Genomic DNA, 49761 nt, shown 5'->3' on the forward strand with positions numbered 1-49761 from the left:
CGGCAGTGCGCGTTTTGTTCAGCAGTTTGAACGACGTTGCTTTATGCACGGCGCATCGCGCAGCGATATCCACAAGGAAATGTTTCTGGACTTCAGCCAGACAACGGCTTAAGTACTTGAGCGGGCCCAGCCCTCTGATATGAGCGAGAAAAAACAACCATAAAAAAAGGGCCGGCAATGCCGACCCTTGATCGCTAAAACGCCGTCGCTCAGACGAAGGTCTGTCCCTGCTCAGCACGCTGTGCCAGCAATGCCGGTACCGCAAAGACCTCACCGTAGCGCGCCTCCAGTTCACGGGCACGCTCAACAAAGGCTTTCAGGCCGTAAGCGTTGATCGCCTGGAAAGCTCCGCCGGTCTGTGCCGGGAAGCCAATGCCCATGATCGAGCCAATATTGCCATCACCGACGATTTCAATAACGCCCTCTTCCATGGCGCGAACCGCTTCCAGACACTGGCTGAATACCAGACGATCCTTGATATCCTGATACGGAATTTCGGTATAGCCATTCGGCGCAAAGGCTTCTTTCAGGCCGGGCCAAATGTGCTTCTGACCACCCTGCGGGTACTCGTAGTAACCACCACCGTGGATCTTACCGCGACGCCCGAATTCATTAACCATGCGATCCAGTACCCGAGACGCCGCATTGGCCGCGACCGGTTTGCCTTGCGCTTCCGCATCGGCTTTGGCCTGTTGACCGTTTTTATAAGCCGTTTCCTGACTGATCTCATCGATGGCCGCCAAGGGACCAACCGGAGAACCGTTATCGCGGGCTGCCGACTCGATCAGTACAGGGTTAATGCCTTCTTCCAGCATCGCCGCACCCTGAGTCACCGTTTGAGCAATCACACGGGTAGTGAAGAAGCCGGGCGCATCATTAACCACAATCGGGGTTTTACCCAGCTGCTGGGCCAGATCAAAGGCTTTAGCCAGCGATTCATCGCTGGTTTTTTCACCGCGGATAATTTCCACCAGCGGCATTTTCTCGGCGGGCGAGAAGAAGTGCATGCCAATAAAGTTATCCGCGCGACTGCTGGCCACAGCCAGTTCGGTAATCGGCAGCGCCGATGTATTCGATGCAAACACAGCTGAGTCATCCAGTACCGCTTCCGCTTCCTGAGTCACCGCCGCCTTGATCTTGCGATCCTCGAAAACCGCTTCAATCACCAGTTCACAGCCCGCCAGATCGGCGTAGTCGGCAGTGGCTTTGATACGACCGAGGTATTCCGCCTTCTGCTCCTCACTCATTTTTCCCTTGCTGATGCCCTTATCGTAAAAGGCTTCGGCATAGGCTTTCCCGCGATCGGCGTTTTCCTGGCTGATGTCTTTCAACACCACTTCGATACCCTTCTGAGCAGCCGTGGTGGCAATGCCTGCGCCCATCTGGCCTGCGCCAAGAATACCCAACTTGCGGCACTGGAATCTCTCCGGGCCCTGAGGGCGGCTGGCGCCGCGGTTGAGCGCTTCCATCTGCACGAAGAAGGTGGTCATCATATTGCGCGCGACCTGATCCAGCAGCAGGCTGAGGAAATAGCGACCTTCGATTTTTTGCGCGGTGTCGAAGTCGACACGCGCCGCATCGACCACACAGGCAAAAATCGCGTTCTGCGCAGGCATCAGGTTCTTGGTCTGGACCATGACATTGGCCGGGCCAAAGAAGGTCAAGCCCTGATTGGCGGCATCCTCTGGACCACCGCCGGGCATTTGATAACCCTCGCTGTCCCAGGGCTGCTTCACACCGCCTTCTTTGTTGGCATTTTCCTTAATCCAGGCCTTGGCCTGGGCATGCATATCAGCCTCGTCCTCTGCCAGCGCGTTCAGCAGCCCTTTCTTCAAGGCCTGATCCGCTTTCAGACGGCGCCCTTGGCTGATCAAGCCGATGGCTTCCTGCATTCCCAACAGATAGGTCATGCGCACTACACCGCCCGCGCCGGGCATCAGGCCGATCATGGCCTCCGGCAGGCCCATTTGAATGCCTTTCACCGCCACGCGGTAGTGGCAGGCCAGGGCAATTTCAAAACCGCCGCCCAGCGCCGGGCCGTTCATTCCGACCGCAACCGGCACGCCCAGTGTCTCCAGAATACGCAGCGGCGCTTTGGTCGCCATCACGCCTTCGTACATGCGGGCTTTTTCTTCTGCCGGAGGGTTCAGATCCATTTCCAGCATTTCTTTAATATCGCCACCGGCAAAAAACTGGTTTGGCTTGCCACTGCGCAGGTAGATACCAGTAACGCCGCCCTCGGCCACCATCGCCTGCAGCTCGGCCACCGCCGCGCGCATGGCCTCATCGTATTCCTGACCCATGGTATTTACGGTTTTGCCGGGCTGGTCAAAAATCAGCTCGACGATGCCATCAGCGTCTTTTTCTAAACGAATATATCCCATTGTTCTGTACTCTCTTTGTGGCTGACAGCCGCGCCGCCAGCCCTTGTTCAGTTCAGTGCTTGCTTACACGCGCTCGATGATGGTGGCGATACCGATGCCGCCGCCGGCACACAGGGTGACCAGCCCGCGCTGCAGATCGCGACGCTCCAGCTCATCCAAAACCGTGCCGAGAATCATCGCGCCTGTGGCGCCGATGGGATGCCCCATGGCGATGGCGCCGCCATTGACGTTCAGCTTGTCATCGGGAATTGATAGACGGCGCTGATAGCGCAGCACTACCGAGGCAAAGGCTTCGTTGAGTTCGAACAGATCAATATCGTCCAGCGTCATGCCAGCCTTTTTCAGGGCTTTCTGGGTGGCGGGCACCGGACCATCGAGCATGATCGTCGGCTCGCTGCCGACCAGCGCACAGCTCACAATACGGGCGCGGGGTTTGAGGCCCTGAGCCTTGCCAGCGGACTCATTGCCGATCAGCACCAGCCCGGCACCATCGACGATGCCGGAGGAGTTTCCGGGAGTGTGCACGCAGTTGATATTTTCCAGATCCGGGTATCTCAACTTGGCAACGCCGCCGTGGCCGAAATCGTTAAACATCTGGAAGGCGGGCTTCAGTTTTGCCAGCCCCTCGGCGCTGGTATCCGCACGGATAAATTCATCGTGATCCAGAATGGCCACACCATTCATGTCGCGAACCGGCACCAGTGATTTGAAATAGCCGTTGTCGCGGGCATGTGCGGCGCGTTGCTGAGAGCGCAGCGCATAGGCGTCCACTTCTTCGCGAGTGATACCATCTTGCGTAGCAATAATATCAGCGCCCAAACCCTGAGAAATGAAGTAGGACTTCATCGCAACCCAAGGGTCGCCGGTCGCGCCACCACTGGCGCCAATTCCCAGACGGGACATGGACTCCACACCCCCTGCGGCGACCATGTCTTCAAAACCCGCGGCCACTTTGGCGGCGGCCATATTTACAGCGTCCAGACCACCGGCACAGAAACGATGAAGCTGTGCGCCGGTAGTGATGTCATCCCAGCTTGAGTAGACCAGTGCAGCTTTGGCGATGTTCTGCCCCTGCTCTTTGACCGGCTCGCCGCAAGCCAGAATCAGATCTTCTACCTGGGTAGTGTCCAGGTCCAGGCGCTCTTTCATCGCCTCGAGAAGATTGGTCACCAGATCGATGGGTTTAACTTCATAGAGCGAACCACCCTGTTTACCCTTTCCACGGGGGGTGCGAATCGCATCGTAAATAAACGCGTCTGCCATGCTGTGTCCTGCCAATTAATGGGGTTGCTTCAAATTGGCAAAGCATGGCGCCTGAGCAGTTGTTCCGGCAATAACATATCCGGTCAACCCACTGACATATCTGTTATTTCGTTTTGTGTGTCAACGACTTAGCAAGAGGCGCGATTAATCGGTCTCGCGCTCACGCAGGCGGAATTCGCCGGGCGTCATCCCCGTCCACTTTTTGAAGCAGCGGTGAAACGCGGAAGGGTCGGTAAAGCCCATCAGAGCGGCGACTGCATTAATCGACAGCTCGGAGCTGCTGAGGTACGCCATTGCCGCGTCGCGGCGGCATTCGTCCTTGAGTTGCTGGAAGGTCGTCCCCTCCTTTTTCAGCCGTCGACGCAGCGTGGGCGCCGACATATTCAGCGCCTCGGTAATGCGCTCGAAACTCGGGAAACCCTGACTGAAATCCTGGCCGATCATGGCCCGCACCCGCGCCACAAGACTGCTGTCATCGCGTCCGTTGTTGAGCACCATCAGCGGATAAGGCGCATTCTTGAGGAAATCTTTCAGCGTGCGCTCATTCTGGACAAGCGGAAAATTGAGGTAGCGCGTGTCAAAGACAAACTCGTCACGCAGTTGACCGTAGTAGACGGGGCATTCAAACATCTGCTGGTAACGGGCCACTCGGCGACGTTCTTTCGGAGCCTGACCGGCGAATCGCACCTCTTTCAATTCGATATTGCTGCCCACCAGCCAGCAGAAAAAGCGGTGCCAGATCGACAGGCCGTAGAGATCAGAGGCATCCACATGATCGCCCGCGAAGCCTTTTTTAATGCTGCCATATCCCACAATGGCGCTATCGACACGCGTATCCAGATGAATATGGGTGTCGGCGTCATAGAATGTGCGGAAAAATTCACAGGCGCGACTGATCGCCTTGCCCAGGTTTTCGCAACCCAGCAGGCAGTAACACATCATTCGGAAAGCGCCGGGGGTGACCTCATGCCCCAGCATCAGACCAAATGCCTCATCCTGTATCAGGCTCATCACCTGCTGATACAGACGGGTATACTGCATCGCCGTCACATGAGCCTGATAGCCCTGACTGCGACTGTCGGCGGGGTTAAAGGGGATTTGCGCGGCACGAAGGAGTTTATCCTGATCGTAACCACGTTCGATTGCCAGGTTCATCAGCGAGCGGGCAAAGCGGCTTGGAACAGCTTCGAGGTCCATATATGTCGCCGTGGTCTCCGATCACATCACACATTCGAGCCGGAATCTTAACACTCCTGCGCTCAGTCTGCTAAGTTGCGTAAAGAAGCCTCAGCGAGTAGAAAAGAACTCGGCAGGCGCGGGGATGCATGTGGCAAAAAACATGGCAGATGAACACTACGATTTATTTTTGACCGGGCAGTTGGCGGTGGGCGCCGACCGCGAGCGCGCGGTTCAACAACTGGCCGCCCTGTTTAAACGTCCCCCCGAGCAGATGGCAAAGCTGCTGCAGGGGAGAACCAGTCGCATCCGCAAAAACCTCGATGCTGAGCAGCTGCAGCGCTTACAGCGCGGCTTCGACAAGCTCGGCATTCTCACTGAATCCCGACCGTCCTCCACCACAAGCCCGCAACAACAGGCGATTGAGCAACACGCCGAGGCGGGCGAACAGGCGCTCAGCCTGAGCCCCGTCGGCAGCCCGGTATTGAGGGAGCAGGAACGACGGAGAATTGATCCCGTGAACGTCGATATCAGCGGCCTGCGACTGGATGCACTGGGCGCCCCCCTCCAGTCGCCGTCCAAGCCGGCGGCTCACAGCCCCGACACCAGCCACCTGCAGATCGCCCCGCAAGACGACGGCACGCCATTGAGCCAGTCTCGCGCCGTGCCTAAGCTGGACTTGGACGAGCTCTGCGGTCACCTCAGCCTGGCTGAGCGTCCCGCATCCTGATCAGGCCTTGGCCTGCGCAGCATCCCGGGGCAAACGAATCACCACGCGCAAGCCGGGGTGATTATCTTCGAGAGAAATACTGCCATCGTGAAGGCGAACAACCGCCTGTACCAGACTCAATCCCAAGCCATTGCCGGGGTGGCAACCGCGGCTGCTTTCCACCCTAAAAAAGCGCTGGAATACTTTTTCGCGATCCGCTTCTGGAACCCCCATTCCCGTGTCGGCCACATAGATACGGTAAGCGTCCGGCTCGATGGAGACGCCAACCATGACCTCTCCCCCTTCCGGGGTGTATTTGATCGCGTTATCCACCAGATTCGCCACCGCCTGAAACAGCAGATTCCGATCGCCGATGACCTTACCCACACGAGCCAGCGCCGTTTTGAAGTGCTGCTCCTTGTCGCTGGCAAGCGGCTCATACAATTCGATCACGTCTGAAACCACGGTACAGAGATCGACCTCGGCGAATCCTGAGCGCCGGTTGCCGGACTCCACCTGAGCAATGCGCAACAAAGCACTGAAAGTGCCCAACAGGCCGTCAGCCTCGTCGATCAGCGCTTCCACCTGTTCACGGGTGGCCGAATCATCACAGTTGTCATGAAGATCACTGAGCTTGTTTCGCAATCGCGTCAGCGGGGTACGCAAGTCGTGGGCGATGTTGTCCGAAACCTGCCTCACCCCGGTCATCAACACTTCGATCCTGTCCAGCATCTGGTTAACGTTTTCCGACAGTCGCCGGAAGTCGCCGCTGCTGTGACTGACTTCAATCCGCTCGGAAAAATCACCCGACATGATGCGCCGCAGTGAGGTGTTGATCCCCTCTATTCGACGCATACTCAAGGCGGCAGTAATCGCACCGCCGATAGTGCCCAGAACAATCGTCGCCACCATCGAGCGGGTCAGCGCACCGGCCACCAGCTTGGTGCTATTGAGGACATCGGCATAGTGCCGGGCAACCAGAATATGTTCGCCGCTGGGCAGTTGCATGGAACGGGCGATAAATTCGTTGCCCACCGGATCGACAATACTGCCGGCCAAGGATTCGAAGTCAAAACCCAGCCAGCCGTTGCGATATTCCTTAGTACTCGGCCACTCGTGAAGATTACCCGCGATCTTATTGTAGCTGTCATCGCCGACAAAATAGAAAAAACGTATCAACCGCGACGGTCCGCTGTGTTCTTCCACGAAGGCATCCACAGCGGCAACACCACCGTCTTCATAGGCCTCGCTCAAATCCTGCAGCTCGGCCTTTACCGAACGGTGTACTTCACTGAAAAAATCGTAGGCAATAACGGCGTAAATCAGCGCCAGTACCATAAACACCGCCACGCTGAGCCAGGCGACGTAGCTGACCAGGAAGCGGAACGTGAAGCTGGTGAAAATTCTACTCAGAATCATCCAACATATACCCGGCACCGCGAACGGTATTCAGAAGCTGACGATCAAAGCCCTTGTCGATTTTCTGACGCAGGCGACTGATATGCACATCGATCACATTGGTCTGCGGATCAAAGTGATAGTCCCACACGTTTTCAAGCAGCATGGTGCGCGTCACGACCTGTCCGGCATGGCGCATCAGGTATTCGAGCAGCTTGTACTCGCGGGGCTGCAGGTTAAAAACCTGACCGCCGCGGGTCACCTTGTGCGCTAGCAGGTCCATCTCCAGATCGCCAACTTTCAACCGCGTCACCGCCGAGCTGGACTCGTGACGCCGCAGTATGACTTCTATACGGGCCAGCAACTCGGCAAAGGCAAAGGGCTTCACCAGGTAGTCATCCCCGCCGGCCTTTAGCCCCTTCACGCGGTCATCCACCTCGCCCAACGCACTCAGTATCAATGCCGGGGTGCTATCGTTCGATGCCCGCAGTGTTTTGATAATGGTCAGGCCATCCACATTGGGCAGCATGCGATCGACGATAAGAGCATCGAACTCTTCGGTCGTTGCCTTTACCAGCCCGGATTTGCCATCGGCGACATGTTCAACCTGATAGCCGCTCTCCTTGAGTCCCTTGACGATGTACTCCGCGACGCTCAGATCATCTTCAATCAGTAATATGCGCATTGCAGACTGCTTCCTTCCCCTATTTTATTATCGCGAAAACCCAATGGCCCTCACTTAACGCCAAGCATTGTAGACGAGTGACTGACCAACACCATGCTCTATATGGCATATCCCCGATCGTATATCTACTGATTATCAATCATCCAGCTCATCGCTAGCCTGTTAAGCATCCTCAGCAAAAGAATAATTTCAGGCGAGGCAACGGTATGACAGCTCGGCACAGAGATACAACAAGCAGAACAATATCGCGCTGCGCGCTGTTCGCCTTGTTCAGCGTAGCGATGTCGTCGGCCGTCCATGCCCAGCAGGGCGGCCATTGGCTTACCTTGCCCTCAGACCATGAGCCCGGCTATCGCCCCACTCTGCGCTACTGTGTTGAATTGGATGAAGTCTCCGGCAACTTCGTTGCTTACAATGCCAACGAAGCCCGCTTTAACCGCATCTGGATGGATCAGCACCAGGCAAAAACGGGCTCCGCGGCCCAGAAAGAGTTGCTGAAACTCGGCGCAAAAGCGCTCTACCGAATGATTCACCGCCGCATGTCGCTCAGCTATCTGCCAGACGAAGAGGGCCGTGTGCAACTGGCACAGCAACGGCAGTCAGTAGATATCGACTACCGCGTACACCTCCGCAGCAGCTCACTCGCATTGGGCTTCGAGCTGAACTTCTAAAGGCGGCGACCTCTGCTACAATGGGCGCCGTTTTCCGACGGATCGCCCGAAGCATGAAAAACAGCACGAAAAAACCCTCTCCCGACGCCACCGAAAACTACCCGACAGCAGGCGCCTGGCGCCGTATTGCCGCGGCCATTTACGATGGCTTTTTGCTGTTTGCCGTGCTGTTTGTTGCCTCACTGATCCCCACCCTGATTGTCAGTCGCGATGCGCTGGGCGCGTCGCCCGGCACCAATTCAGTGGTTCACGAACTCAATACGCCCCTGCAAGGCTGGCCGTATACGATCTACCTGCTGGCAATCACGGTGGCATTTTACGGTTGGTTCTGGCGCAAAAGCGGACAAACACTGGGCATGCAGGCCTGGCGATTGAAACTGGAGTCCAATGACGGACAGCGTGTTGGCTGGACACAGGTGCTTCGTCGCCTGCCCGTGGCCGCCGCTGCGTTTTTTATGGGCGGCTTGGGCTACTGGTGGATATGGCTGGACCGCGAGGGGCGTAGCTGGCAGGACATCGCCTCCAACACCCGCGTATTGCAGCTTCCCAAACAGAAAAAGTAGGCCCGGCTCAACCGCGCCGCAACATGAGCAGCAGCCCCGCAACAAAGCAGATCGCGATCGGTCCCACGCTGGCATAGATGGGATCGAAGCCGTAAACGAGGCTGGACGGACCGAGGATATCCTGCAAGGTACGGAAGATAATCCCTACCATCACCCCGACAAAAATACGGTAACCCATCGTCACGTCACGCAACGGACCGAAGATAAACGAGATCGCGACAAACACCATGCCCATAATGGTTAGGGGCTGCAAAATCTTATTCCAGAACGCGAGTTCATAGTCTCCTGCATTCAGCCCCTGCTGTTTCAAATAGCTGGCATAGCGCCACAGTCCGGAGATCGACAGGTCATCGGGGTCCAACACCAGAATATTCAGCAATTCCGGCGACAAGCCCGAGTCCCACTCCTTCTGAGAAGCCGAACTTGATGTCGCCTTGTCGTCGGCAAACTGCACCTGTCGCACATCTTCCAGCGACCAGCGCCCATCACTGTAATTGGCTCGGTTCGCGTAGGTGCTTTGCAGCAGGTTACGATCATCATCAAAGCGGTAAATGCTTACGCCATACAACACGCCGTTCGGTTGTACCGCGTTGAAGTGCATGAAGTCATTGCCCTCTCGATGCCACATGCCGTGGCGAGAGTGACTGCTTTCGGATTTCTGCAGGGCGATTGCCCGCTGACTTTCGGCGATCTGCATCGCGGCGGGCGCCACGTATTCAGCAACCAGCAATCCCATCAGAGTGATGAACAGTGTCGGTTTGACCACCGCCATCACCAGACGGTAAGTCGAGACCCCTGCCGCACGCATGACCACCAGCTCGCTGGAACTGGCCAGCGACCCCAGTCCCGCCAGGCAGCCGACGAGGGCCGCGAAGGGCAGGTATTTGTAGATGGCATCAGGGGCGATCAGCCCCACATATTTGAGAACCCCGACGAAGTCGTAATCTCCGCGAATCTCTTTGAGTTCGTCAATCAGCGCCGACAGCAGATCAATACCCACAATGACAAGCAGCACCATGAACACCGCCGCTGCCACAGTTCGCCCGATATAGCGATTGAGCTTACGCATCGCCATCAGTTACGCCCACGCCGCCACGACAGCCACCAATGCCGGTGAACGCTGTCGGAATAGAGCAAAATCAGCCCCAGTATCAGGAAGATGGCATGGATGACCCACATGCCGGGGAACACTGGCCACTCCCCTTTCGCCATGGCGTCACGCACAGCATTGAGACCAACCAGATAAAACATATACAGCATAAACGCCGGAAACATCTTGCCGTAGCGACCGCGACGATGATCCGTTTTGCTCATCGACACGGCCAGCAAGGCAGCAATGGGCACCAGCACACTGAGCGAGATCCGCCACTGTACAGCGGCAATATCCTCCAGTGAATCGCTGCCCCACAACTCGGCGGTGGACTTACCGTCCAGTTCCTGACGATAGGTTTTCACCTCCGGATCACGCAGTAACTGACTCAGCCGGTCAAAGCTGGTTACTTGATAGTCGGCCATTCCGGGCTCGCCCACGTAGCGCACGCCCTTATCCAGTACCAGGTGACGCTCACCCGTCTCCTCGTCAATGCGGAAGCGTCCACTGTCTGCGGTGACCAGAGAAACCAGCGAGCGCTCCGGCCTGTCCGTCGCTTCTGCCTGCGCGAGAAACACGCTGTACATGGTTTGCTCGTTGCGATCCGTTCTTTCTATATAGGTCACTCGACCACTGCTTTTATCGATGCGAAACCGTCCCTCTACCGCTGCTTTCACCCCGATCTCCGCCCGGCTCTCGGCCAGCTTGTCAGCATAGGCCTGAATACCGGCGGGCGTAATTACCATGCTGAGATACGCCACGATCGCGGCCACAAATAGTGCGGGAATCTGTGTGTAGAGAAGCAGACGACGGCGACTCATGCCACAGGCACTCATCACCGTCATCTCGCTGTCGACATAGAGGCGACCATAAGAAAGCAGGATGCTGATAAACAAGCCGAGGGGTAATACCACTTCCAGAAAACCGGGAAGGCGGTACAGCATGATCAGAAACAGCACGTCGGGAGAGAAGTCACCCGCGGCAACCTGCGCCAGGTATTTGACAAAGCGACCGCTCATGATGATCGCCAGCAACACCAGGGTCACGGCGAACACCGACTTCAGCACTTCACCGGCGAGGTAACGAAATAGAATCACAGCTCCCCGCTCTCCTGTCTGGCAAATAGTTTCACGCGCAGATAATACCCTTTACACTAGCCATTGATAAAATGACAGATACGTCTGTTACAGCACCGCCATGGTCGACTGATCAGTGCGTCGTCCAGTCAGTGTCCACAGCACTGGCGCGCATTATTACTTATCATGGCGTCCTCTGCGAATAGTTGTCAGCGAGATTATCCATGCAAATCAGCCTCAAGCCCTGTAAAGACCCCAGCACCCTGGCCAGCGACTGTCTGGTCGTCGTCTGTAACACCCATTTTGGCGATGTCGCCAAAGCCGTAGACCAGGCCACGGAAGGCACGCTGTCGGCGCTGATTGAAAGGGGGGACTTCAAAGGCAAGGTAGGCAGCGCACTGCTGCTGCCAGTGGTCAGTGGGCTCCGCGCCAAACGCCTGCTGCTCATCGGTCGCGGCAGTAAAGACAGCATCAGCGACGCCGATTTCGACAAGCTGTTGACGACCATGATCAATACCCTCGACAAGCAGCAGGGTAAAGACGCCTGCGTGTTGTTCGATAACCTGCAGGTTGAAGGCCGAAAACCGACGCAGCTTCTGCAGCGCTGCGCGCAACTGCTGGTTGCTGCACAGTATCGCTACACCGAAACACTGAGCAAACCCAAACCGGCCAGTACCCTGCGCCGGGTCACCCTGCAGGGCAGCAATACCGAAGCCAACCGTCAGGCGGTCGATCGCGGCCTTGCCGAAGGCTTGGGGGTGAATGTGGCCAAGCGCTTGGGCGACCTGCCGGGCAATATCTGCACCCCCGACTTCCTCGCCAAGGAGGCCCGCAAGCTGGGCCGCAAATATGAAGCGGTCAAAGTCAGCGTTCTCGATGAAAAGAAAATGCAGCAGCTGGGCATGGGATCACTACTGTCGGTATCGGCGGGCAGCGACCAGCCCGCACGCCTGATTGTGGTGGAGTACCAGGGCGGAAAAAAAGGCGATCAACCCCATGTTTTGGTAGGCAAGGGCATCACTTTCGACACCGGCGGCATCAGCCTCAAGCCCGGTGCCAAAATGGATGAAATGAAATATGACATGTGCGGCGCTGCCAGCGTGATGGGCACCATGAACGCCGTCGCCGAAATGGGACTCAACCTGAATGTGGTCGGCATTATCGCCGCTGCAGAGAACATGCCCAGCGGCCGCGCCACCAAGCCCGGCGACATTGTCACCAGCATGTCTGGCCAGACAATTGAAATCCTGAACACCGACGCGGAAGGGCGACTGGTGCTGTGCGACGCCCTCACCTATGCCGGTCGTTTCAAACCCGCTTCGGTCATCGATATTGCCACCCTGACCGGCGCCTGCATCGTCGCACTGGGTAGCAAGGCCATTGGCCTATACAGCAATCAGGATGATTTCGCTCAGGAACTGCGCGACTGTGGCGAAGCCGCCCGAGACCGCGCCTGGCATATGCCACTGTGGGATGAATATCAGTCCCAGCTCGACAGCAATTTTGCCGACATGGCCAATATCGGTGGTCCGGAAGCTGGCAGCGTCACAGCCGCCTGCTTCCTGTCTCGCTTCTGCAAAGACTACCGCTGGGCGCACCTCGACATTGCCGGTGTCGCCTGGCGGATGAGTGGCTCCAAAGGCGCCACCGGTCGCCCGGTCGGCCTGCTGTGCCATTACCTGGAAAGCAAGGCGGCGAACTGAGCACTGTGACCAGGATCGACTTCTATATTCTCAACAGCCCCTCAGCGGAGGAGGCCCTGCTGTTCTGCTGTCGCCTGGCCGAAAAGGCCTGGCGCAGCGGTCACCGGGTGCTGATCCACAGCGACAACAGCGCCGCCACCGAGCAGCTCGACAAGCTGCTCTGGGACAGTCGCCCCAGCGCCTTTGTACCCCACTCTACCGACACCGGCGACGCAATCACCCTCTGCCATCCCGGTGACGACAATACCCCGGCGGAGATGGGCGAGCACTGCGATGTGCTGATTAATACCTCCGTACATCTGCCCGAGGCATTCAGCCGTTTCCGGCGAATGGCAGAAGTGGTGGTACAACAGGACAAGGCACTGACCGCATCGCGGGAACGCTATCGTTTTTACAAACAGCGCGGCTACCCGCTGCACAATCACCAGATTGCCTTCTGAGGGCCGACCATGCCGGATCCAGACAACCCCAATGTACCGCTGCTCAGCGAACTGGAAGCCCTGCAAACCCTGTTGAAGGAACAATCTGATCACGATGACATTCCGGTTCTGGATGATATTCTCGAGCCCTCTCCCCGGCTCGCCGAGCGCTTCGGAGAGACGCTGGACGATGAGTTTGAAACCGAGGAATCGCCTGCCGACTGGGACGAGAATGACCACAGCCGCGAAGTGTTTCTTCAGGCGTTGATCGATGATTTGCTGCCACAAATCGAAGCCGAGCTCCGGCAACGTCTGCTGAAGCTCGACCAGCAACTTCTCGAGCAGTGGTACCAACAGAGCCGCCGCCCCTAAGGCTTTGCCCCGACAAGCAAAAACTCAGTATACTTAGCCCCTTTTCTCGACGCTGCCGCCCTGGCGGTGTCGCGCTCAGCCAGTGCCAATTCAGCCAGTGCCAATACGGAAACCCATGGATAAGACATTTCAGCCCAGCGATATCGAAACTAAGTGGTACCAAACCTGGGAGCAAAACGGCTATTTTGCTCCCGGCGGCACAGGGCCGTCCTACAGCATCATGATTCCGCCGCCCAATGTCACGGGCAGCTTGCACATGGGCCACGCCTTTCAAGATTCCATCATGGACGCACTGATCCGCTACCAGCGGATGAAAGGCAGCAACACACTCTGGCAAGTAGGCACCGACCACGCCGGCATCGCCACCCAAATGGTTGTGGAGCGAAAACTGGCTGCGAAGGGCCAGACCCGCCACGATCTCGGCCGTGAGGCGTTTCTGGACAAGGTCTGGGAATGGAAAGAAGAATCCGGTGGCACCATCACCCGCCAGCTTCGCCGTCTGGGGGCCTCCGTGGACTGGGACCACGAGCGCTTCACCATGGACGAGGGCTTCTACAAAGCCGTTCAGGAAGTCTTCGTTCGCCTGTATGACGACAAACTGATTTATCGCGGTAAGCGTCTGGTCAACTGGGACCCGAAATTGCACACCGCCATTTCAGATCTGGAAGTGGAAAATAAAGACGAAAACGGCCACCTCTGGCACTTCCGTTACCCGCTGGCCGATGGCGCGCAAACTGCCGAAGGTAAACATTACCTCGTCGTCGCCACTACCCGTCCGGAAACCATGTTGGGGGATACCGCCGTCGCCGTGAATCCGGCCGATGAGCGCTACGCCTCTCTGGTTGGCAAGTTTATCGAGCTGCCGCTGGTCGGTCGCCGCATCCCCATCGTGGCCGACGACTACGTCGATCGCGAATTCGGCACCGGCTGCGTAAAAATTACTCCCGCGCACGATTTCAATGACTACGCGCTGGGCCAGCGTCACAAACTGCCCATGATCAACATCATGGACAAAGACGCCGCCATCCGCGCCGAAGCCGAGGTCTTCAACAGCGACAGCAGCCCCAATACCGAACTCGACGCCAAGCTGCCAGAAGCCTATGCCGGCCTCGATCGCTATGCTGCCCGCAAAGCCATCGTGGCTGATTTCGACAGTGCGGGACTGCTGGAAAAGATCGATGACCACGCACTGAAAGTGCCTCGCGGAGACCGTTCCGGACTGGTCATTGAGCCGCTGCTGACCGACCAGTGGTTTGTTGCCACACAAAAACTCGCCGAGCCCGCCATTGCCGCCGTCGAAGATGGCCGCATCCAGTTTGTGCCCAAACAGTACGAGAACATGTATTTCAGCTGGATGCGCGACATTCAGGACTGGTGTATTTCCCGCCAACTGTGGTGGGGGCACCGCGTGCCGGCCTGGTACGATGCCGACGGCAATATCTATGTAGCACGCACCGAGGAAGAGGCTCGCAGCAAATACAATCTCGCTGCCGACCTGCCGCTGAATCAGGACGAAGATGTCCTCGACACCTGGTTCAGCTCCGCGCTGTGGACCTTCGGCACACTGGGCTGGCCAGAAGCCACCGAGCGCCTGAAAACCTTTCACCCCACCGATGTACTCGTAACCGGCTTCGACATTATCTTCTTCTGGGTGGCGCGCATGATCATGATGACCATGCACTTCATGAAAGACGAAGACGGCCAACCACAAGTGCCCTTCAAAACGGTTTACGTGACCGGTCTGATTCGCGACGAGCAGGGTCAGAAAATGTCCAAGTCCAAGGGTAATGTACTCGACCCGCTGGACATGATCGACGGCATCGAGCTGGACAGCCTGCTGGAAAAACGCACCGGCAATATGATGCAGCCGCAACTGGCGGAGAAAATCGGCAAAGCCACCCGCAAAGCCTTTCCAGAAGGTATTGGTGCCCACGGCACTGACGCCCTGCGTTTTACCCTGTATTCACTGGCCTCCACCGGACGCGATATCAACTGGGATATGAAGCGCCTGGAGGGCTACCGCAACTTCTGCAATAAAATCTGGAACGCGGCGCGCTATGTGCTGATGAATACCGAAGGCGAAGACTGCGGCGTCAACGATGAGGCAGTGGAACTCAGTCTGGCCGACCGCTGGATCATCGCCCGCCTGCAGCAGGCCGAGCAGCGCGTGGCCGATGCCATGACGAACTACCGCCTCGACCACGCCTCGCAGGAAATCTATGAATTCGTCTGGAACGAATACTGCGATTGGTACCTGGAGCTGTCCAAACCCGTTCTCTGGGACGACAATGCCTCGGCCGAGGCCAAACGCGGTACTCGCCGAACATTGATTCGTGTGCTCGAAGCCACGCTGCGGCTGGCTCACCCTTTTATGCCGTTTATCACCGAAGAGATCTGGCAACGCGTGGCACCGATTGCCGGTACCGTCTCGGGCGAAGGTCCTCACAGCATCATGCTGCAGGCGTATCCGCTCGCCAACGTGAACGCGATTGACGAACAGGCACTGTCAGATGCCGAATGGCTGAAAGCGGTGATCACCGCCATTCGTAATATTCGCGGTGAAATGAATGTTCCGCCATCCAAGGCATTGAATATCATTCTGAAAAATCTGGGTGCTGACGATCAGCGGCGTCTGGACGATAACCGGCAATTCCTCACCAAACTGGCCAAGCTCGAGAGCATTCAGGTCTTGGGCAGCGGCGAGGAACCCCCCATGGCGGCCACGCAGTTGATCGGCGACATGGAACTGCTGGTTCCCATGGCCGGATTAATCGACAAGGATGCCGAACTGGGTCGATTGGACAAAGAGCTGGCGAAGCTTGAAAAGGACATCCAGCGCCTGGCTGACAAGTTGGGCAATCCGGGCTTTGTCGACAAGGCACCGGCGGCTGTTGTAGAAAAAGAGCAGGACAAGCTGCAGGCGCAACAGCACCAGCGCGACCGACTGCAGGCCCAGCGCCAGGCCATCGCCGAACTGTAATGCGACCCTGTTCACGCCTTTTCGCCGCCATTTCGCGCGAAAAGGCGTAGACAAGCCTCGCGCAATCGTTATAGTAAACAGCAGTCTGGCACAACAATCCGATTTAGCGTGATGTTTGCATCGCTTTGCACAGCCCACCCAGCGTGGTTCCCGAAGCAGGCGGGCAGTTTAAAACTGTCGGCATCACCCTCCTATCCTTTCCCCCTTTTCACCCAAACTGTCTCAGTGATTGGCGCCAAACCGGCCGCCCCACTGAAGCTACTGCCCCACCCCGCCCATCATCAAGAGGATCTGTAATGAGCGAACGTGTAACCGGGACTGTGAAATGGTTTAACAACGCCAAGGGTTTTGGCTTTATCACGCGCAATGAGGGAGATGATGTATTCGTACATTTCCGCTCAATTCGCGGCGATGGCTACCGGACGCTGGACGAAGGCCAGAGTGTCGAATTCAATCTGGTTGAGGGCCCGAAAGGCCTGCAGGCTGAAGACGTTCTGAAAGTCTGATCAGCCAGCATTCAGCAAGCGCTGCACCTCACCGCAAAGCCGTGAGGGCAACAAGGGATTGATGTACACCACGCCAGGTGGCGCGGTAACCGGTCCACCAGCGGGGCAAAGCTGCAGACTGATCAATTTAACGGACTCCTGCTCCAGCGCTTCTGGCAAGGCATTGACGGCATCGCTGACAATCAGCGTTTTTGCCGCCGGGTTCAGTTTGACGGTGTCGATATGAGTCGCGTACCGGGCCCGCCACCCCTTCCGGCCCAATGCCGCCGACACCGCCAAGCGCAGGGTGTCGTTATTGATGACCACCCATAGGTGGCTGGCATCATGGTCTGGCAAGGCGGTCTCTGAATCCTCGCGCTCCTCGAAGCCGTCAATGGGGAGCAAAACCTTGAAGCAGCTTCCCTGCTGCTCAGCAGCATCAACGCTGATCTCGCCCTCCATCAGCGACACCAGTTTTTCTGCGACCGCCAGCCCCAGGCCGACGCCACCAAAGCGTCGACTGTGCGAGCTCTCCGCCTGAACGAAAGGACGGAACATATCCCTGCCAATTTCCTCGGGAATGCCGACGCCGTTATCGCGAATCTCAAACGCGATAGCAGCCCAGCCATGCTGATGTTTCTCCGACTCATTAACAGGGCGGGCAAGCAGTTCTATCTCCCCCCTGGGTTTGCTCTGAGCGGAAAATTTGATGGCATTTTCGAGCAAGGCAATCAATAGCTGCCGCACACGCAAAGGGTCCAAACAAATACGCTCAGGCATGCAGGGATCGAGATTCAATATCAGTTGCTGACCATTGCCCATTACCTCATCCGCAAGCCCCAGCAAAACCCCTTCCAGATAATCTTGCAGCATAATCTGCTCGACCTGCAGAGTGACACTGCCGGTCTCGAGCATTGAGTAATCGAGCACCCGGTCCAATATGGCCAGCAGCGACTGGGATGAACGACCAATGGTATCGAGCATCAATTTTTGCTCGCTGTTCAGCGGCGATCGCAGTAGCAGATCCGTCATTCCCACAACGGCGTTCATCGGCGTTCTGAATTCGTGCCCGACTACCGACAGGAACGCCGATCGGGCTTTATTCGCCTGTTCCGCTTCAGCTTCTGCTGCTTCCAACTTCATGCTCATCAGCCGCAGCCGATCTTCGACGCTGTGCTTATCTGCCGCCAGCTGCCGTGTGGTCGTTTTGGCAGCGGTAATATCGCCATGCACGCCGACCATCCTGATCGCACGGCCATCGGCGTCACGCTTCACCGCCGCGCGGCAGCTAACGTCAACAATCGCGCCATCGCGGCGCTGTAATTGGTGTTCACAGGTAAAAAGCAGACTTTTGCTGCGCAGAAAATCTTTCATGATTTTCTTCAGCTTCCGCTGTTCTGGCTCGGGGATACAACTGAGCAACACGCGTTTGGTATCGGACTCCGCGACATTACCGCCGATCCCTACCATCGCCAGCCAGCCCGGACTGAGATACAGCTTGTCAGCGCGCATATCCCAGTCCCAGATACCGTCGCGCGATGCCATCACCGCCAGGTCAAAGCGCTGTTGGCTATATAGAAACTGTTCATGAAGCAGGTATTGGTCACCAACATCCCGCAGTGTCACCAGCAGCCTTGGCCCCATGGGCCCGGCATCAAACCAGCTCAGCATCAGCTCCACCGGCACATCGCTGCCGGAATGGCTGACCATCATCAACTCCTGACCTTCCGCTTTCCCTTCAGCATCGCGCACATTGCGCAACAGGCGCTGGTATTGGGGTTGGAAGCGAGGGGAAATCAGACTCTCGATATCCCGCTGAGTAAGTTCTTCACGATCAAAGCCCAACAATTGTGAGGCGCTGTCGCTGACAGCACACAGCTTGCCCATATCATCGGCGATCAATACCGCGCCAGGAATCGCGGCCAGCATGCGCTGACATCGCTGTCGCTCCTCGTGCAGGGCCTTATCCAAGGCCATTACCCGGCGACGCTTGCTGATAAGTAAAGGCACGGCAACCAATCCCGCCAACGCCATGAGAACCAGCACACCCAGGAGCCAGAATTGCCGATTAAGTGCCGCCGACAAGGCGATTTCCGTATTGAGGACCGCGTCGGTATTTTGTTGCTGCAACAGCATCAGGCTATCGTTGACGGCCTTTTGGTCGAGCCTGGGATTCAATGGAAACTCGGCTGACTCGCCGATGCGATAGCCGCCATACAGTGACAACAACGCTCCCAGCGTGGTGGTTGCGGCAGGATCTGCACCGGCGTCGCGCAGCGCGCCGAGAGATTGCTCCGCCTCGCGGAGCTGCTGCTGCAGACGCTGAAAATCGCCGAACTCCGGACGAGCCAGTTCTTCATGGAAATGGCCAATCACGCCCCCCCGCTCAAGCAGGTGATCAAGCTGTTGAAAATGCTCGGCAAATGCCTGTTGTTCGAGGATGCGTGCCTGTATTTCAGACTTTGCTGACTGGTTGTAAAGACCCGCGACAATAGCGAAAACAACCCCCAGTACGCAGACGACAGCAAGCATCGCCACCACCTTTCCGGCAATGCGATCAGCAAACACCCTTTCTAAACCGCCACAGCGGATTGTCATTGATACTCCCCTGTCAGCTTCCCTGCGCAACACATTGCCAAGGGCTTTTTTGATATAAAGCATCATCCCTTGGGGCGTCCAACGATAGAATGCGTAATTCCACTAACGGGTGCCTCGCAAACAGTGCGTATTAACACCGTGTATAGTCAGCATTCTGCTTAAAATAGCTGAGCAATGGCCGGAGGCAAGAAGCCGTCCTCCCTCGCCCAAAAAACCAACATATATGACGAGGATATCGCTATGTCTGCTCCCTACCGCGTGGCCTTGATTACCGGCTGCTCCAGTGGCCTCGGCGAAGCCCTGGCACGCGAATGCCTCGACCAGGGTTACCACGTTATCGCCACTGCAAGGCGCCCTGAGCATATTTCTCTCGACCACCCCCATTTGCACAAGCGAGCCCTGGACCTGAACGACGCTGAGCACCTCGCCGCCATGAGCCAACAGATTGTCGAGGAATTTGGGGAGTTAGCACTGCTGATCAACAATGCCGGTTACGGCTTGATGGGCCCCTTGCTGGAAGTGGACCCCGGCAAGCTTGCCGCACAGCTGCAGACTAACAGCATCGCCCCGCTGGAACTGGTGCAAAACCTGCTGCCGATGTTAAAGCGCGGCAGCACGGTGGTGAATATCGGCAGCGTTTCTGCGCATCTTGTCACCCCGTTCGCGGGCAGCTATTGCGCCAGTAAAGCCGCCCTGCACGCACTGAGCGATGCCCTGCGGCTTGAACTGGCCCCGTTCGGCATTCGCGTCATGGTCGTCAGAGCAGGTGCAATACGCTCACGCTTCGCCGACCGGGCCGAAACTGAACTCCAGACACCAAACGCGCAAAGCCCCTACGCCAGCCTGAGTGATGCCATTGCTGAACGGGCCCGCCTCTCCCAGAAAAGTGCCAGCGATGCCTCAGAGGTCGCACGGGATATTCTGGCCGCGGCACAGCGGGACAACTGCCCCGCCTACATTGGGGTCGCCAAAGGCAACCGTATGTTGTACCGCCTGAGCAAGCTGCCCGCTGAGCTGCGCGACCGCATTCTGAGCCGCCGCTTTGGCCTGAGTCGTCTCAGCGGCGACGAACTGCGCCGCTGATGCTATAATGCGCGTTTTGCGGTATTGCTCAACAGCTTTGCAATACCCTGTTTTTATTAACGATTTGGTTTTTTATCCGCATGCTTTTAACAATTAGACTGATCACCGCTGCCTTGCTTGCCGCTCTGGCGGTATTTTCCTTATCACAACTGAATATCGCCGTTACCAGCGCCCTGCCAGCGGCGGTTATCTTTGCGGCCATTTTAGCCGCCACGCTTGTCTCACCTCGCCTGCCCGCGCTGCTGGATGCGATGGCCAGCACTCGCGAACGCGGCACAGTCAAATGGTTTAATGTCAGCAAAGGCTACGGCTTTATCACCCGCGAGAATGGCGATGATGTCTTCGTTCACTTTCGCGCCATACGTGGAAAAGGCCGAGGACGTCGCAGCCTAATGGAAGGCCAGGTCGTGGAATTTGTGCTGACCGAAGGGGAAAAAGGCCCCCAGGCAGATGAAGTTGCGATTATCGACAAAGGCTGATTGCCACTAGGGCATCAGTAGTGTGGCGGGCGCTCCATTTGAGCGGCCAGCCCCGGCTCGCTGATTCCCCGCTCTTCCATGGCGTCGCGCATCTGGCGACTCATACGGGCGAGCTGTTGCAGTTGCTGGCGCAGCAGCCGTATTTCGGCATCCTGCTCTGTTACCCTGATATCCAGCGCTGTCAGCAAATCTTCCTGAAAAGCGAGCTGGGTTTGAAGATCAATCATTTGTTGCTGCTCGTCAGCCGTCATCACCACTCTCTCTTTCTAAAGCTATGGAACACAGCGCTATCTGGATAATTCGGCGCTAGTATACCGATCCTGAACCTTTTTGCCCGGGAAGCTGAAGTTTATGTCACGTCTTGTCTACTCCACCGACCAGGGACGTCTCTGCCCTGAGTGCTCGCAACCCCAGTCCCAATGTCGCTGCAAGACACTGGAAAAACAAGCCGACGCGGAAGCACGTCGCGGCGACGGCATCGTGCGCATCTTTCGCGAAACCAAGGGTCGCAAAGGGAAAGGGGTCAGCCTGGTGAAAGGACTGGATCTCGACGACGCTGCGCTTAAAAAACTCGGCAAGGAGCTCAAACAGAAGCTGAGCATCGGCGGCGCAGTTAAAGATGGCTGTCTGGAGTTTCAGGGCGACCAGCGCAGCGCACTAAAAACCTTGCTCGAAGCCAAAGGCTACACGGTTAAACTCGCCGGCGGCTGACACCCTCGCGACGGAGACCACATAAATCAGTGGTCCGCAGAGACACCGCCATCCGAGGCAAACCATGCGGCTGAGGGATCGCTGAGACGGTCCGCCCCCGTCGCCGCCCCGACAAACATTGGCCCCGTAAAATCGGTCCGGCTGGGGCGTATTTCATTCCAGTCCGCCACGATTTTACGGTAGCTGAAGCGCCACTCACCCTGTCGCTGCTCGTAGCGATCCAGATAGCGACCACCAACGACCAGCTCTTCCATCCCTTCCTCACCCGGATAACGGTGATAGGCCTGGCAATACACCTCACCCACCGCCGTGTCGCCGCTAATTTCAATCAGGTGATTGCTCACGGAATGCACCGTGGCCTCCATGGCTTCGAGCATCTCGGGTAGCCACGCAATGAAATCGCCAGCCAGCCCCTTAAACATCGCACCGTGGTCATCGATAGCATCGGGGTGGTAGAGCGCAGACAAAGCGGCATAGTCTTTTCGGTCAATCGCCCGACAGTAACGCAGCACCAGGTCACGAATGGCCTCTCTCGCCTGGAGTTCCTGCAATACTTCACTCTCGCCTGCCATTGCTCACCTCTGCGGATCGATCAACTTTTTATACCAGCGCCCGAACATAGCACAGCACTGCCACGCGCCACACTCTTCCGGCGAGCAATCTGCTAGCCTTAGCGATCAACACAATAACGAGAGCAACTATGAGCACACAATTTGGCGAAACGGTGGAAGTCGGCATCGTCACCAACAATTTGGACGCGATGCGGCACTTCTACGGTGAATTACTGGCATTGCCGCTGGAGGGCAGACTGGAGTTTCCCGGCGGCAGCATGGAGCGCTACCGCGTTGGCGGCAACATCATCAAACTGGTGAACTACGGCGACGACACCCCCGCCAAGGGCGTGCCCGGTGGCGGCTATGCCGCCTGCGGCTACCGTTACTTCAGTCTGGCGGCAAACGATCTGACGGCAACCGTGGCCCTGTTGAAAGCAGCCGGCACCGACATCGCATTAGACGTCACCCCGTTTGGCGGCGGCATCGGCTTTGCCTTTGTTTGCGACCCCGATGGCAATTGGATCGAGCTGTTTGGCGCCTGCTAAGCGGCAGCGATACCGTATTTGCGCATCTTCTCGATGAGTGTTGTCCGCCGCAGCCCCAACCGCTCGGCCGCGCGACTGACGACCTGTCCAGAGGCTTCCAGCGCCTGCGCGATCCGGCGCCGCTCCAGTGCAGCGAGTTCTTCTTTCAGCGATAGCCCAGAGTCAGGCGAAAGTAGCTCGCCGCCGCCAGACGGCGCGGTCCACGCTGAGCGATCTCCGCGACAATACCCCGGCAAGTCATGCACGCCAACGAGCTTGTCGGGGTAGCTCACCGCCAGTCGCTCCAACAGATTAGCCAGCTCACGTACGTTCCCCGGCCAATCATAGCCCTGCAAGGCATCCAGCGCGGCAGGCGTGAATCGGGGCAGTGGCAAGCCCTCTTCTGCCAGGCGTACCGACAGGCTGTCGATCAAGGCTGGAATATCCTCGCGGCGCTCAGAAAGTGGCGGTATAGAAAGTGGAAAGACGTTGAGGCGATAATAAAGATCTTCACGAAACTGACCGTCAGCAATCATCGAGGGAAGATCGCGGTGCGTCGCCGCAACAATCCGAACATCTGCCGTACGGCTCTCGCAGGAACCGACCCGCTCAAAACTCCGCTCCTGGATAGCACGCAGAATTTTCACCTGCATATCCAGCGGCATATCCCCTATTTCATCCAGAAACAGCGTACCGCCATGGGCGAGCTCAAAACGCCCCGCCCGACTGGAAATCGCGCCAGTGAATGCGCCTCGTTCATGACCGAACAGCTCTGACTCCAATAACTCTCGGGGAATAGCACCACAATTGATGGGTACAAACGGTCCCTGCGCGCGCTCAGACATACGATGAATTGCCCGAGCAACCAGCTCCTTGCCCGCTCCAGAAGGGCCGGTAATCATTACCGTAACGGGCTTGCCCGCGAGCTGCGCCACGGTATTTCTCAGTTGTCGCATGAGCGGACTGATGGCCACCAGTCCATCGCGGTGATCGCCCGTCTGAGGCCCGTTTTCGTTCAGCAGGCTCTGCAACCGAGACAAGCCCTCCAACAGTGAGGGGTACTCCGGTGCCACTACCGTGCCCACACAACGGGGCAACAGCGACGCCAATTCGGGCTCGGCAAGTCCTGGCAAGCTGGCATCCAGCAAAGACTCGCCGCCCTCTGCCAGCAACACCGCATCGGCGTCGCCCCGTTCAACCAGCATCAAGCCCGGCAGACCGATAGCCTCCAGCAACTGCCGGTAATACGCCTGTCGAGCGGGAGACGCTGCGATAAATAGCTGAACAGCACAATGGGCCATAGGAATGGTCGGTGAGCACAATGAAGCCGTCATTTTATTGACTCACCAAGGGAAATACAGCCCCAACCGGCAACAAACCGTCATTTTAACGACACTTCACACTCAGGGCGTCAGCGTCTCCAGCCAGCATTCAAGTTCCGTCGCGGGCATTGGCCGGGCAAAATAGAAGCCTTGCATCTGGTCACAGCCCAGCGATTGCAGGGCCTGCCAGTCCGCAATGTCTTCAACCCCTTCGGCCACAACGTCCATCTTCAGCGTGTGAGCCAACTGCGTCACGGCGCCGACAACGGCCGCCTTCTCGGTCTCCTGACTGATCTGCCGAACAAAGCTGCGATCGAGTTTGACCGCAGTTATCGGGAAACGCAGCAGGTAACTGAGGGAACAGTAGCCTGTCCCGAAATCGTCCAGGGAAATCCCCAGGCCCAGAGCCCGCAGTGCTCCCAGGGCATCCCCCGCCAGTTGGCTGTCTATCAATACGCCTTCGGTGATCTCAAGCTCAATGCGCGAGGGCTCCACCCCGCTGCGCCGCAGTTGGTCCGCGCAGTGGTCGACAAACCCCGGCGTTCGCAATTGCCTGGCCGATACATTCACTGACAGCTTGCATTGCGCAAGGGGCCCTTGCTGCCAGGCGACCAGTTGCTGACAGGCCTGCTCGAACACCCAGTCGCCAATTTCGACAATCTGGCCGCTTTCCTCTGCCAGAGGAATAAAGGTTGCCGGTGGCACCATCCCCATCTCGGGACTGTTCCAGCGCAGCAGGGCCTCCAACGCCAGAAGACGACGGCCGTCCGCCGAGACGCGAGGCTGGTAGAACAACGAAAACTCGCGCCGCATCAGTGCCTGCTTCATACCATCGAGATACTGCAGACTCTGACTCAAGCGCGGCATCATATCCGGCAGATAATAGCGGCTGCAGCATCGCCCGGCGGCTTTGGCCTCGTGCAATGCCAGATCCGCCTGTTGAATCAGCTCCCGAGCAGTGTCTCCCGACCGGGAAACACTGATACCGATACTGGCCGCGAGATATATGGCTTGTCCATTGTGCAGAAACGGCTCGTTAAACAGTGCCAGCAGTTCATCAGCCATCGCATCGACGGTTTCCCTGCAGGCCGACTCCTCATCTGCCACACGGAAAAACAGACCGAACGAGTCCGCGGCCAGGCGACCCAGGCCTTTTTTCCTGCACCCGGCCCCCTCAAAATAGCCCGCCGCGAGACTATCGAGCATATCGTCGGTAGGCGTACCGCAGGCCTTAAAGTGCTCACACAATCTCGCCGCCAACAAACGCAGCAGTTCATCGCCAGCATCATGGCCAAGGACATTATTTATGCGACTGAAGTGGTCAATATCGAAGTAGAAAAAGGCGACCTTGCTGCTGCCGCCTTCGGTTTCAGCAAGCAGCTCATCAACACAGCGTTCGAGCAGCACCCGATTCCGCAAGCCGGTCAGCGGATCGTAATAGGCCATCCGCGTGATCTCACGCTGGTTCTGGTAGCGTTCGGAAACATCGACGCAAAGCCCGTTGATCTGCAATAGCGGGCCATCACTGCGCGTCAGCTGCATTTCCACCCAGCGCCACTGACCATCGTCATGATGCCAGCGATAATGACAGAGCGATTCCTGACCATCGCTTATCGCCTGACGAAAACTGTTGGTAATGCGTTTCAAATCCGCAGCAGGTACGCGCGCCGATAGTGATCGGGTCAGACTGATGGGGTCGAGCTGACTGTGTTCCAGCCCCTCCAGGCCAAACACTTCCCCGTTAAACATGCGAAAGCGCTTGTTCTCCAGGTCGTAATGCCAGTGAGCGATCTTGAGCATCCGGCGCGCCTGGTCCTGCACAACCTGCGCATCGCGCATCACTGCCAAATGCCGACGGTCCTCGACCAGGCGCCGCAAACCGTGCAGCAGCGAGGCGAGATGAAAACAGGGTAGCAGCAGATCAGCCCCGGCCTGACTCAGCGCATCGAGCTCACTCCCGGCATCCTCGCCCTCCGCCAGAATAACCAGCAGCGGCAGGTCGCGCTCTTGAGCGCTGCGGCACAGTGACTGCTTCTCAGCAAGGGAAAATTCCGCAGCAATGACCACCGCATCGCAAGCCGGTGTGTCCTCGCTGCTATCGAGCGCCGTCGCCACGTGCACCGACATATCTGGCGGAAGATCTGTTGCGCACAGCGGTATGTCACTACCGGCTGGTGCAATCCACCACAGCACGATCGCGGATCGTTTATCAGGGTTCCAAAAATCAGGAGGCATTACCACTTGCTCCATGCACCCACTCACCCAGGCTACATCTTGTATGTGAGTTTTTTGTTATCACGCAAGTCACGTTACACAGGCGCGCCGCAAAATCATAGCGCGACGGCAAAAAGAAAAGAAGCCAAACTGCCGCTTCGCGATAAGGCATCAAGGGCTTGCCCACCCGAGAGCCATGCTGCAAAATCGCAGCGTTTCAGCTATTTCCCAACAGGATCAACCATGTCAGACAGCCAACCGGTGTACTACCTCACCTGGGATGAATTGCACCGGGACACCCGCAACCTCGCCCGAAATCTAACAGACAAATCATGGCGCGGCATTATCAGCATTGCCCGCGGCGGTCTGGTGCCCGGCGCCATCCTGGCAAGAGAACTTAATCTGCGTGTGGTGGATACTCTCTGCATCGCCAGTTACGACCACGACCAGCAGGGTGATATCCAGATTCTCAAATCCGTGGACGGCGACGGCGACGGCTACCTGCTTGTCGATGATCTGGTCGATACTGGCGGCACCGCCAAAATCGCCCGACAGTTATTGCCCAAAGCCACGTTTGTCACCATCTACGCCAAACCGCAAGCCCGTGATCTGGCGGAACATTACAGTCGGGAATTCGCCCAGGAAACCTGGATTCACTTTCCCTGGGATATCGAGCATTGCTACAGCGAGCCTCTGGTGCGCTGAGCCTTTGCCCTGTCAGGCCGTACAAAGTAAACTCTCGGCCTCGCAATTTCTGCCCCGGTGGCACAGCTGGATAGCGCGGCCCCCTCCTAAGGGGCAGGTCACAGGTTCGAATCCTGTCCGGGGCACCACTCACCTACCAACACGACACCACCCAACCCCGCCAAAACCTCCCCAAAGCCTTGCATTACGGGGCATTAAGCCCATAATTACCCATATCAACACCGCAACTACCAACACACACCAAGGATTTTTTGGGGGTACTTCTGGGGGTACCTCGGCACACCAAAAACACAGGTACCCCCAAATCTAACGACCTATGGCGCTCACAGACACGAAAATAAGGGGTTTAAAGCCCACTGACCGAGATTTTAAGGTCTCGGATGAAAAGGGCCTGTTCCTGCTGGTGAAGAAAACCGGCGGGAAATACTGGCGAATGAAGTACCGCTACCTGGGCAAAGAGAAAACGCTGGCTATCGGGGTTTACCCCACGACCACACTTGCCCAGGCCAGAGCGGCCCGTGATGAGGCTCGCTCCCTGATTGCCAATGACGTTGACCCTATGGCTCAGCGCAAGGCCGCGAAGCTGGCCAAGCAGGAGGCCTCTGCAAACAGCTTCAAGGCCATTGCGCTAGAGTGGCGGCACAAACGGAAGCCCGGAGCGCCAACCAGCGAGAAGCGCCTCGCCGCTATTCTGGAACGAGACCTTTTCCCCACCCTCGGCACAATGCCGGTCAACACGGTAAAGCCGACCGACGTGCTGAGGGCCTTGCGAAAGATCGAGAACAGAGGCGCACTGGAAACCGCAAAGAAAGCCCGACAGGCTACCGGGCAAATATTTCGCTATGCCATTGCCACTGGGCGAGCTGATGCCAACCCCGCCACCGATCTGAAAGACGCTCTGAAAACAGCAACCACACAACACTATGCCGCCCTAACCGACCCCAAAGACGTTGGGCGCCTTATGGCCGCCATCCACAGCTATCAGGCCACCCCCGCCGTTATGGCCGCCATACGGCTTGCGCCACTGTTTTTCTGCCGCCCTGGCGAGCTGCGCCAGATGGAGTGGCGGGAAGTAAACCTTGATGAAGCGCGAATAGAGATACCGGCGGGCAAAATGAAAATGAGCCAAGACCACATTATCCCGCTATCTACACAGGCACTCGACATTCTGCGAGAGCTGGAACCCGTCACAGGTAAAAGCCCCTACCTATTCCCCAATGCCCGGAGCCTGTCACGGCCAATGTCCGACAACGGCTTGAGAATCGCTTTGCGAACGATGGGCTACACCAAAGAGCAAATGACACCTCACGGTTTTCGGGCGATGGCGCGTACCCTGCTGGATGAAGTATTGGGCTTTCCCGTGGACTGGATAGAGCACCAACTGGCCCACGCCGTGAAGGACGCAAACGGCAGAGCCTACAACCGCACACGGCACCTCGATAACCGCCGAAAAATGATGCAAGCATGGGCTGATTACCTGGATACGCTGCGCCTAGAGATAGATAACGTGGTACCTATTTCAGCGGCAAAGGGGAAATAATGCTAATTTTACGGCGGGGACACCCCAAAAGTGGTGGGAACACTGGGAACGCTGGGAATATGAATAATAAGTATATGATTTATAGTAGTTATTACCTTGGTATTTCTGTTCCCAGCTTGTTCCCACTTGAGAAAGTAGTGGGAACAAAACCTCCCCAACGGCAAGGAGCCTAGCACCACATGGAAACCGAAATACGCCTCCTAGAACGGGTAGAGCTGCCAAGCGATGTGGCTGTCAAATGGGAGTCATCCATACACCGGCTCTTCTCTGAAGGCGTACCGCTACCACTACAACCTATCAGCGACTTCCTGAAAGATGTTCTACTGAACTCGCCCCCCGGTGAGTGGCTGATCGGCAAAGCCCTGGGAGACCTGCGCCAGCTTCTCGGCAATCCAGTAGCCGCGTTCTGGGGTGATGTGCTAGACGGGCTTAGTATTGGCGAGGCCGGCATGTTTTTCATGACTATCTATTGGGTGATGCTCGACCCCCGCGCCCTGCAAGCCGAAAGAGAAGAACGCCAGCTATTCAATGCTGGCTTGGCCTCAGAAGGCGTTGAATGTGCGCTCAAGCTCCACAGACTTGTCGATTGGTTCTCAGGCCACCCCGCTGAATTCCCGGCAGAACTTGAACGGCTTCTAGACGATGGACAATTTACTGACAACCTGAACGCCTTGCTGCGAAACCTAACCAGCACCCAATGGCCAAGCCTTGCGCAAGACTCACCCCAACAGAAGGCATCGCGCCGAGACGAATCAGTATTTATCGTCACCAATAAGCCAAACAAGCTGGGAGGCAGATTCATCCACTACAGTGGTGAGACAACCTATTATCGAGCCAAGGTAATTTACCGGGGGCGCGACTGGGACGACCCCCGGCTGCTCACTTCAGATTTAGGCCAACGGCTCCTGGTAGAAAACTCGTTAGAGAAAATAGCGTCGATACCGTTTTTCCAGCCACCAGCTTTTCTTGAGCGCCCACACACGAAGCCATTACGACAAGGCAAGAAACCGGCTCAATCGTTCCTGAGGGCATTACTCGACGTGCTTAGCGAGGATGACGGAGCACCTGAAATGAACATTGAGCGATGCGATTCTTTAGTAAACGCCCTTTTTTGCGAATACGGCGGCCTGGATCGCTCAGAAATCGCCAATATAATGAACGCGCATTACCACAGGGGCGCGCCAGCATCAAGGATTTGAGCAATCGTTTTTAGCGACCCTCAATCCATGACCACACCCCTGCACCACTAATAGCCTTTCCTTCACTACCGCACCACAAGGCGCGGCACGTTCTCAAATCCTGAACAGTGAGGAAAGACCAATGCAAGAAAGCACCCATCTCTACACAACCACCGACCTTGTGGGGAACCGAAACAAGGAGTCACAAGCACGCCGAAAGCTGCCCATTTCAGCTGAAAAGCTCCGCAAAATGGTGAAAGCTGGCGAATTCCCCAAGCCTATCAAGATAGGCAACCGCAATTACTGGCGCCCTGCCTGCGTTGACGCATGGATTGAATCCAAGGAGCGTGAAGCACAGGAGGGCAGCAACGATGCGTAAATACGCCCTGAGCAACCCTCTCGCCACCCTCGCCACAGCCTTATTGCTAACTCTACCAATACTCGCATCAACCACCAGCACGGCAACCACACCTACCAGCGAGCGTGCGGGGGTGGCCCAATGAAAAAAGTCACCTACCAAGCAATACGCGAGCTGATACCACCAACAAACCCAAGCAAAATTGCGCGGGTGCTCCACCACCTGGCTACCGGCAACACCCTGAATTCGATTCAAGCGGAAACCGAACTCAATGAGCACAGCCTGCCAAGCACTATCAGCACCCTTAAAAACAAGTACGGCTTTGAAATCATCCGCACCGACAACCCAGAGCTTGACCGCTTCATGGTCTACACCTTGGACTCATCACCAGAGTCTCTACAGCTTGCATTCCGAATGCTGCTCGCCTTTGGGTACCGAGACCCGCAACGCGATTTGTTCAACGGCGAGGGCGGCAATATTGACCCACAAAGTGTTCGGCGACTAGAACACCCTGACCCAGTCCCACTAGAGGCCCTGATACTGCACTGGCTAGCCGGTGGCGAAACGCTGATCATGGTATGGGGCATAGGCGCCGAACCCGACAGCGAGGAACGCGCACCCTCACCCGATAGTGAAATTGCGCACATCATCGACTCACTCGCAGAAAGACTCAGCATCGAAATACAGCATGAGGACATGGTCGGCAGCGCCTTTACCGAAACCGGGGAGCCTTGCCGCCTTCGCCGGTATTTTATGTCGCCTACCCCGCAAGAATCGCTTAAATGCTACCAGGCCCTCACTGGCAGCGGCTTTACAGAACCAAGCTGCGCAGCCATCCCCGCCGCCACCACGGGGGAACCTACTCTATGAGCCACAAATGCGAGCCAGACGCGCCCAGCTTAACGAGCTTAATACTCCATGAGCCAAGAGTGTACGGCCCCCACGATATAGAACGAGCGACGCGCGACCTCTGCGCAAAGCGTGTGGCTGAGTTCGCCCTTCACATTGACCGACCACCAAACCAGAGAGGCGCGCCGGTATTGGTTGTGTGGCCACGTGGCGCGGTACTATTCGCCAGAGAGCACGACATACGCAACGATCAAGCCCTATCCATAGCGTGGGCACGCGCCGCCAGCGGTATACCAAGCGAGCCAGCCAGACGCCACGCACTCTGCCTGCCGCCTGTTCGGGGGCGGGGTTTTGAGAACGTGGCCTTCCTTCCACCCCGAAAGGGGGAAGCATGACGAATAAGAGACTGGACTTCGCGAGGGTAAACGACCGGGCGCTACAAGCAATTGAGCAGGTACTACAGCACTGGCTGCCCGGAGGTAAACGGCAAGGCGGCGAGTATGTAGTGCCCAACCCAACACGGTCAGACAGCAGGGCTGGCTCGTTCTCTATCAACCTGAGCACAGGCGTGTGGAGTGACTTTGCCACCAACGACAAAGGCGGCGACCTGGTATCGCTTGTGGCTTATATCGACGGCAGCAAACAGGGTGATGCGTGCAAGGCGCTTTCCAGCTTCCTTGGCATAGATCCCTCACCCGGCTACACAAACAGCGCCCAGCGCACCGAAAGCGCACCCACTAAACGCAAGCCATCCCCGCCAGACTTTACGCCTATACGGCCAATACCAGAGGCGGCAATGAAACACTGCCCCACTGGCACACCTCGCCTGGGGGAAGCCAGTGCTATGTGGGACTACCTCTCCCCCGACGGCAAACAAATACTGCTGCGGGTGATACGCTTCGATAAAACCGATGCCGAGGGTGGCCGAACTAAAGACTATCGCCCTTTCTGCTACGGCAAAGACAAATCAGGCCGGGAAAGCTGGCACGCCAAAGCCCCACCCAATCAGCGGCCACTATATGGGCTAGACAAGCTGGCGAGAGCCACAAGCACAACCCCTGTATTACTGGTCGAAGGCGAGAAAGCCGCCGATGCCGCGCAGCAGCTATTCCCTGACCTGGTAGTAATGACCTGGCCCAGCGGTTCAAAAGCCATCAGCAAGGCCGACTTCACGCCATTACGTGGCCGCCACGTGCGCTACTGGCCCGACAACGACAAAGCAGGCACCGATAGCGTGCCACCTCTAAGAGCAATTCTTGGCGCAGCGGGGGTGGCCGAGTTCCTGAGCATCAACCTTGCGCTATTTTCTCAGTTTTCCCCCACCCTCGATGCAAACGGAAAAGCACAGCTCAGCAACACCAGTAGCGCATGGCCGCCAAAAGCAGATGCCGCCGACGCAATAGCACTAGGATGGACTGCTGACCACATCACACAGCTAATGGGCAAAGGACTTATCCAGTCAGAAACGCCCACACCTCCCATACATAGCAGCGAGCCAGACAGGAACAATGGCCGCTACCAATCCCGCCCAGATGGCCTCTATTGCTTCAACCAGAAGCAAGAAAAGTATCAATGTGTGGGAGGCCCCCTTGACGTTGCCGCTCGTTCCCGTGATGCAAACAGCGAGGGCTGGGGCCTACTGGTGAGATTTAAAGACTTTGACTCACTGACCAAGGAGTGGAATATACCGAGTATTTACCTAGTAACAGAGGGCGGCAATAAGGCTGTTGAGGGGTTGATTCACCGGGGCTATAAACTCGCACCGCACCGAGATGCTAAAAACCAGCTCAGAGAGTACCTACAGGGGTACGACACCCCCGACAGGGTGCGACTCGTCAACCGGATGGGCTGGCACGGGTCTGATGCCTTTATGCTGCCAGATCGCGTTATCGGCACCCCAGCAGAGCCGCTCCACTACTACAGCGACTCCGCCTCTCTTTGCAAAGCTTCTACCTCAGGCACCGTCGAAGAATGGCGGGATAACATCGCGAGGTACTGCACCAGAAACAGCCTGCTTACCTTCGCTGTATGCGCTGCCTTCGCTGCTCCATTTCTCGATATACAGGCCACAGAATCTTGCGGCTTTCACTTTGTCGGTGATAGCTCGCTAGGTAAATCCACCCTCCTTAAAATTGCGGCCAGCGTATACGGCAACCCCGCGACTGGCGAATATACAAAGACCTGGCGCACCACTGACAATGCGCTTGAAGGGATGGCCGCCGCCCACTCTGGCTGCTTGTTGGTACTCGATGAAATAGGCCAGATAGAGCCTCGCATTGTTGGTGAAACGGTTTACTCGCTGGGTAGCGGCGTGGGCAAGTCTCGGGCAACAGAAGCAGGAGGGAACAGAGGCAACCAGCACCGATGGCGGGTTATCTTTATCTCCAGTGGAGAAAAGACCCTTGCAGACCACATGGCGGAAGCCAACCGCAAACCACAGGCGGGAATGGAAATGCGCCTACTAACCATCCCCGCCAACCCTCATAGCGACACCGAAACGCGGCGACAACTCGGGAACTTCGAATACGACCACGACCAAGGCGGCGGAGCCGCTCTCTCTCGCCTACTGACCGATAATGCCAACCGCTGGTATGGGGCGCCGCTAATCGCCCTGCTTGAGGCGCTGGTAAAGGCTGACCGTACAGAGATGGCCAGCTATTTGGCAAAAGTACGAGACAACTTCAAGTTTGAAGCACTGGGCAACGCAGCAAGTGGCCAAGCTCACAGAGCCGCCGACAAATTTGCGCTAGTAGCCGCCGCTGGAGAATACGCCACAGGCATTGGCATTACTGGCTGGGAGCATGGCTGGGCAACCTATGCCGCCGGACGCTGCTTTCGGGCTTGGCTTACCCTGCGGGGAGGTGAAGGCAACCTCGAAGACGCCAAAGCAGTCGGGCACGTTAGGGAAATGCTGCTTAAATACGGCGAATCCAGATTCACGCGCTGGGAAAACGACGATGCGAGGGTGGATGAACACGCCCCCCGCACAATGGAACGCTGGGGCTTCCGAAAGACCATATGCGAACAAGACTCAATGCTTGGCGATACTACAGAGAATACCTATTACCTCACCAGAGACGGCCTGCAAGACATGTGCAAAGGCTTTGACGTTACCAACGTAGCCCGACTTCTAAACGAGCGTGGAGCCCTTGAGACAGGGAGTGAACAGGGGCGCTTAACCAAGAAAGTCCGCTTACCTGGCAGCGGGAAAAAGGCCGTGAACTGCTACGTGATAAAGCTTTCTGCCCTGCTTGATGACGATATGCCAACGCAGAGTGGCGGGGACGGATTTGACGGCGAGCATTGGGACATTCCCGGATTTGACAAATAACATTGCAATAATCGTGCCGTTTAACTCAAGTCGCGCGCTTGGTAAACGGCAGCATCATCGCAAGCAGCAGAGCATTGACACAACAGAGTACAGGGGGCTATTTTGGTCTCACTAGAAAACGAAAAGCGGTATACCGCACCCGATAGCCTTGCGGTTTTTTTGCGCCTGTAAAAAGGCGTCGTGCCGTTATGGCCGGGTGGAGAGGCGTAATACAAGACCCTAATTGGGGAATAGGCCCGGAGCTACTTTTCGTGCTCTAGTTGACACCCGGCTGCCAGCCACTAACTGGCAGCCTGCAAACTTAAAACGAAAGGGTATACAGATGACCACACCTCCACCAAACCAAGACACCATCACCCGCCTACAAAGAGCCGTTAACAACATCGACAGCGCGTCTCAGCGGGGGCTTTCCCAGATCGCCTCTATTGCTAGCCTCGCCATCCACCACATTAAACACGGCACAGAATCAGCCGCACAAATGGAACACTTGGCTAACGCGCTGCGCGTCATTCAAGACAAAGCCCTTGAGGTTGAAAACTGCATTAACAGCGAAGCAGAACGAGTGGGCTGCCACTATGAGGAAGACAGCAGCAATATCGTTCAACACAACGCTACCGGGAGAATCTAATGAGCGGTTTTCACGAAAAAAACTTCTACGGTACGCCGGAACACTACCTTACCAGCACCGCGCCCACTGACTACGGCAATATCGACATAGACGCGCTCAGTTGCGCCTTATCCCGCGCGGAATCTATCTGCATTCTCCTGGGGGCGAACTTCTGCGAGGACAACGGCGTGCGGCACAATGATGATGTGCTGCGCAATGCGACCTGGGCCCTAGAGGGAGCCATTAACCAAGCCCAAATGATTCTATGGGGCGGACGCACAACTGACGCCCCAAAACACGAAATACAAGGCAAGGAGGCCTAAGCATGACCAATACGCCGAACCAGACACAACACCGCCCCGCCGATCTGGCAGATGCCGTTCACACGATAGACGGTCTTTCTAAAGAAGGGTTCTCAGAAATAGCCGCCATTGCTGACTTAATGAAAAGCAGAATTGAATCAGCTATTGCAAATGGCGGGGGTGGGCTGGAGAGCCTCTATCACGCTGCTACAGCGATACAAGCTAAGGCCCTGCTTGTGCAAAGCTGCATCGAAAGCGAGGCAAACACCGTGGGCTGCAAGGCAGCAAGTAAGCTCACCAAACCAACCCCCACTCAGTAAACCCCACCGAACAGGTGCGCCATTGACAACCATGCGCCACTGACGTACCTTCACCATATGGAATTTATAGAAACCCCGGTATTCACCAGCTGGCTAAAAGCCAACGTCAACGATGACGAGTACCGGGAATTCCAGCAGGAAATAGCCTCCAATCCCACCAAAGGCGATGTAATACAAGGCACCGGCGGCTTCCGTAAAGTACGTATAGCGTATGGCAGCAAAGGAAAGCGCGGGGGTGGCCGGGTTATTTACTACTGGTTTGATGACGATTCACAGATATACCTGGTGATGGGCTACAGCAAAGGCGAGAAGTCAGACCTTAGCCCACAAGAGAAGCGAACTCTAAAGGGTCTGACAGAGTATTTAAAAGGGTGATTGATATGGCTAGCGATAGATTTGCAGACCTCGTAGAAAGTGTTGAATGGATGGTCGCCCACAAAAGCGGCAAGGCCCCTGCTGGGGGCAAAGTTAGCCGCGTTGAGCCGGTAGACGTAAAGGCACTGAGACACAAACTTGGGCTATCCCAAGCCAAGTTTGCCAAGGTAATCAACGTGTCCGGCGACACCGTAAAGAACTGGGAGCAAGGCCGCCGCAGCGTTCCTGGCCCAGCCATACGGCTTATGAGCATCGTTGAGAGACACCCGGAAATAGTCGCGGAAGAGCTAAGCGCCTAGGCCCTGCCAGCATCCCCACCCCTAAGCTGCTACGAGCGCTGTGTTCCCAGTAGGCAACCACCGGGAACACAGACATTCCACACTGGGAACAAATAAAACTCCTAGATTCAATACGTTATAGCTGTGTTCCCAGAGTTCCCAGTGTTCCCACCGTTTTTGAGGCGCCCCCACCCCCGCCCCCTTTTGGGCTTAAGAAAATCTGCGATCAGTGAAAGAGTGAATACCCTATGTCAGACATAGGGTATGCCGCGCCTGGTGACAGCTGGTAGGTTTTGGCCAACCACCACCGCCAGAGGGAGGGGTGGTAGGAAAGTCCGGGCGCTCCCAAGCAGACACCGCCTCCCCCACACAATTTTTATGCGAATCGAAATGAAAAGAGATTCACCACCTTCAACGACAAGGGCATAGGTACTCCTAAGGGGTGGCCACACGGGTAATTCGGGCCCCGGTCTGTTAACAGACATACGACTTTACAAAGGGGGGGTATAGGTTCTTCTGCCGGGGGTGGCGCCCCTCGACGGCAAGAGGCGCGTTTTTCAACTAATACACCTCAGCTAGAGGGGGTTGTCATGGCACTAAGGGAGGTAATAATTCACTCTCTAAAATAGGGCACCTTGACTATCTGGGGGTACTTTTGGGGGTACTTTTCAAAAAAAGAAAATCATTAACCTATATTATCAATAACTTAATCCAACTATTCGGCGCCTGTCCGGCACCACTTCTCCTTCATTCACATTCGCAGTTCGTTGACGCCTGCAGCCAATCACGCATGCTCTCCGCCTCTTCCCGATAGGTTCTCCGCTCGGCCCTATCCAGGGCACAAAAACGCAAGGTATTCATCAGATAGCGATCCAGCCGCCCCGGCAACAGTGACGCACCCGGAGTACAACAGATGTGATGCCAGTGCAGCAGTTGCCGGGCAGCATCCAAATGAAGCAGCTCTCCATTGGGATTGAGGGTATAGGCCAAAATGGCAGAATCAGGCAGTACCGGCCCACAGTCTACCGAGCGGGCAACAACAACAGCCGTCGCCGCATCCGGGTACCCGAGGGAGACTAACTGACGGTAATAACGCGGCTGCCCAAGACCGAGATCAAACGTTGCCCAGCAGAGCTGATGCTGCTCGACCCCATCACCGGGCACTATCGAAACGGCTTCGCTCTGCCCACCCAAGAACGCCGGATACCAGGGTAACGCTGGCTGCGACGCCGTGTGGTAAAACAGCTCGGCCAGCCGAGTGAGCGCCCCCTCATGCTGCCCGCTGATAGCGATATGCGTGTGATACACATGGCTCTTCAGGCCACTCAGCCACTGCCGCTCAGTCCTGCAGCGGTCAATTTCTCGATGTCGTTGTTGCATGGCTTGCGCCATCGTGTGCATGGCCCTGAACGACTGCGGCGCCTCGGCTACAGCCTCATCCAGAGAGCATTCCCAAGCGTCCATTCTTTCAGGGCCACTGATAGGCCACTTCCACTCCGTAGTGGCGCGGAGGCAGCGGCGCTTTCGTTGTTGTACCGAGATTGTCTCCCAGTGCAACACCGCCGCCAAAGTAGACGTCATCCTTGAGGTTGTTCACATACGCGCTGATTCGCCACTGCTCATCGAGCAACCAGTTCACACGAGCGTTGTAAAGCTCCTGCCCACCCAGTGTGGCGCCTTCATAAAGACTGGCCATGGCATCCAGCCCCACAAAGATCTCGGAGCGATAGGAATAGTGCAGACGCGGAATGATCAGCCCCACCGGTGTCATAAACTGGTATTGAATAGCGATTGAACGCGTGTGCTCTGGCACCACGGCAAACGGCTCGTCGCTGCGATCGAATTGTGAGCCATCGGCAAGAAACACCGTGTAGTCACGATAATAGGCGTCGGTGTACCCCGCGTTGGCATCGATCCGCAGGGCATCCAGTACCAGCGTCGCCTCCAGCTCCGCCCCCTGAACGATCGCCGCACCGGCATTGTCGAGAAACAGGATCACATCCGTCGGTCCACCCGGCCCCGTTTCCGCCTGCTGAACCTGAATCTGGTCGTAGTCCATGCGGTATACCGCGCCATTCAGCCGCAGGCGCGAACCCAGTGCATCGATCTTGAAACCGAGTTCCGTGTTATTGACGATCTCTGGCTCAAAGGCATTCAAGCGCCGTCCGCGCAGGCCGATCCCCCCCGGATTTATAGCCTTCGCTGACGGTTGCATAGGCCATAAAGCTGTCGATAGCCAGCGCGTCCATCCAGGCGCCCCGGCCAAAATACGTCAACGTCGCCGCCGGAGACAGTTGCTCAAAAGCCAGCGACGTTTCATTAATCTCCGGGTCAAGAAACGGGATCGGCTGCGCGAAGTCGATGCCATCGAAGACCACCCGTGGCACCGGCGCGTAGATACCGCCCTGTGCGTGAATCAGCCCTTCGCGCATACCAAAAGCCGCAAAATCAGGGTTGTAGAGAACAATCTCCCGCTGCTTGTCATCTTCGGTATAACGCAGGCCCAGCGTCAGTTGCCATGACTCGGTAAAATCGTAACTTCCCTGTATGAACACCGCCCGAGTTTCATTTTCGATATTGCTCAGATTGACCGACGCCGACAGCAGCGGAAACACCAGATTGTCAGTCAAGTCGCCAATCGGCCCCAGGTCCGGAAATAAGCCGCCGGGCAACAGGCTGCCCGCCAGAAAGGTCGGCGGAATACCCAGGACGCCGTTGGCGCCGATAATCTGCGGGTAGGGAAAGCCCTTGATGCTCTCCGTGGAGTAAAAGGCACCGAAGGTCAGATCGAGCTTATTGTCGAAAAACCGGCCATTGGCCTTCAACTCCTGACTGAGTTGATAGCGCGCCTCATCACCGGGATCAATGCCGGAAGCGCGCAGTGCCTTGGTCGCATATTTTTCACCGTTGTGTACCAGACTGAAGTCGCTGGCATCCACATCTTCCTGCCTACCCAGATCATATTGACGGCTGTAGGCCGTTATCGATTCAACATCCAGGCTCTCGCCGCGCCAGCGCCAGGTCATTGCGTGCAGTTCAGAGGTCTGCTTGTAAAAACTGGCCTCGGCATTAATGGCCACCTTGCGCTGCTCGGCGAGATCTTCCTGCGCCGCGCAGCGCTGAGCGTAGTTATCACTGGCACCGGGAATGAAGAAGGTGGCAGCCGCCGCATCGGGGTTAATGACCTCGCAATTACTGCTCTGCCCCTTTTCATCCTGATGACTCCAAAACGAAAACCAGTCCAGCGTTAGGTGATCAGAAATATCCCACAGAAAGCGCCCCGCAATCGCCTGCCGATCTTCATCGGCAAACACGCTGTTGTCCGCGATATTTTCAAAATAGCCATCGAGTCGACGCACGGAGGCACTAAGGCGAAGCGCCATATTGCGTCCCTCAACAGGGATATTCACGCTGGCTTTGAGATCTTCCCGCCCGTAATTACCCACGGTAACGGTGGTCGCCCCTTCCCAGGCATCAAAGGACGGGGCCTTTGTGGTGACCAACATCGCGCCGCCGGTATTGTTTTTGCCAAACAGCGTGCCCTGTGGGCCGCGCAATACCTGAATGCTGGCCACATCCACCGCGTCAAGGAGCTGGGAATCCTGTCGAGCAATAAAAATACCGTTCAGGTATTGCCCTACGCCGGGGTCCAGCTCCGGCGTCGAGGCACGCTGGCCAATGCCGCGCACAAAGATCGCCTGACTTTTCGTGGCGGTAGGCGCCACCTGCAAGTTCGGCACAATATTCTTGATATCCGCCAGGGTGCTGATCCCCGAGCGCTCCAAGTCGCTGCTACCCAATGCCGATACCGACACCGGCGTATCCTGCAGGCTTTCCTCCCTGCGCCGCGCCGTGACCACCACTTCTTCAAGTTGTGCCATGACCGGCGAAGAATACAGGGGTGCAACGGATAGTGAGCACCACGCTGCCGTCGACAATAGCGACGACAAAAACACAGCTCTTTTTGTCACTGAGGCCTCTCTTATTATTATTTATCACACACCCTCAATGACACACAGTTACACGAACGCGAACTAACATCCAGCTCCGTACGTAACGGGCCGATGAAAACCGACGGGGGTCTACATTGACATACTGACGCTGAATGCCGGAACGAGCAGAAATGACAGACGAAAAAAACCCCGGCAGGACAAACACTGCCGGGGCCAATACGGAGAGATAATCGCGACGGGGCCGTAACGTCAGAGAGAGGGGGTAGACATCGCCCCGCCGCGACATGACTTAACAATAATCATTCTCATTTTTATTTGCAAGCAATTTGCAAAAAATATTTTCAAACTCAGGGCTCAATCTCGATCAACACCTCACCTGGCGTCACGCGGTCCCCTTTGGCGACGTGAATATCCATAACAGTACCGGCGATAGGTGCCTGTACCTCCGCTTCCATTTTCATGGCTTCGGTTACCAGCACCGCCTGCCCCGCCTTGACAACATCGCCCTGTGCGACCAGTACATCGACAATATTGCCCGGCATATTGGTAGTCACGTGGCCCGGCTTGCTGGCCTGTTTGCGACCACTGCCACCTTCAGCCTGGTATTCATTCAGCGCCTCGAACACCACTTCCTCAGGCATTCCGTCGAGGGTCATATAAAGATGCCGCTTGCCCTTACCCTTGATACCAACGCCGGTAATCGCGACCTGATAGCTTTCGCCGTGAACATCGATGACAAACTCCGTGGGCACGCCGCCCTCGCTGACGGGACGCGGTGTCTCGGCAGCAGATTCCAGCACCTCGGGTTGCAGCGTGCCATCAGCGCGCTGCTGCAGGAAGCCCCGCCCCAGATCCGGAAACATGGCATAGGTCAGCACGTCTTCTTCACTGTCGGCCAGCCCAGCAATTTCACCGCGCAGCTTATCCATTTCATTGGGCAACAGGTCTGCGGGACGCACATCAATCACGTCCTCGGTTCCAATCGCCTTGGCGCGCAGCTCTTCATTAACCTGCCCCAATGCCGCCCCGTAGTGCCCCTGCAAATAGCGCTTCACCTCATTGGTGATGGTGGTGTAGGGCTTGTCGGCCAGAATATTCATCACCGCCTGAGTACCGACAATCTGGGAGGTCGGGGTGACCAGAGGCGGATAGCCCAGGTCTTTGCGCACGCGGGGAATCTCGGCAAACACATCGTCGATACGATTCAGCGCGCCCTGCTCTTTCAACTGGTTCGCCAGATTCGACATCATGCCGCCGGGCACCTGATTAATCTGCACGCCGACATCTTCACGGGTGAATTCACTTTCAAACTGGTGGTATTTCTTGCGCACCACCCACAGTTTTTTGGCAATGCCCTGCAAGGCGGTCAGGTCCAGCCCCGTGTCATAAGGCGTACCTTTCAGCGCGGCCACCATGGTTTCCGTGGCGGGATGGCTGGTGCCATTGGCAAACGCGGAAATCGCCGTATCGATCACATCCACACCGGCTTCCACGGCTTTGAGCTGGCAAAGACCGGCGAGACCGGACGTCATATGCGAGTGCAGCGCCAATGGCAGGTCGAACTCAGCTTTCAGCGCCTGCACCAGCTCCTCAGTAGCCGTGGGTGTCAGCAAGCCGGCCATATCCTTAATCGCGATGGAATCGATGCCCATGTTCACCATATCCCGCACCTGCTGGACAAAGGTCTCAGTGCTGTGCACCGGGCTGGTGGTGTAGCAAATGGTGCCCTGGGCGTGCTTACCGGCCTTTTTCACTGCCGCGATGGCAGTTTCCAGATTCCGCACATCGTTCATGGCATCGAAAATCCGAAAGATATCCATACCGTTGTCGGCAGACTTCTGTACAAAGGCCGACACCACATCGTCGGCATAGTGGCGGTAACCCAGCAGGTTCTGACCGCGCAGCAGCATTTGCAGCGGCGTGTTGGGCAAGGCCTCACGCAATTTGCGCAGCCGCTCCCAGGGATCTTCCTTCAAAAAGCGCACGCAGGCGTCGAAGGTGGCGCCACCCCAGACTTCCAGCGACCAGTAGCCGACGGCATCCAGCTCGGCGCAGACCGGCAGCATGTCTTCGGTGCGAAGGCGCGTCGCGATCAGTGACTGATGGCCATCGCGCAATGCCACATCGGTGATTTTCACAGGCTTGGCAGAAGATGGTGAAGAAGAAGTCATGGTGCGTTCCTTTACTGTTTGCACGGGTATTCGCTGACGGCAGAAAAATTTAGAGTCCGGCATGGGCGGCTATGGCCGCCGCCACCGCCAGTGCCAGTTCTTCGGGCCGGGTTTTATCGGAGTAATGGGTCAGCTCCGGGTGGTTCTCGACAAAGCTGGTATCGAAATGCCCTGCCCGAAAATCCGGATGTTTCAGAATTTGCTGGTAGTACGGCGCGGTCGTTCGCACCCCCTGAACCCGCATATCGTTCAGGGCCCGGGCGCCGCGATTCAGGGTCTCTTCCCAGGTCAGCCCCCACACCACCAGTTTCAGACACATGGAGTCAAAATACGGCGGAATACTGTAGCCGGTGTAAATCGCCGTGTCGGTGCGCACACCGGGGCCACCGGGTGCGTAATACCGGCTGATTTTGCCGAAGCTGGGGAGAAAATCGTTTTTCGGATCCTCGGCATTTACCCGAAATTGCAGGGCGTAGCCGCGATAACTGATGTCTTCCTGCCGATAACCCAGCGTGAGCCCGGAGGCAATGCGGATTTGCTCGCGCACAATATCCACCCCGGTAATCTGCTCGGTAATCGTGTGTTCAACCTGCACACGGGTATTCATTTCCATGAAGTAAATCTGGTTGTCAGCCAGCAAAAACTCCACGGTCCCGGCATTTTCATAGCCCACGGCCTCGGCGGCGCGCACGGCCAGCTCACCAATATAACTGCGCTGTTCCGGAGTAAGCTGCGGTGACGGCGCGATCTCAATCAGCTTTTGATTGCGGCGCTGAATCGAGCAGTCGCGCTCATAGAGGTGAATCACATTGCCGTGACTGTCGGCGAGAATCTGCGCCTCGATGTGACGCGGATTAACGATGCACTTTTCCAGAAAAACATCGGCGCGACCGAAGGCTTTGGTCGCCTCCGAGACCACACGGCCAAACTGCCGACGCAAGTCGTCTTCGCTGTCGCAGCGGCGAATACCTCGACCACCACCACCTGAGGTTGCCTTCAGCATGACGGGATAGCCGATCTGCGCCGCGACGTCGACAGCTTCGTCAACACCGGCCAGATTGTCTTCCGTCCCCGGCGTAACCGGCACGCCCGCCTCTTTCATCGCCCGGCGCGCTTCGGTTTTGTCCCCCATGCGACGAATCACTTCAGCGCTGGGCCCGATAAAGGTAATCCCTCGCTCAGCGCAGATTTCCGCCAACTCTGGATTCTCCGACAAAAAGCCGTAACCGGGATGGAGACCGTCACAGCCGGTCTCCACTGCCAGTGCCACCAGTTTTCGAGGATTGAGATAGCCTTCCAGTGGATCGCTGCCCACATTGTAGGCCTCGTCAGCACGCTTGACGTGCAGAGAGAAACGATCGGGCTCGGTGTAAATCGCCGCCGAGCGAATACCCATTTCGGCGCAGGCCCGAACGATACGCACCGCAATCTCACCGCGATTGGCAATGAGGATTTTTTTCAACATTCGCGCACTCCCTTCAACGCTGGCGGGCCGACCGAGGGTCGTCCAGCCCTTCACTGCTTCCTACCCTAAACAAAAGCTGACACAATAAAAAATTAATAATAGTTTGAGTATTTATAAGCAATTACTTATGAACAAACCTTTCCCCAACGTGGCACAGGGCATCGACCAATGAAACTCAGCTACCTGCACCGACTGACACTGCGCCAGGTCGATGTGTTTCTGGCCGTTTGCCGCCACCGCAGCTATTCCAAAGCCGCCAGCCAGCTCGCCCTGACGCAGCCCGCTGTCAGCAGCCAGATCCGCAGCCTGGAAGACCTGATCGGGCACGCCTTGTTCGATTACATTGGCAAACAGCTCTACCTCACCCCTGCCGGAGAACTGCTGGAACAGGCGGCCAGAGACATCAAGCAAAGACTGGTCCACCTGGAAATTGAATTGGCAGAAATGCACGGCCAGCTATCGGGCACACTGAACATTGCGATTGAAAGCAGCGCCGAATACCTGCTGCCCCGCTATATCCTGCCGTTCTGCCAAAAATACCGGGAAGCCGACATCGTGCTTCATGTAGAAAATCACCAGCGTCTGATGACCCGGCTCAAGAAAAACCTCGATGATCTCGCCATCATGACCCAGGTACCCGGCGACCGCAGTCTGAACTACACACCGTTTGCCGAACACCAGCTACTGGCCGTTGCCCGTCCCGACCACCCACTGGCCGACAGCCAGCAACTGAGCCTGCTGGACTTGATGGAATACCGGCTGCTGCAACGAGAACCCGGTTCCGGTACACGCCAGATCTTTGAGAGTTTCTGTCGGGAAAACAGCCTGCTGATCCGGCACAGCCGTCAACTGGGCAGTCACCAGGCCATCCTCGCCGCACTGGAAATGCCCGGCGAAAACAGTGGCGAGTACGCCGTGCTGCCGCGACCGCTGGTCGACGAAAAAGTCCATACCGGCGCCCTGGTCAGGCTCCCGGTCAGCAGCTTTCCCATCCGACGCTCATGGTGCAGTGCCTACCCCAGAGGCAAGCATCTCAACCCGCTCGCCAGTGCGTTTCTGGACGCCCTGCATCTGCCAACCGCTGGTTTAGAGGGCACCGGGCAATAAGCCGTTTCGGGAACCCGGTGTGACCTCCCCGGTCTCAGCCTGCGAGGCCGGCGCCGTCATTCACCGACCGATGCGGCCATAACAGTATCGCCAACAGGAGACACTATGGGTCGCATCCCCCGGATCACACTGAGCACTCTGCTACTCATCAGCGCCGCAACAAGCCTGGCTGCTGACTACCGTTTCAGCGACAGTCACCTGCATATCGTTGATTTTTTCCAGCAGGCCGAACCCCTCGATGCTCTGCTGGAACAAATGGACACACACCATATCGAGCACGCCATGATCAGCGGCATTCCACTGATGAAAAAATGGCATGAGGACGAGCCCAAGCGCCCGCGCTATTACAGCGGCGACAACGGCGGTCTTTATTGGTATAGCGCGACAGATAACTACCTCATTGAGGCGCTGAGCGAACTTGAGGAAACGGATCGTCAGCGCCTGCATCCTTTTCTGGTGGGCTTTAACCCCACCGACAAAAATGCCGCCGAACAGATAGAAAAGTTACTGCGACTGTATCCCGGCATTTGGCAGGGCATTGGCGAGATCCTCACCCGTCACGACGATTTGACCGCTCTCACGCAAGACGAACCTGCCCGCGCCAACAGCGAGGCGATGCACCGCATCTACCGGCTCGCGGCACGCCACAATCTGCCGGTGCTGCTGCACTCGAACATCACATCCAAGCGTGAACGCAACCCGCTGTATCTGGAAGAATTGCAGGAAGCGCTGCGCGAACACCCCAAGGTGAAGATCATCTGGGCGCATGCGGGCACCAGTAAAACCCTGCATCGCTATCAGGGAAAAATGGATTTCTTGCTGCCGACGGTAAAAGCCCTGCTGGCCGAACACGATAATCTCTATATCGACCTGTCGTGGACGGTATTGCAGCCCTATCTGCTCGACGACAAGAAGCAGCCCGACCCGCAGTGGCTGGCATTGGTCAACGCCTATCCGAAGCGATTTTTAATCGGCTCGGATGCGCTGGGCAGCTACGACAGCATCGGCGAAAAACTTGAGGACTTCACCCCGTTTCTGGATGCCCTGCCCCGCGATATCGCCAACGGACTGGCAGGAGAGAACTTTCTGAGCCTGCTTCCGGACCCAGTTCGACTGACAGACGACTAGCGATGCGCCGCTTGATTGGCCTCACCGAGATACAGATTGATACGGGAAAACTCCTCCGACTCCGACAAGTCGGGAATGGTCGTCGCATGCTGAAACTGGATATGCCGATAACCCGGCACCGAAAAATTCTTCACCCGAGAATCGGCCACCAACACGGTGTCCGCCCGCTGACGGAAACAATCCAGCAGCGGGAGATTGGCGCGGTCATACAGTACATCCGCGACCAGAATCACATCGTAATGCCGCTCATCGGCAAAAAAATCAGCGCTGTACTCCAGCTCGACGGTATTCAGTTCGGCATTGAGATAGCTGGACAATATGGCATCGGGGTCCAGATCACAGGCCACGACCGAGGCCGCTCCGGCTTTGGCCGCCGCAATGGCCGCGACCGCAGAACCACAACCAAAATCCACCACCGACTTACCTCGGACTAACTCGGGATGATCCAGCAGATAGCGCGCCATGACCTGCCCGCTGCCCCAGCAAAAACACCAGTAGGCGGGGTAATTCATAATGCGCTGAATCTGTTCACTGTCCAGCAGGTGCTGCGGATAGCATTCATCCAGCAGCCAAAGCTGCAATTCCGGCGCCAGCGGCAAGGTTTGCGCACGCAGATCGGCGCCGGGAATAAAGTCGCGCAAGCGCGACTGCAATTGCTCGAAACTGTTCACAATAGCTGTTTACAATACCTCTATCCGGCAAGGTCGTTTTCAGGCAGGAATCCCTACTATGTCAGACACTCCCGTTGATCCCGCCCTGTCAAAATGGCTGGAAACCCTCGACGAGGGCGACGAGCATTACCTGTATTGCCAACAATGCGCGGCCGCCATCACCCGAGAAAATGCCAGACAGGAGATCAACGGTCAGCACCGCCACCGCTTCATCAATCCGGCGGCGGTAGTATACGAGGTCTGCTGCTTCGCGTCGGCCCCAGGTGTGGATATCAGTGGCGAGGCCACCCGTGAACACAGTTGGTTTCCCGCACACAGCTGGCAGTACGCCCACTGTATTGACTGCGCCAGCCACCTGGGCTGGTATTTTGAGCGCGATGGTCAGCAGGCATTTTTCGCGCTGATTGATGCCCGCATCACCAGCCACTGAACGATCACAGGTAACACGTGCCCGAGTCCTCCGAATTTATCGTCCCGCCCTGCCATGACGCCGTCCGCCTGCTCTATGAAGACGAGCAGTTACTCGCCGTCGACAAGCCCGCCGGACTGCTGTCGGTGCCGGGTCGTCACCCCGCCAACCGCGATTGTCTGATTACGCGCCTGCAGCAGGATTACCCCAGCGCGCGCATTGTCCATCGTCTCGATATGGCCACATCAGGGCTGATGCTGATCGCCCTCAACCCCGATAGCCACCGAGCCTTGAGCCGCCTCTTTGAGCAACGGCAAATTCACAAGGAATACCACGCCGTAGTCGCCGGACAGGTCGCTGCCCACGAGGGCGTCATCGACCTGCCGCTCGCCTGTGACTGGCCGCGCCGCCCCCGGCAACACATCAACTTCGGGCACGGCAAACCTGCCCAGACCCACTATCGGCGACTGGACACCAGCGCCACGCAAAGTCGCCTGTTGCTCACCCCCTATACCGGGCGCTCTCATCAATTGCGCGTGCACTGCGCCAGCCTCGGCCACCCGATTTTGGGCTGTGAATTCTATGCAGACGCCAGCACGCGAGATGCCTCTCCCCGCTTGCTGCTGCACGCCTCGGCACTACAGCTTCTGCACCCTGTGAGCGGAGAAGCGCTGTCGTTGCACTGCGAGCCACCGTTTTAGCCGCTCTCGCTCAGAACATCGCCCAAGGCCATCACCTGCGTATCACAACAGTCAGCCATTGCCTGCAAGGCAAGCGCTGAACTAGACTGATTTCAGCAAGAGAGAGTCTGCCCGTGGTCAGTACTGAAACGCTCAATCAGGTCTCGCGCATTATTCTGCGCCCCAATTGCTCTGCCAGCTGGGAGAGCAACCGGCGTATTATTTTCGGTATTGGACTGGCCAATCTCATCGCCGCATCGGGCATGCTGTCCATCGGCGCCTGGCTGGTACTGCCCTTTATGGGGCTGGAGCTTTTTCTGCTGTGGTATTTGCTGCGGCGGGTGTTCGGTAAATTACAAATCCAGCAAGTTGTCAGTATTGAAGGTAACGCGCTTACCGTCGAGATGGGTTACTTCTGCGCGGAACGCCGCTGGCTGTGGCCCCTCGCTGACAGCCGCGTGCTCGTCACCCAGCACGACCACCCCTGGACGCCGCTGGAAATCAGCCTCTGCCACCACGGCGAAGCCGTTCGTCTGGGCGCCTTCCTCAACAAAGAAGACTGTGAAAAACTGCTGGGCATCCTCCGCCAGCAAGGGCTGATGGTTCGCCAGTTCAGCGGCGAGGCGCTGCTGAAGGCCTGATCGCATTTTCTAAGGATGAACGGTCAGCGACAACGGCGGCAAGCATTGCGCGCGCAACTGACAATGCGCCCGCAGCCGATAATGCCCCCGCTCCAGCGGCTGCATTCCCCCCAACGCCCCCGTCAGCAGCCACTGATCCGGGCGAATTTCCCAGCCCAGCGCTATCCGCTGATTGATGAGTGCCAACAGCGTTTGCCATTGCCCCTCCGCCAATGCCTCGGCGGGCGCTTCAATCAGTGGCGCACCGTCCTTCGTCAATTCCAGCTCAAGCCTGCCAATGTCAGCGGAAAGCGGCACGCCTGCGGCGACAGCGAAGTAATGCGCAGCGACATTGCCGCGCACAATATTCAGGGCACTCAGCGGCGCAGGAATCCGGCTCAAATCCGGCAGTTCCAAGGCCAGCGCCAACCTCGACAGCTTAGATTTCAGCTCTGCCACCGAGGCCATCGGCTGGCGCTGCACGTCCCGCAGCTGAAAGGCCAACTCCATCTCGAGCATGCCCTTGCCGAAATCAGCCAGTGAGACCGCCCCACCGTCCAGCACGCTGCCTGAGGGCAAATTGCCAAACACCGCACGGTCACTGTGAAAACGCTGACGGGATAACAGACTCGTCAGCCCCGCCTTAAACCCGGCGGGCGACGCGACACCGGGAAGCGTTTGGGACAGGTTCTGATCAATATAGGCGCTCTGCCATTCGCGGTCTGTCGCCGCTTGCGCGAGCGGAGCGCTGAAAACCACCACAGAGAGCAGACTGACAATCAGGGAACGACACACGGGCTCACTACCTTATTCGATAAAAAAACGGGGCGTTTACTGCCCGGCCAGCTCACCGGGCAGCGCGGCCAGCGTACTCACGGTCAGCGTCGGCGCCAGCTCCCAGGGATCCAGCAGCGCCGATGTATCACGCTTCAGCCACACCGCCTGCAAACCCGCGCTACGGGCGCCGATCACATCAAAGCTGTTGGCGGAAATCAACCAGGACTGCTCCTGCTCGGCGTTCGCAGAACGCAAAAAATGGGCGTATACCGCCGGATTGGGTTTGTAACTGCGCAGTGGCTCAGCGCTGACAATGCCGTCAAACAGTGCTTCAAGCCCGGCATGTTCGAACAAGGTCTGCACCGCCGATGCGGCGCCGTTGGAGAAAGCGTACAGTCGGCAACCCGCATCGCGGAGTTCAGTCAGCGCCTGGGGTACATCATCGAAAGCGGGCAGCCGCCCATAGGCGGTCATCAGC

General features: G+C 57.1%; 48 protein-coding genes and 1 tRNA gene. 29 read left to right on the forward strand and 20 right to left on the reverse strand.

All coding sequences use genetic code 11. The features are described from left to right. Window positions 1-209: 209 nt before the first annotated feature. From AC5DB9_RS11050 to AC5DB9_RS11060, 3 genes are all read right to left on the reverse strand, one after another. Entirely contained in the window at window positions 210-2384 is a 2175-nt protein-coding gene (locus tag AC5DB9_RS11050; RefSeq protein ID WP_272993854.1) for a 3-hydroxyacyl-CoA dehydrogenase NAD-binding domain-containing protein, read from the reverse strand. A gap of 63 nt (window positions 2385-2447) precedes the next feature. After that, window positions 2448-3647, reverse strand: a complete 1200-nt coding sequence (locus AC5DB9_RS11055; protein ID WP_272993853.1) for an acetyl-CoA C-acetyltransferase — start codon at window positions 3645-3647, stop codon at window positions 2448-2450. A 144-nt stretch (window positions 3648-3791) separates the two neighbouring features. Continuing rightward, window positions 3792-4844: an AraC family transcriptional regulator gene (locus tag AC5DB9_RS11060; protein ID WP_022957548.1), complete on the reverse strand. Its 1053-nt coding sequence runs from the start codon at window positions 4842-4844 to the stop codon at window positions 3792-3794. A 142-nt stretch (window positions 4845-4986) separates the two neighbouring features. Between AC5DB9_RS11060 and AC5DB9_RS11065 the strand changes: the two genes are divergently transcribed. Then, window positions 4987-5553 carry a hypothetical protein gene (locus tag AC5DB9_RS11065; RefSeq protein WP_272993852.1) on the forward strand — a complete coding sequence of 189 codons (567 nt, stop codon included), beginning with the start codon at window positions 4987-4989 and terminating at the stop codon, window positions 5551-5553. On the opposite strand, the gene AC5DB9_RS11070 is transcribed toward AC5DB9_RS11065, so the two are convergent. Then, entirely contained in the window at window positions 5554-6951 is a 1398-nt protein-coding gene (locus AC5DB9_RS11070) for a sensor histidine kinase (protein WP_022957550.1), read from the reverse strand. It lies immediately after the preceding gene. Further along, a complete protein-coding gene (locus AC5DB9_RS11075; RefSeq protein WP_022957551.1) occupies window positions 6938-7615 on the reverse strand; it encodes a winged helix-turn-helix domain-containing protein in 678 nt (225 codons plus the stop codon). Before AC5DB9_RS11075 ends, AC5DB9_RS11070 begins: the two co-directional genes overlap by 14 nt. Before the next feature lie 281 nt (window positions 7616-7896). Here AC5DB9_RS11075 and AC5DB9_RS11080 point away from each other — a divergent pair, with 281 nt between their 5' ends. Both AC5DB9_RS11080 and AC5DB9_RS11085 read left to right on the forward strand, forming a co-directional pair. Then, entirely contained in the window at window positions 7897-8286 is a 390-nt protein-coding gene (locus AC5DB9_RS11080) for a hypothetical protein (RefSeq protein WP_022957552.1), read from the forward strand. A 53-nt stretch (window positions 8287-8339) separates the two neighbouring features. After that, the gene (locus AC5DB9_RS11085) at window positions 8340-8849 is read left to right on the forward strand and encodes an RDD family protein (RefSeq protein ID WP_272993850.1); all 510 of its coding nucleotides are present in this window, start codon (window positions 8340-8342) and stop codon (window positions 8847-8849) included. A 7-nt stretch (window positions 8850-8856) separates the two neighbouring features. On the opposite strand, the gene lptG is transcribed toward AC5DB9_RS11085, so the two are convergent. Beyond that, a complete protein-coding gene (gene lptG, locus AC5DB9_RS11090) occupies window positions 8857-9924 on the reverse strand; it encodes an LPS export ABC transporter permease LptG (RefSeq protein ID WP_272993848.1) in 1068 nt (355 codons plus the stop codon). Then, on the reverse strand, window positions 9924-11036 hold the full coding sequence (gene lptF / locus AC5DB9_RS11095) for an LPS export ABC transporter permease LptF (RefSeq protein ID WP_022957555.1): 1113 nt from the start codon (window positions 11034-11036) through the stop codon (window positions 9924-9926). The genes lptG and lptF overlap by 1 nt, the downstream gene beginning before the upstream one ends. Window positions 11037-11239: 203 nt before the next feature. Between lptF and AC5DB9_RS11100 the strand changes: the two genes are divergently transcribed. From AC5DB9_RS11100 to AC5DB9_RS11120, 5 genes are all read left to right on the forward strand, one after another. Further along, entirely contained in the window at window positions 11240-12718 is a 1479-nt protein-coding gene (locus tag AC5DB9_RS11100; protein WP_272993846.1) for a leucyl aminopeptidase, read from the forward strand. 5 nt (window positions 12719-12723) lie between these two features. Further along, a complete protein-coding gene (locus AC5DB9_RS11105; protein ID WP_272993845.1) occupies window positions 12724-13158 on the forward strand; it encodes a DNA polymerase III subunit chi in 435 nt (144 codons plus the stop codon). Window positions 13159-13167: 9 nt separating this feature from the next. Next, window positions 13168-13509: a hypothetical protein gene (locus tag AC5DB9_RS11110; RefSeq protein WP_272993843.1), complete on the forward strand. Its 342-nt coding sequence runs from the start codon at window positions 13168-13170 to the stop codon at window positions 13507-13509. 115 nt (window positions 13510-13624) lie between these two features. Beyond that, window positions 13625-16489, forward strand: coding sequence for a valine--tRNA ligase (locus tag AC5DB9_RS11115; protein WP_286846348.1), 2865 nt, complete (start codon window positions 13625-13627; stop codon window positions 16487-16489). Window positions 16490-16785: 296 nt separating this feature from the next. Next, entirely contained in the window at window positions 16786-16995 is a 210-nt protein-coding gene (locus tag AC5DB9_RS11120; RefSeq protein ID WP_022957560.1) for a cold-shock protein, read from the forward strand. Here AC5DB9_RS11120 and AC5DB9_RS11125 read toward each other — a convergent pair whose 3' ends face one another. After that, a complete protein-coding gene (locus AC5DB9_RS11125; protein WP_272990624.1) occupies window positions 16996-19572 on the reverse strand; it encodes a PAS domain-containing sensor histidine kinase in 2577 nt (858 codons plus the stop codon). It lies immediately after the preceding gene. Window positions 19573-19812: 240 nt separating this feature from the next. Here AC5DB9_RS11125 and AC5DB9_RS11130 point away from each other — a divergent pair, with 240 nt between their 5' ends. Both AC5DB9_RS11130 and AC5DB9_RS11135 read left to right on the forward strand, forming a co-directional pair. Further along, complete coding sequence (locus AC5DB9_RS11130; protein WP_272990622.1) at window positions 19813-20655, forward strand: SDR family NAD(P)-dependent oxidoreductase; 843 nt, start codon at window positions 19813-19815, stop codon at window positions 20653-20655. A 251-nt stretch (window positions 20656-20906) separates the two neighbouring features. Continuing rightward, complete coding sequence (locus tag AC5DB9_RS11135; protein ID WP_037508630.1) at window positions 20907-21134, forward strand: cold shock domain-containing protein; 228 nt, start codon at window positions 20907-20909, stop codon at window positions 21132-21134. Window positions 21135-21148: 14 nt separating this feature from the next. Here AC5DB9_RS11135 and AC5DB9_RS11140 read toward each other — a convergent pair whose 3' ends face one another. Next, window positions 21149-21385, reverse strand: a complete 237-nt coding sequence (locus AC5DB9_RS11140) for a SlyX family protein (protein ID WP_022957564.1) — start codon at window positions 21383-21385, stop codon at window positions 21149-21151. A gap of 100 nt (window positions 21386-21485) precedes the next feature. Between AC5DB9_RS11140 and AC5DB9_RS11145 the strand changes: the two genes are divergently transcribed. After that, window positions 21486-21845 (forward strand): SUI1 family translation initiation factor, encoded by a 360-nt coding sequence (locus AC5DB9_RS11145; protein ID WP_022957565.1) that lies wholly within the window; start codon window positions 21486-21488, stop codon window positions 21843-21845. A gap of 26 nt (window positions 21846-21871) precedes the next feature. Here the strand turns inward: AC5DB9_RS11145 and AC5DB9_RS11150 are convergent, their stop codons facing one another. Beyond that, a complete protein-coding gene (locus AC5DB9_RS11150; RefSeq protein WP_272990618.1) occupies window positions 21872-22417 on the reverse strand; it encodes a nuclear transport factor 2 family protein in 546 nt (181 codons plus the stop codon). Between the two features lie 128 nt (window positions 22418-22545). On the opposite strand from AC5DB9_RS11150, the gene AC5DB9_RS11155 reads away from it, so the two are divergent. Then, the gene (locus AC5DB9_RS11155) at window positions 22546-22944 is read left to right on the forward strand and encodes a VOC family protein (RefSeq protein ID WP_022957567.1); all 399 of its coding nucleotides are present in this window, start codon (window positions 22546-22548) and stop codon (window positions 22942-22944) included. Here the strand turns inward: AC5DB9_RS11155 and AC5DB9_RS11160 are convergent. Continuing rightward, complete coding sequence (locus tag AC5DB9_RS11160) at window positions 22941-24257, reverse strand: sigma-54 interaction domain-containing protein (protein WP_272990614.1); 1317 nt, start codon at window positions 24255-24257, stop codon at window positions 22941-22943. The genes AC5DB9_RS11155 and AC5DB9_RS11160 overlap by 4 nt on opposite strands. A 69-nt stretch (window positions 24258-24326) precedes the next feature. After that, window positions 24327-26438: a putative bifunctional diguanylate cyclase/phosphodiesterase gene (locus AC5DB9_RS11165; RefSeq protein WP_272990612.1), complete on the reverse strand. Its 2112-nt coding sequence runs from the start codon at window positions 26436-26438 to the stop codon at window positions 24327-24329. A gap of 264 nt (window positions 26439-26702) precedes the next feature. Between AC5DB9_RS11165 and gpt the strand changes: the two genes are divergently transcribed. The 12 genes from gpt (at window position 26703) to AC5DB9_RS11225 (ending at window position 36323) form a co-directional block, all read left to right on the forward strand. After that, on the forward strand, window positions 26703-27164 hold the full coding sequence (gene gpt, locus AC5DB9_RS11170) for a xanthine phosphoribosyltransferase (protein ID WP_022957570.1): 462 nt from the start codon (window positions 26703-26705) through the stop codon (window positions 27162-27164). A gap of 51 nt (window positions 27165-27215) precedes the next feature. Next, window positions 27216-27292, forward strand: a tRNA-Arg gene (locus AC5DB9_RS11175). Window positions 27293-27480: 188 nt separating this feature from the next. Then, a complete protein-coding gene (locus AC5DB9_RS11180; protein ID WP_272990610.1) occupies window positions 27481-28704 on the forward strand; it encodes a tyrosine-type recombinase/integrase in 1224 nt (407 codons plus the stop codon). Window positions 28705-28883: 179 nt separating this feature from the next. After that, entirely contained in the window at window positions 28884-29903 is a 1020-nt protein-coding gene (locus AC5DB9_RS11185; protein WP_272990608.1) for a hypothetical protein, read from the forward strand. 121 nt (window positions 29904-30024) lie between these two features. Further along, window positions 30025-30261 carry a helix-turn-helix transcriptional regulator gene (locus AC5DB9_RS11190; RefSeq protein ID WP_272990606.1) on the forward strand — a complete coding sequence of 79 codons (237 nt, stop codon included), beginning with the start codon at window positions 30025-30027 and terminating at the stop codon, window positions 30259-30261. A gap of 120 nt (window positions 30262-30381) precedes the next feature. Then, window positions 30382-31110 carry a hypothetical protein gene (locus AC5DB9_RS11195; protein WP_272990604.1) on the forward strand — a complete coding sequence of 243 codons (729 nt, stop codon included), beginning with the start codon at window positions 30382-30384 and terminating at the stop codon, window positions 31108-31110. Between the two features lie 370 nt (window positions 31111-31480). Continuing rightward, complete coding sequence (locus AC5DB9_RS11200; protein ID WP_286847522.1) at window positions 31481-34420, forward strand: DUF927 domain-containing protein; 2940 nt, start codon at window positions 31481-31483, stop codon at window positions 34418-34420. Between the two features lie 322 nt (window positions 34421-34742). Next, entirely contained in the window at window positions 34743-35048 is a 306-nt protein-coding gene (locus tag AC5DB9_RS11205) for a hypothetical protein (protein ID WP_272990600.1), read from the forward strand. Further along, window positions 35048-35350 (forward strand): hypothetical protein, encoded by a 303-nt coding sequence (locus AC5DB9_RS11210; RefSeq protein WP_272990597.1) that lies wholly within the window; start codon window positions 35048-35050, stop codon window positions 35348-35350. Before AC5DB9_RS11205 ends, AC5DB9_RS11210 begins: the two co-directional genes overlap by 1 nt. A gap of 2 nt (window positions 35351-35352) precedes the next feature. Then, the gene (locus AC5DB9_RS11215) at window positions 35353-35649 is read left to right on the forward strand and encodes a hypothetical protein (RefSeq protein WP_272990595.1); all 297 of its coding nucleotides are present in this window, start codon (window positions 35353-35355) and stop codon (window positions 35647-35649) included. Between the two features lie 57 nt (window positions 35650-35706). Then, window positions 35707-36024 (forward strand): type II toxin-antitoxin system RelE/ParE family toxin, encoded by a 318-nt coding sequence (locus AC5DB9_RS11220; RefSeq protein ID WP_272990593.1) that lies wholly within the window; start codon window positions 35707-35709, stop codon window positions 36022-36024. A gap of 50 nt (window positions 36025-36074) precedes the next feature. After that, window positions 36075-36323 carry a helix-turn-helix domain-containing protein gene (locus tag AC5DB9_RS11225; protein ID WP_272990633.1) on the forward strand — a complete coding sequence of 83 codons (249 nt, stop codon included), beginning with the start codon at window positions 36075-36077 and terminating at the stop codon, window positions 36321-36323. A 726-nt stretch (window positions 36324-37049) separates the two neighbouring features. On the opposite strand, the gene AC5DB9_RS11230 is transcribed toward AC5DB9_RS11225, so the two are convergent. The 5 genes from AC5DB9_RS11230 to AC5DB9_RS11250 all read right to left on the reverse strand — a co-directional run bounded on the left by AC5DB9_RS11230 (window position 37050) and on the right by AC5DB9_RS11250 (window position 43891). Further along, the gene (locus AC5DB9_RS11230; RefSeq protein WP_286855058.1) at window positions 37050-37766 is read right to left on the reverse strand and encodes a hypothetical protein; all 717 of its coding nucleotides are present in this window, start codon (window positions 37764-37766) and stop codon (window positions 37050-37052) included. Between the two features lie 4 nt (window positions 37767-37770). Beyond that, window positions 37771-38460 (reverse strand): TonB-dependent receptor domain-containing protein, encoded by a 690-nt coding sequence (locus AC5DB9_RS11235; protein WP_272990587.1) that lies wholly within the window; start codon window positions 38458-38460, stop codon window positions 37771-37773. Further along, the gene (locus AC5DB9_RS11240; RefSeq protein WP_272990586.1) at window positions 38447-40273 is read right to left on the reverse strand and encodes a TonB-dependent receptor; all 1827 of its coding nucleotides are present in this window, start codon (window positions 40271-40273) and stop codon (window positions 38447-38449) included. Before AC5DB9_RS11240 ends, AC5DB9_RS11235 begins: the two co-directional genes overlap by 14 nt. Before the next feature lie 329 nt (window positions 40274-40602). Then, the gene (oadA, locus tag AC5DB9_RS11245; protein ID WP_272990583.1) at window positions 40603-42426 is read right to left on the reverse strand and encodes a sodium-extruding oxaloacetate decarboxylase subunit alpha; all 1824 of its coding nucleotides are present in this window, start codon (window positions 42424-42426) and stop codon (window positions 40603-40605) included. A gap of 49 nt (window positions 42427-42475) precedes the next feature. Continuing rightward, window positions 42476-43891 (reverse strand): acetyl-CoA carboxylase biotin carboxylase subunit, encoded by a 1416-nt coding sequence (locus AC5DB9_RS11250; RefSeq protein WP_022957574.1) that lies wholly within the window; start codon window positions 43889-43891, stop codon window positions 42476-42478. Window positions 43892-44059: 168 nt separating this feature from the next. Here AC5DB9_RS11250 and AC5DB9_RS11255 point away from each other — a divergent pair, with 168 nt between their 5' ends. Then, entirely contained in the window at window positions 44060-44998 is a 939-nt protein-coding gene (locus tag AC5DB9_RS11255; protein WP_272990582.1) for a LysR family transcriptional regulator, read from the forward strand. Window positions 44999-45103: 105 nt separating this feature from the next. Next, on the forward strand, window positions 45104-46126 hold the full coding sequence (locus AC5DB9_RS11260) for an amidohydrolase family protein (protein WP_272990580.1): 1023 nt from the start codon (window positions 45104-45106) through the stop codon (window positions 46124-46126). Here AC5DB9_RS11260 and AC5DB9_RS11265 read toward each other — a convergent pair. Next, a complete protein-coding gene (locus AC5DB9_RS11265) occupies window positions 46123-46797 on the reverse strand; it encodes a class I SAM-dependent methyltransferase (RefSeq protein WP_349676047.1) in 675 nt (224 codons plus the stop codon). The genes AC5DB9_RS11260 and AC5DB9_RS11265 overlap by 4 nt on opposite strands. 58 nt (window positions 46798-46855) lie before the next feature. On the opposite strand from AC5DB9_RS11265, the gene AC5DB9_RS11270 reads away from it, so the two are divergent. From AC5DB9_RS11270 to AC5DB9_RS11280, 3 genes are all read left to right on the forward strand, one after another. Continuing rightward, window positions 46856-47227, forward strand: coding sequence for a cereblon family protein (locus tag AC5DB9_RS11270; RefSeq protein ID WP_272990579.1), 372 nt, complete (start codon window positions 46856-46858; stop codon window positions 47225-47227). A 17-nt stretch (window positions 47228-47244) separates the two neighbouring features. Then, a complete protein-coding gene (locus AC5DB9_RS11275; RefSeq protein WP_272990576.1) occupies window positions 47245-47907 on the forward strand; it encodes an RluA family pseudouridine synthase in 663 nt (220 codons plus the stop codon). Window positions 47908-48020: 113 nt separating this feature from the next. Further along, window positions 48021-48527, forward strand: coding sequence for a DUF2244 domain-containing protein (locus AC5DB9_RS11280; protein WP_272990574.1), 507 nt, complete (start codon window positions 48021-48023; stop codon window positions 48525-48527). 9 nt (window positions 48528-48536) lie between these two features. Here AC5DB9_RS11280 and AC5DB9_RS11285 read toward each other — a convergent pair whose 3' ends face one another. Together AC5DB9_RS11285 and AC5DB9_RS11290 are read right to left on the reverse strand one after the other, a co-directional pair. Then, a complete protein-coding gene (locus AC5DB9_RS11285) occupies window positions 48537-49301 on the reverse strand; it encodes a hypothetical protein (RefSeq protein ID WP_272990572.1) in 765 nt (254 codons plus the stop codon). 36 nt (window positions 49302-49337) lie between these two features. Further along, window positions 49338-49761 (reverse strand): HAD-IA family hydrolase (locus AC5DB9_RS11290; protein ID WP_491732052.1); only part of this gene is annotated, 424 nt, incomplete at its 5' end.

This window comes from Spongiibacter sp. (genome assembly GCF_984394615.1).

Coding starts and splice junctions, on each gene's coding strand:
- AC5DB9_RS11075 (WP_022957551.1), bottom strand. CDS start 7,615: ATGCGCATATTACTGATTGAAGATGATCTGAGCGTCGCGGAGTACATC.
- AC5DB9_RS11125 (WP_272990624.1), bottom strand. CDS start 19,572: ATGACAATCCGCTGTGGCGGTTTAGAAAGGGTGTTTGCTGATCGCATT.
- AC5DB9_RS11220 (WP_272990593.1), top strand. CDS start 35,707: ATGGAATTTATAGAAACCCCGGTATTCACCAGCTGGCTAAAAGCCAAC.
- AC5DB9_RS11100 (WP_272993846.1), top strand. CDS start 11,240: ATGCAAATCAGCCTCAAGCCCTGTAAAGACCCCAGCACCCTGGCCAGC.
- AC5DB9_RS11080 (WP_022957552.1), top strand. CDS start 7,897: ATGTCGTCGGCCGTCCATGCCCAGCAGGGCGGCCATTGGCTTACCTTG.
- AC5DB9_RS11060 (WP_022957548.1), bottom strand. CDS start 4,844: ATGGACCTCGAAGCTGTTCCAAGCCGCTTTGCCCGCTCGCTGATGAAC.
- AC5DB9_RS11140 (WP_022957564.1), bottom strand. CDS start 21,385: ATGACGGCTGACGAGCAGCAACAAATGATTGATCTTCAAACCCAGCTC.
- AC5DB9_RS11160 (WP_272990614.1), bottom strand. CDS start 24,257: ATGACGGCTTCATTGTGCTCACCGACCATTCCTATGGCCCATTGTGCT.
- AC5DB9_RS11115 (WP_286846348.1), top strand. CDS start 13,625: ATGGATAAGACATTTCAGCCCAGCGATATCGAAACTAAGTGGTACCAA.
- AC5DB9_RS11230 (WP_286855058.1), bottom strand. CDS start 37,766: ATGGACGCTTGGGAATGCTCTCTGGATGAGGCTGTAGCCGAGGCGCCG.
- gpt (WP_022957570.1), top strand. CDS start 26,703: ATGTCAGACAGCCAACCGGTGTACTACCTCACCTGGGATGAATTGCAC.
- AC5DB9_RS11085 (WP_272993850.1), top strand. CDS start 8,340: ATGAAAAACAGCACGAAAAAACCCTCTCCCGACGCCACCGAAAACTAC.
- AC5DB9_RS11270 (WP_272990579.1), top strand. CDS start 46,856: ATGTCAGACACTCCCGTTGATCCCGCCCTGTCAAAATGGCTGGAAACC.
- AC5DB9_RS11225 (WP_272990633.1), top strand. CDS start 36,075: ATGGTCGCCCACAAAAGCGGCAAGGCCCCTGCTGGGGGCAAAGTTAGC.
- AC5DB9_RS11255 (WP_272990582.1), top strand. CDS start 44,060: ATGAAACTCAGCTACCTGCACCGACTGACACTGCGCCAGGTCGATGTG.
- AC5DB9_RS11145 (WP_022957565.1), top strand. CDS start 21,486: ATGTCACGTCTTGTCTACTCCACCGACCAGGGACGTCTCTGCCCTGAG.
- AC5DB9_RS11195 (WP_272990604.1), top strand. CDS start 30,382: ATGAAAAAAGTCACCTACCAAGCAATACGCGAGCTGATACCACCAACA.
- AC5DB9_RS11215 (WP_272990595.1), top strand. CDS start 35,353: ATGACCAATACGCCGAACCAGACACAACACCGCCCCGCCGATCTGGCA.
- AC5DB9_RS11180 (WP_272990610.1), top strand. CDS start 27,481: ATGGCGCTCACAGACACGAAAATAAGGGGTTTAAAGCCCACTGACCGA.
- AC5DB9_RS11135 (WP_037508630.1), top strand. CDS start 20,907: ATGGCCAGCACTCGCGAACGCGGCACAGTCAAATGGTTTAATGTCAGC.
- AC5DB9_RS11260 (WP_272990580.1), top strand. CDS start 45,104: ATGGGTCGCATCCCCCGGATCACACTGAGCACTCTGCTACTCATCAGC.
- AC5DB9_RS11055 (WP_272993853.1), bottom strand. CDS start 3,647: ATGGCAGACGCGTTTATTTACGATGCGATTCGCACCCCCCGTGGAAAG.
- AC5DB9_RS11130 (WP_272990622.1), top strand. CDS start 19,813: ATGTCTGCTCCCTACCGCGTGGCCTTGATTACCGGCTGCTCCAGTGGC.
- AC5DB9_RS11205 (WP_272990600.1), top strand. CDS start 34,743: ATGACCACACCTCCACCAAACCAAGACACCATCACCCGCCTACAAAGA.
- AC5DB9_RS11070 (WP_022957550.1), bottom strand. CDS start 6,951: ATGATTCTGAGTAGAATTTTCACCAGCTTCACGTTCCGCTTCCTGGTC.
- AC5DB9_RS11210 (WP_272990597.1), top strand. CDS start 35,048: ATGAGCGGTTTTCACGAAAAAAACTTCTACGGTACGCCGGAACACTAC.
- AC5DB9_RS11150 (WP_272990618.1), bottom strand. CDS start 22,417: ATGGCAGGCGAGAGTGAAGTATTGCAGGAACTCCAGGCGAGAGAGGCC.
- AC5DB9_RS11155 (WP_022957567.1), top strand. CDS start 22,546: ATGAGCACACAATTTGGCGAAACGGTGGAAGTCGGCATCGTCACCAAC.
- AC5DB9_RS11110 (WP_272993843.1), top strand. CDS start 13,168: ATGCCGGATCCAGACAACCCCAATGTACCGCTGCTCAGCGAACTGGAA.
- AC5DB9_RS11065 (WP_272993852.1), top strand. CDS start 4,987: ATGGCAGATGAACACTACGATTTATTTTTGACCGGGCAGTTGGCGGTG.
- AC5DB9_RS11185 (WP_272990608.1), top strand. CDS start 28,884: ATGGAAACCGAAATACGCCTCCTAGAACGGGTAGAGCTGCCAAGCGAT.
- oadA (WP_272990583.1), bottom strand. CDS start 42,426: ATGACTTCTTCTTCACCATCTTCTGCCAAGCCTGTGAAAATCACCGAT.
- AC5DB9_RS11190 (WP_272990606.1), top strand. CDS start 30,025: ATGCAAGAAAGCACCCATCTCTACACAACCACCGACCTTGTGGGGAAC.
- AC5DB9_RS11200 (WP_286847522.1), top strand. CDS start 31,481: ATGACGAATAAGAGACTGGACTTCGCGAGGGTAAACGACCGGGCGCTA.
- lptG (WP_272993848.1), bottom strand. CDS start 9,924: ATGGCGATGCGTAAGCTCAATCGCTATATCGGGCGAACTGTGGCAGCG.
- AC5DB9_RS11050 (WP_272993854.1), bottom strand. CDS start 2,384: ATGGGATATATTCGTTTAGAAAAAGACGCTGATGGCATCGTCGAGCTG.
- AC5DB9_RS11250 (WP_022957574.1), bottom strand. CDS start 43,891: ATGTTGAAAAAAATCCTCATTGCCAATCGCGGTGAGATTGCGGTGCGT.
- AC5DB9_RS11120 (WP_022957560.1), top strand. CDS start 16,786: ATGAGCGAACGTGTAACCGGGACTGTGAAATGGTTTAACAACGCCAAG.